This is a genomic window from Lunatimonas salinarum (genome assembly GCF_017811155.1).
GTDB classification, from domain to species: domain Bacteria; phylum Bacteroidota; class Bacteroidia; order Cytophagales; family Cyclobacteriaceae; genus Lunatimonas; species Lunatimonas salinarum.
Genome location: NZ_JACVCV010000007.1, coordinates 230,687 through 288,357, shown reverse-complemented (window position 1 = coordinate 288,357; position 57,671 = coordinate 230,687). Strand labels below are relative to the sequence as shown.

Below are 57,671 nucleotides of genomic sequence, written 5' to 3'. Positions count from 1 at the left end.
CAGTCCGAACTTCCATCTGAGGATTTGCCTGCGTGGTGACTGATTTGAGCGGCACGCCCTGCTCGAAGCTGCCGGCGTTGCCCGGTGTCAGCCCAAGTGCAGTAAACTGTTCCGACAAGTAGGCCAAGGTCTTGGTTTCACCTTCAGTAAAAGGCATCCGCCCCATATACTCGTCGGAGGAAAGCACTTGAATATGCTTTTCTAAGTTATCTAATTGGACCGTCAACGCTTGGTCCGTGTTTACGGATTGGCAGGACACAAACCAAGTGATCAATAGGATAGCAAGCGGGGTTTTACGAAGTAGTTGCGGGAGATGGTTCATATAAAAGGTAACTATAGAAGAAAATGAAGGTGGCTCAACGTGAACCGAAATTAGCCGAAATTTCTGTATACTGCAACCTGTATACTAAACCACCGGATACCAAATGCCCTGGTATGATAGTTGCTGTTGTTCAAAAAATGGATTAGATGGGCGTTTTTCAGGTCAGAACAACAACTTAGACAGCATACCCGATAGCATTAACTCATATTATATCCATTTCAAATTTCCCATGCCGATTATCTCTGGTCCAACAACTCGCAAAGTCCGTTTGCTGGCCGTTTCCCGGTCAAAACTTCAAATATCAGGACTCCTGCTTCATCCGTAAAGTGAACCGGATCCCGGAAGCTTTCATAATCTGAAGTCATAGTAGATGGAATATTAAAATCATAGACTCGATCCAATGCTAATAAATCTCGTTTAAACTGATCCGTATAAGCCTCCAAATGGTAGGGTATCAGCGCTTCTTGGTAGTCTCGGTGATTGGGAGGAATCCAAAGTAAGAGGTGTATTTCATTGTCTTCACAGTATTGGGCAATCTTTGCTAATTCGTTGTAATACTCTTCCGGATAACCCATTGCACTAAAAAACTTATCTGTTTCAGCTAGCTTTTCTTCCCAATAAACGCGCTTTAGGCTATCAAAAGCGTTTGTATTATCTACCACAGGCTGTGTCTCGTAAACCGAATTAGACAAATAAGTAACCATCGTATTAAACGTATAGGTGTTAAGAGCATAACCAAAAACGCTGCTTTGCCTTTCCAAAGACTCTTCTATCCAAAAACGCTTATTGTACTTATTATAAAGATTTAGACTTATCCCCATAACCACCGAATCTATAGGAGAAATCGACACCGCATACCAAAAAGAATCGATCATTTCCCGTAAACTTGCTCCACCATATGCCAAATTGCCCCAATTTTGTTGCTCAAAACGGTAATATAATGCATTTGACCTCGAATCCCCTATGACAATATTTCGCTTCGGCTCATTTTTAAATTTTATCATTTTAAATAAATGGGGTGACTGCTCCTCCGCAATATCGTATTTACGGGAAGGCTCATTATACCCATAACCGTTAAAATAATTAAACGGATCTATGACAAGCACAAGGATAAAGTAAATACCGAAAGGGATGAGAAATAAAAGTGTCTTTTGTATAAATAACCTCATAAACACCTGCCTTAAAACTGGAAATAAATAAAATCTTTTTCAACGCCATTCATCATAAAACAGGCTATAACTACCCCATAGTACATTGACCAACGAAGGTAAACAGGCACCCTTGTTGTTTGCGAGAATTCGAGCGCATGTTCCTTTTCGCGTTGAAACCATTCCAAGAGGATAAAAAACACGATAAAAACAAACAAATAAATGAGGTGGTTACCGGTATTCATGCTCCAAAAATCCTGAATAGGAGATCGGAACAGAGAATCGCTAAACATGATACCCAAGTAATCCAATGCACCTGATAAACTTTCGGCTCTAAAGAACACCCATGCAATAATCGTCAAAAAGAAAGTAAGCATCATACGACCTAAATCAATTAGACTGGGTAGGTATTTGCCCTTAGCGACTATATCAACATTACTTCGATGAACCGAAGTAAGCAGTAAAGGAAGAAAATAAACAGCATTGAGTGCCCCCCAAACTACAAAAGTCCAATTAGCCCCATGCCATATCCCGCTAACAATAAATATTATAAATACATTTCTTACTTTCATCAACGTTGACCCATAACTACCTCCCAAAGGGATGTATAGATAATCCCTAAACCATGTCGTGAGGGAGATGTGCCACCTTCTCCAAAATTCGGCGATATCACGTGAAAAATAAGGAAAAGCAAAATTTCTCATCAGACTGAATCCAAAAAGTCGAGCTACTCCAATCGCAACATCAGAATAACCAGAGAAATCTCCATATATCTGCACCGCAAATAAAATCGCCCCCAGAAATAATGTGCTACCCTGATAATCTCCGGGACTGCTAAAAATATCATTCACGTAAACTGCACAATTATCCGCAATCACAATCTTTTTAAATAAGCCCCAGAGTATTTGCCTCATCCCGTCTGCTGCCTTTGCGTAATCAAATTTTCTGGGCTTCATAAATTGCGGAAGTAGATTGGAGGCACGTTCTATTGGGCCTGCAACCATCTGGGGAAAAAAGGATACGAAAACAAAAAACTCTGAAATCGACTTAACCGGTTCAATCTTGCCTCTATAGATATCGATTGAATAGCTGAGTGTTTGAAATGTGTAGAAACTAATCCCCAATGGCAAGATGATGTTAAGACGATCTACACCAATAGGCGCCCCCATAAAAGTGAACGCCGCAGAAAAGCTCTCGACAAAAAAATTGTAGTATTTAAAAAACCAAAGAATACCCAAATTAGTAATTAAACTAATAGAAAGCAGGATTTTCTTATACAGTGCATTTCCCATTTTCGACATTGCCATGCCGATAAAAAAATCCGCTAACGAACTGAAAGCCAATAAACCTAAAAACCGATAATCCCACCAGCCATAAAAAAAATAGCTCGCTAAAAGAAGAAAGATGTTTTGATGCCTGTAGTCTCGGCCCAACAAAAACCAATAGACCAAAAAAACGATCGGTAGAAAAAAACCAAACTCGATAGAATTAAACAACATGATGAATAATGGATGGAATTAGTGAACCCAAAAGTATTTTTTTAGCTTTGAAAAACCAACGAATTGAAATGTTTTTAATCTAGATGGCGCAAATTTCATCTAGGTCGCTATTTCCTCTTTTTATGGCAAAGTCGTTTAACTGTCCCTTCTATACCAAATCGATCTTTTTCTTAGTCATACCTTCTAAAAGGTACGAAACATCCATTATATCAAACATGGAACACTTTTTTTAATCATTCATTTCATCCATAATATCAAGGCAAGTAGCAACTGTCAGAAGAGGGAACCCCATGTCTTCCCGTAGATTTCGTATTGCTTCGCAAAAGGGAAGGAAGCTCCTGCCACCAAACTTCTAAAGGCCGAACCTGACTGATTCTACCTTGCTCCATTGTTGATACTGTTGTGGCAAGATCCCTAATAAGGCTGTTGTGATGGGTGACCAACAAAACACCCGTTCCCTGCACAGCAAGTTCGCGTAGCTGCTCACTGGCCTTTAACACGGTCGCCGCATCCATCCCGTCAAAGGGTTCGTCCAGTATTAGGTATCTGGGTTTATGAATTAAGGCAGCGGCAAAGGAAACCTTCCTTTTCATGCCCTTGGAATAATCGGCAATTTTCTTGCGGCCGGTGGGCAAATCAAAAAACTCTAACAGTTCCGTGGCCCTTCGCTGACTTTCGGGCTTATCCAATCCATATAGCCTGCCTACAAATTCCAGGTACTTCCCCCCACTGAACCCCTCCACATAAATCGGTTGGTCAAAGGCAAAGCCTACCCGTCTTAAAACGCTATGATATCGAATACCCGTGGGCACATCATCGATGAATACTGCCCCTCCATCTACCGGAATCAAGCCGGCAATCGCCTGTATCAAGGTACTCTTTCCGCATCCGTTCTTTCCTACCAGTGCCATTACATCTCCCGGGGATAAATTAAGGTCTACCCCTTCCAACACCTTTTGCTTTCCGAAATTTTTATAAAGTTTTCTCACCGATATCATAGTCCACCATTTATTTTGTTCATATGAGCTGCCAGTTGCATGGGCAGAAAATACCAAAAGCTAAGGAGCGCCAACCCTAGGATCAAGCATCTGCCTACCTGTTCAAAACCGACCCACAACCAGAATAAACACCCCAAACACATCACTAACACCCCTGCCAAAAGCACCCAAACACTTCGAAGCACCTCGGGCCGTCCAGTGTAAAAACTATACACAGCCAATGTTTGCGTATAAATCAGAATCCAAAGCATTACTCCATTAAAGAACACCGTCTGGGGAAAAACCATCCCTAAGGAAAATGCGGGGTTCAGGACAAGGAGTACGATCACACCCATGAAATTCAACCCATTGAGTACCATAAACACCAAAGCATCCAGCTGACGTACGATACCCAAAAAATTGCTTCCGTATAGACGATAGTTCACATACACTCCCTCCGTAGGGAAATATGCCTCCAGGATTGCTTTCATCATTAGTCCAAGCAGCACAATCACCGGAACAAAGGGGTTATAAAAGTAAAATGGCACCGCCACCAATCCGGCCAATAGTGACTTCAGTAGAAATCCCTCTGAAATACTCATGGCCGATAACATTCTAAACATCATTGCCTCCTAAAAAAATTGGTTGAGATCATTGAATTCCCTGATAAAGGGTTTTCGGGTTTGGGAAATACTGCCAAGGACAAGAAACGAAAAAATTCCAAAGGCTAAAACAAACGCAGTGCCTCCGATCAAGAGACCATAGTTCTCCAGATACCAAGCATCTGCACGCTGTTGCAAGGCAGCCTGCGCAACACTGTCATCAAAATTAAAAGGAAAAAACCGGGTAGTGGCAAAGCAAAATGGGAGGAAAAAAAAATAGACATACCGATAAATTATCCGTATCCACTTAATCCGCAAACTGGTCTCCAGCATAGCGGTATCGCAAGCTATAAACGCTGCATAAAAAAGAATCAGCATTGAAACATCACGCACCGGATGTACAGCGTGAATACCCAAGATCACGCCAAAAAAAACCAACAGAAACATACCGAGGCCACCTAGACCTGTCAACAATACCAGGAACCTCCGTTTGATCGGGTCCACACCTTGTGGAAACAGGTGAATGGGATCCAAATAGGCATGGCCATGGAATTTTGCCATACTAAACAACACCAAACAAATCAGAAAGGCTGAATAAAAGTACAGGTAGCTAAAATCTTCCCAAAGACGATAGAGAAAAAACGCGACGATAAGCGAGAAGGGAAGTATAAAAGGTACCACCCAACCAAAAACCGAAAGTTTGGTGGGCAGCGAGAGCTGCATGCTGATAAGCTGCTTGACTGTATAAGTATAGAGAGGGTGGATCATTTCCAGCGGAATATAAAACCCCAAAATACGCTGGCTCACTGAAAAAAAATTTCAGTGAGACGGATTTAACAAAAAAATTCCTGCACGAATGACCTTGAAAACAAGAGCCCACGGTACAGGCTATTCCGATTTAATCAACGAGCACAACATATTCCTGTCAAATATGAACTTTTATGACTAACTTTTCCTTTCTTTATAGTCTCAACTACAGCAGGCGTTTAACTCACGTGAGGAAAGGACTTTACGATACCGCAAATAAGATTTTTTCGTCCGGCAAACCGGTACTGAAAAAGGTATGCCTATTCCATACCCACCAAAAAGCCTTTGTAATTTAACCCCCTGCTCTCACCTTAATTAGTACCTACGAAGCAGGGGAAAACTCCTACTTGCACGCATTTGCATCCGCCTAGCAATGGTCATATCCATACATTATTTTAAACATTCCATACATCATGATGATACCTATCTTAAAAAAAAGCGACTATGAAACGATCAAAGCGTTGATCGAAGGCATCCACCCTACCCAGCGGACCAAGGAAGTGGGGACGCTTCAGAGCGAATTGCGCAGAGCCAAAATCGTCGAGGACGACAAAATCGGCCAGAACGTCATTCAGCTAGGCTCCTACTTTGAAGTGCGGGAAATTACCTCCAAGCGGCAACTTTGTCTGACACTTACCCTGCCCGGCGAGGCTAACCTGCAGGAGCAGCGTGTTTCCATTCTTTCTCCACTGGGTGTAGCCCTGATCGGCTTTCAGAAAGGCAAGGAGTTCGAATGGCAATTGCCCGCAGGAAAAAGAACCTTTATCATCGAAAAAGTAACTTCACCTAATACCGAACCCGTACAATAGAAAATTCCCTTTCCCCAACCTTGGGTGAAAGGGAATTTTCGTTTGAGGGGTCTACATCGAACGGATTACGTTGACAACGATACCTTTTTCACCGTACAGTCCAACTACTTTCTTGTTTCCGGGTTTCGTACGGCAGCGAGCAAGGTTTTCATTTCTTCCAACTTTTCCGGTTGGGCATCTGCAAGGTTCACGCTCTCACCTGGATCATCGGGCAAATAAAACAATTGGTCTTTGGGCAAGAATCCCGTGCTGATCCCGGTACCCCAAGGCACCAGTTCAGGACCTTGGTGCGCAGGAATGAATTTATAGCCGTCCCGACTGACGTAACTGAGAACACCTTGTATTGCCTCTTGAACCAATCCGGTTCTTCCCTCCTTGTCCCGTCCAATAAACGCCTCCCAGTTATTTCCCGTATCGGCTGCCTGAACCTGATCGAATGGCTCTTCAAAAAATCCCGCAAACGATCCCATCAAATCCAACTGTGAAAATAAGGCCGGACTAACCGTCCCTGAGGGAATTCCTTTAGGCCATCTTACCAACATGGGGACCTTGGTACCTGCCTCGTAGGTACTGTATTTTCCTCCCCTCAAATTGGCCCAAGGCTTGTGATCTCCTATGAGCTCTTCTGCCTCATCCTTGTAGCCATCATTTAGGACGGGGCCGTTGTCACTGGTAAAGATTACGATGGTGTTTTCGGCAAGTCCCTTATCATCCAAGAACCTCAGCACCTCACCGACCGTCCAGTCCAATTGCAGCAGCGCATCGCCTCGAAATCCATAGCCGGATTTGCCCTGAAACCGCTCATGGGGCATCCGGGGAACATGGATATCGTGGGTAGCTAAGAAAAGAAAAAAGGGCGCGTCTCCTGATTCCTCCATGAAACGGACCGACTTATCCACAAAAATGTCCGCAAAATCTTCGTCCCTCCAAAGGGCAGACTCCCCTCCTGCCATATACCCCATGCGGCTGATTCCATTGATGATGGTATGGTTATGGCCGTGAGACCACATCATTTTTAGGAACTCGGGATGATCTAGGCCTGTTGGTCTGTCCCCCACCTTTTCCCGGTAATTTACTTCTATGGGATCCTGTGGATCCAAATTTAAAACACTTCTATTTTCTACGTATACCGTTGGCACCCGGTCTCCCGTGGATGGAATGATAAAGGAATAATCAAACCCAATGTCCAAAGGGCCATGACTGATCTCGCCATTCCATTCCGGACCATCGTCGCCACCCAGCCCCAAGTGCCATTTACCCACCACTGCCGTACGGTATCCTGCCCGCTGCATTATGGCAGGCCAGGTTTCCCTGCCCTTGCGAATGAGCGCGGAGGCATCCCCGGGGGCTACGCCTCTTCCCTGGGCTCTCCATGCGTACTCTCCGGTCAGCATGGAATACCGGGAAGGCGTACAAGTCGCAGCAGTAGCATAGGCATTTTCCATCAGCAAACCTTCTTTTGCCAATCGATCGATATGCGGCGTGGGGATCAATCCTCCATAAACGCCTATGTCACCGTACCCAATATCATCCGTATAAATTACCACGACATTGGGCTTGGTAGACAAATCGCTTTTTTCCTGCCCCCCACAGGCCGAGAGTACAGACCCTGCTAATATTGCCAGCCCCAGTAGGGAGTTGATCGATATAAAACTATGTTGCATGTGTATATGGTTTTCGTCTAAACGGAGATATCGGCCTGGATAAGAAAAAGCAGTCGGGTTTCCGTCAAATTCCCTTACCCTAACCGGTAATATTAGGTTGCTATCCTCGGATAATCACAAAGAATGCCGGAAAAATAGGTTAAACCGCACAGTTTTTTATCAACTCTACGGATTTTCAGAAAGCGAATCAATCCAAGCTTTGATCAAAGCCAAGCCTTCTGCGTGCACACTCACGCGTCCGATCTCCGGCATAGCCGCACCTACCTGATTGGTTCCCATGCGATAGGTCAATATGGACTCTGCGGAGTTTCCGGGCAGGATGTCATACGTAAACGAACCCGCTCCAAAACCAGCTGCTACCGGTGTTTTGAAAATCCCTAGCTTCATGGGGTCTTTTTCCTCATAGGTCAAAAAAAGTCCTGACGTGCTGGCCGGCCCCTCCGCGCGGTGGCAATGCGCACAGTTGATATCCAAATAAGCTCTCGCCCTGGCATCCAGTGCCTCCTTTTCATCCTCATAGGCGGCCATTTTGGGAAATGCCTCCAGGTTATCAAATGGAGGGATAAATCCGTGTCCTTCCCACATGCGGAGCTGATTTTCGGCCTCTTGCCCACCCTTGCTAAAATTGAGGTACTTGGCCTTCACGCCGATGGGCTGCATTTCTTCGCCCACGTTATGGCAGCTCTTGCATTGGGCTTTGTTGGGCACGATGTAGTTGATCACCTGATCTTCCCCCGTCAGGTCTGTCCACTTTACGGGAATCTCAGCCCCTACCACCTTATACACCGCATCGGTCTGATCGGTATCCCACACGTAGGGAAAGGCTTCCCATACCCCGGCCCGTTTGATCATCAGCCGGGTTTCCAAGATACGAATAGCCTTAGTGGGTGCCCGGAAATCGGCCGGATAATAGAAATTTTTAACAATGATGGTTTGGTCCGGAAAATCCATGGTCCCCTCTTCATCATCCAACACGGTGGCACGGGTACCTTCCGGCATCCAGATAAACCGGGATTTCAACGCATAGTCGGTAAAAAGCGCCGAAACAGGCTCGTAGCCAATCACCCTGTCCGCTGCGTGAAACTCCCGGATTTTGCCGGTAAACAGCCCATAGTCAGAAAGATTGGGAAATGGGATGGCACCAAAATCCAAGTTCTGCATGTCCACCTCGGGGGCCTCCCAGTCCCCATAAGCCACTACATCCTCGGGTGTATCCTCAGGTATGTTTTCCGAACGGCTACAGGCTGACAGGGCCATTACCAAGAGGGTCAAAAGAATCGGCAATGTTCGCATAACTTATCGGGTGGATATTGCGCTTACATCGGTGTGCACGCGAAGTTGACAGTCAAAATTACCGTAGTCTTTGAAAGCCTTGATGGCATCCTCTCCCTCATACAGGTCAAAACGGGTAAACCTCAGATCCGGCCTCAATCGCTCTTGAATACATATCTGCATGGGATTGGATGTCCAATCCGAGGCCAAGCTCTTGTCCCAAAAACCATCGTATATGATGTCCTGCGATTTCCCTATTCCGTGGGCATTGTACATGGTGATGAGTTGTCCGAACTCCTTGCTAAAATCCGAAACCTTCCAAGTCCGCTTGTAATCGTTTTCGTGTATATATACACCGGAGGTGTAAGGAGACCAATTGGGTGCCTCAGTAGGAAAACCGGTAACGTGGTAGTTGGTAATGGCCACGCCTACCGTTTTGTTTTTATGGATTCGATTATTGAAAATTTCCACTTCCTTGGCCGCCAAAAGAATCACGCCCGAACCCGGAGGAATCATCGTGACCGTGTTCCCATTGGGTCCCTCCCCCATGGGTACCGCAAAATTGACGTGGTTGTTCGATACGATATCGTTGTCGTAGATCCTGGTACCGCGGCCCTCCGCTTTGGGCAGTCCGGGCAGGTTGAAGACCAGTATCCCGCCGGAATTGTCCCGTGCGGTGTTTCCAAACACCTCCGCATTGTCGGAATTTTCAATTTCTATCCCGGCCACATTACCGAAGGCCAGGGAATTCTTGACGATGATGTTTTCCGATTGCCCTACATAGATGCCCGCGTCCTTCGAATGGGAAGCAATGCATCCATCGATGAGTACATTTCTACACTGTACCGGATAGATCGCATAGGTGCCGTTTTTCGACTTATCGCCGTTGGTCCAGGTGACGTTTACCCGGCGGAAAGTGATTCCATCGCAGTGCTGCGCCTTTACCCCGTCTCCCGGGGCATCTTCGATACTCAGGTCTTCGATCGAGATATTGTCACCTACCAACTTTACTCCCTCACCCCCTGTGCGCAGGTTTCGAAATGAAAGCACTGTCTCGGCCATGCCGGCTCCTGTAATCCGTACATTCTTCTTCCTTTCAATGATAAGCTGTGTCTTCAGCTCGTAAAACCCCGCGGGAATCTCGATCACCGCGCCATCTTCTGCCAGGATAAAAGCTTCGATTACTTTTTCTACCTCCTGGGCCGTTGCCCGGCGAAGCTTACTCGAATCAAAGGTCATTTCCGAACTGCTGGATTGACAAGAAGCCAGGTGGAGTCCGATTGCCAACAAAAGCATTGGCAAAAAAGCAAATCGAGCAAATTTCATAAGTGGTCAGGATTTAAACTGCTCAAAAATAAGGAGAAAAGCAGTCAGCACCGTTTGACAAATGTCAAAAAAATCACCTGGATCCGCGGATCCGGCTCAAGGTCTCGATGCTGATCCCTAAATAGGAAGCGATGTGTCCAATGGAGGCGGACTGTACAATCTCGGGACTTTCCCTCAGCAATTCCTCATACCGCTCCCGGGCCGGCTTGAATTTGGAAAAAATAGCGGCTTCCTCTATTCTCACGTAATACTCCTCCAGGGACTTTCGGTATACCTCTGCCCAAAAAAGCTCCTTTCGGACCAGTTCCATAAGCGATTCCCGCTTAATCATCCATACATGGGCATCGGTAATGACCTCCAATCCCTCGTAACTGGGCTTGCCGGTGATAAAACTGGCCATGGAAGTAACGAATTCTCCCGGTCGGGTAAAGCTCACAGTGACGTCCTTCCCTTCCCGCAGGTAGAAGCTCCTCGCCATCCCCGAATCAAAGAAAAACAGCCAATCGCACCGTGCCCCAGGCACCAATAGCCGGCTTCCCTTAGGCCGGAACGCGACTTCTCCCAATCCCATAAACCGGTCAAACTCCCTATCCGGGATTGATCCCATCTGCTGCAATATGGTCTTTAGTTTTTCGATAGTAGCTGCTTTTTGTTTACTTCAATTAGTTAACCGATAACGATGGAATTTAGCCATTGCCCTCAACGAGCTTGATTTCCTCCTCCGTCAACCCGTAAAGCTGGTAAACCAGTTGATCTACTTCGGATTCAATTGGGGAGGTGTTTTCTACCGGGGATATTCTCTTTGTTTCAATGATACTCGAAACAAGTTGTTCTATTTTCTCCCGAACTTGGGAGGGTGGATCAATTACTGGTATCTGGGCCAAATATTGCCGGATAAACCTCAAATAACCACCTCGGATGGTAGACGTGAGATTGGCATAGAAAAAGTGGACGAGTGAAGAATTGAGCAGGGCCAATAAAAACGTATCCGCTTTTGGGATTATATAGGCTGTATTGACGCAGTACATGCCATTTCGGTCCAACAAAGCCTCCGCTTTGATCGAAATATCCGGAAGCATGATCTTTTCTTGCTCAAACTGGTCATAGTAGTCACAAGCCCTTAACTCCCACCAAAAATCCCCTTTGTCCGTGCGCCTTTTTGCTGCCTGCTCAAATGGCTTAAGGTGTTTTGCGATGGCCGGGTAATTTCTTCGGAGCCATTCCCAAGCCGGGTCATACTCCATATACCCATATCTTGGTGGCTCATTAACTTGGTTTATCTTATTCGGATCACCATCGGGCAAATTTCTTTTGATGGTAAATCCTTTTGGAAAAAGGATCAGGTATTTTTCCGGATCGGGCGATTGGTACCGCTTGATGTCCCTTCCCGCCAAAAACGGCTTGATCACCTCTTCGCTTCTTGGATCTTCGACGATCAATCGCTCCCGGGTCGCCTGATCGATGACAAAGGCTTCGTTTAAACCCGTAAGAATCCCTCTGTAGATCTTTCCGTTTACATACTCTGATAATGGAACCCCTTTGGACTTTAACTTGAGAAGCAATTCCTGAGACTTCCTGTCTGTCAGAGTCCAGCCATCTGCGGCAAGTCCTTCCACCAGCACCTCAATCCGGTTGTCGCGCAGATACCTATCCATTCCCCTAGGGAAGTCCAATGTGTCCAGGTTAACAGCAGTGAACTTTTGGGATGGCTTGCCTTTCCCCAGCCCCATAATTAACGGATAGGTAGTCGCTTCTTCAAAAACCGGCAAATCTCCAAAGTCCAATAATTCCTGAACCTCAAAGGTCTTGACATAGCTTCGGAGCGCCTTTCCATAAGAAGCCCTCAGCCATTTATTGGGAATGATGAAAATGAAATTGCCTGACCTTTTTAGCAGGTTCATACCCAGCTCTACAAAGTAGACGTATAGATCAGCCGTGCCTAGAAAGGTTTTGAAGGCAGTTTGTAAATAGGGCTTCAATGCAGAAAACTCTTCCTGCCTGATATAGGGCGGATTACCAATCACCACATCAAACCCCACAAAATCCCCCTCGTCGTTGAGCACCTCCGGGAACTCAACCCGCCATTCGAAGGCATTTTCATAGATCTTATTGGCTTTTATTTCCTCGATTTCCGTTTCGAGTTTGTTGAGGGTCTCTTCCAGCTTGGCCACTCTGCCGTTGCGTTCCTTTTTCTCCTTTGCGCTCTCTTCGAATAGCCCCTGCTGCATGGTCAGGTTGTACAGTTCGCCGGCCAGCTGGGCTTTTCGCTTGATTTTGGGGTCGTTTTTGGCGATCTCGCTGCGGAAATCCGATTTGATGTCGGCGATCAGCCGCTCCATCTCCCGTTTCTGTTCCTTGTTTTGGGCATTCCGGTAGGTGTCTACGGCGATCCGGTAGGCATCTATCGTCCACTTACTCTTCTTCAATGCTTGCCTCAGGTCAGCATCGAGGGCAAAGCGACTCACCAGGGAATTGCCGCATTTGATGTTGATATCGATATTGGGCAGTGTTTCCAGCTCGGTAGGGCTTTTGTAGTAGGCATTTTTCAATAATTCTATCCACAACCGCAGCCTACAGATTTTTACTGAGTTGGGATTTATGTCTACGCCGAACAGGCAGTTTTCGATCAGGGCCTGCTTTTCATGGAAAAGTGCTTCCTGCATACGTTGGCTTTCTTTGTTTTTGGGATTATATTGAAAGATGGCACCATCTTCGTCGCTGACCACCAGTTCATCGTTGGCTACTTCTACCGTGTAGTGGCTGAGTGGCTCCCCGTTAGCGTCGACGAGGATCCTCAGTTCGCTTTTGATGGTTATCAGTTCGTTCAGTACAGACACCAAGAAATGGCCCGAACCCACGGCCGGGTCTACGATGCGCAGGCTGTTGATGATCCGGTTGGCGATTTTTCTCAGTTCCCTTCTATCACCAGCTTTTATTTCCTCTTGGATGTCCTCCTTCAGCTCTTCAAAGGACTTGCAGCGCCACCCTTTGGCTTCGTTGAATTTTTGAACCACCGCTCTTCGGATGGTTTCCCGGGACATGTGCATGGTGATAAATCCGGGAGTGAAGATGGAACCGTCTTTATAGCCGTTGATCTTTTCAAAGATCAGTCCCAACACAGATGCGTTGATCAAGGTTTTGTTTTCTTCTTGAATATCTTCGGAGCCTTCGCTGCTAAAATCATAGGCATTGAGGAACTCAAAGAGGTACTCCAAGGTCGGCATCGTACCGGAACGCTTCCTTCCCTGTCCATCTTTCAGCACCGTAGTAGAAATGATGGGAATGGTCTTGTCGTCTTTTAAGTTGCTGATAAATAAGGCGGCATGTTCGATTTCCGTGGGCTCAAAGAGGGATGAATTAAGATAGGGAACCCGCTCGAAAGTTTTTTTGACATCGATGTTCCGCTCGTCATACTTCTTCGCCAAAACGTCAAAAAATAGACTGTTCAGGTCGTCGTAGTTTTTGACTTTATCCAAGCTGAGAAAGGAATAGGAGGCATCCCCCCGATGGTAGCTGATCAGCTGTGCCTCCAAGAGCTTCAGAAAAAGAATACGGTTGATCCACGTGATGGCAAGCTCCAGGGCTACATGGAACAGCTGCTCTTGATACGTGACCCCAAACCGGGAAGGCCGCTCCAGGAACCGGATCTTATCGAGGCTGTCCAATCGGAGGATTGTGTTTTCCAATAAGCTCCCGGTGCTACGGTCATCATCCTTGTGCCTTCCAATCAGCTTCTTGCCGCCGTCTTTGGTTTCGGTCAGGCCGATAATATGCAGCAACTCGCTGTAAAAGCGTCTGTCCAGGCTGTTGCTGTCATTGGCAAAGGGGAGCTTCAGCAGGTGCTCGGGTGACAGCAACTTATACAGGGCAATCAGCTTGTTGTCGTCCGCCTTGTCCTCGTTGCGTAGAGGCTTCTGATACTCCTGCAGGTTAAAGTAGGTAAATTCGATTTCCTCGACAATGCCGTTGATAAAGGGTTCCGCAATCTGCTTGTAGAAAAAATCTGTCCGCGTATCCGCAAGTCGCCCTGCTTCAAAGTCACTGAATTGTCTGACCAGGCCTTTGCTTTGGGCAAAGTATCTGTCGAATATGCCAGCGTCAAAAATAAACCATTCGTAACTATTGGTGATGATAAGGTGCTTTACCGCCAAGTTGCCATGCGTGATCCGCTCACGGAGGTAGTACAATACCAATTCCTGGAAGGCTTTGGTATTTAGCTTATCAGCAGACACCATTTGCTCCCCTTCTTGTGTATTTCTAGAAGCATTTGCGAATACCTGAGGCATTTCGCTTTTGTTGGTGGGCTTCTTCGTTTCTACAATGACTCCCACCGAGCTATGCGGCTTGGGTCCATTGTGGATGACCAGGTCGGTTCTTTCCTTGGTATTGATGAAGTAATCCGGATCATAATAGGTTTTCTTCAAAAAATCAATGACGAGGTTTTTATGGAACTCCTCAGAACCCACCTCGTTGGTAGTATCTAGCAAATGGATAAGGCCACGCTTAAACCGTTCTATGTCCGCACGGTTTGGTTTTACCTTTAAGAAGGCTTTGTTCAGCGCCTGTCTGGGTTTCAGTATACTTAACCACATTTACTAACCTTATCTCTTTTTTGATTGCTCAATTTAACGTTTTATCACGATTTTTCTTTCCTGAAACCTTAAATTTAGGCTTTGCGCATTTCGGTTCCAACCTGTCTTGCATTCGAATTCACGGATCTTTGTCAGAGTGTGCCTGCCGGCTTGCTTCCCGGAAAATCATTTTACCACTTTCGGGAACAATTACACTTTTTTAAATGTATATACATTAAATTTACCAACACGAAATGAACACAGTTATTGAAAACCTACGCTGGCGCTACGCCACCAAGCGAATGAGCGGAAACGAAGTGCCCGAAGATAAATTGGAAACCATCTTGGAAGCAGTCCGGCTGACGGCCACTTCTAACGGACTACAGCCTTTTACACTACTGCTTGTCAGTGATTTGGAGGTACGTAAGAAGATTCAACAGGCGGCGTTTAACCAGCCACAGATCGTGGAGGGGTCGCACCTACTCGTATTTGCGGCTTGGAAAACCATTTCCGAACAACGCATCCGCACCTACTTTGAGCAGGTATACCGGGAGCGGAACCTACCGGCAGGCTCCTTGGCTAGTTATGAACAGTCATTGATCAACCGTTTTGCTTCCATGTCTGAAAAAGACCAGTTTGAATGGGCGGCACGGCAGGCCTATATCGGGCTAGGCTCGGCACTGATTGCCGCAGCAGAAGAACGCGTGGACAGCACCCCCATGGAAGGCTTCAATCCCGAGGAGGTAGACAGCATCTTGCAACTGGAAAAACTTGGCCTCGGCAGCGCCACCATGCTGGCAATGGGCTACCGAGACCAACAGGCCGATCCCATGGTACATGCCCCAAAGGTCAGAAGACCCATGGAGGAACTACTGGTACGCATTTAAACCAAGGCATACAAAGTCGCCGTACTCATTCCGGCCGGTTTGGTACCGGCCGACTTTTTTTTCAAGCTGGGAAGTCAAACAGCATCAATCAAAAGCGGTAATTCAAAAATATTCCCGTGTAGGGCTGGAACCGGATGCCGTTTTCGCTTATGGTATGCCCAGCGGTTGACTGCAGCTGGTACCTGGCTCCCTCATCCAGCATTTTTGTGGATTCTTCCGTGGTAATTCGTTGGCGTCCGATCGAGCCGGCCAGACGGAATTCCGTGCTGAACAGCAGCCGCGGTGAGATGGAGAACCGGATACCCGCGAGGGGCGACAGGGCCAGACGGTCCATGTGGTGGTAGTTATCCGTTTTTTCCAAATAGGTAATATCCGTAGCCTCGTTCCAGCGCGGCCTTTCATAAAGGATATGCCGGCGGTCCCGGCTGCCTCCCAGTTCCAGCCCATAATACCACTGCCATTTCCTGTGGATGGATTTTAGCCATTCGTGCCCGATGGCAAGGCCGTATTTTGCATGCTGGCTCATCTCCAATATGGTGCCAGCTACCATGTTTGATCTGTTTAAATTGCCGTAGACCCTTACCCTTAGCATCCGATTGGCTTTTATTTTTCGCTTCAGCATGACCTCCAGAGGAGACCTACCGCTTTGATCCATCCAACCGTCAAAGGCAAAATAGGTATTGATCCCCAGTTCATAGTTACCCAAGGTGTCAGGGAGGGCAATGGGGGCTAAAACCTGTTCGGGAGTACTTTGGGAAAACACCTTGATACAACCCAAAAAGGCAAAAAGCGTGATGATTATCGTTGGTTTCATATACTTTTGTCAAAACAGAGATCAAGTTGGGATGGTTGCTTATTGCGACAATCCCAACCAAATTCAATTACTCTACTAATATTTGCCTTTTTATCACGCCATCAGGGTGCTCGATATGAACAAAATACCTGCCCGCTTTCAGACTACTCACATCCACAGCTTGTTTCATTTGGTCCGATTTAACGGATTTCACAAGGTTACCTACCTGATCATAGATTTTTATCTCATAGTCCAGTTTGTTGAAGGTAAATTCAGAGTTCTTAGTAGTCAGCTTATCTATAGGGTTCTCCCATCCTTTATCGCTTGTTTCTAACGGAACTTCCTCTAACTCAATATTGATGAAATCATCCGCAGGATTTGGATTAATACTTACAGCATAGTAATAGCAGCCATAAACGTATGGATAAATCCAATGCCATCCGCTGATGCCACAGGCATTTTGCGCCCTGGCCCTAAGCGTGTGATAACCATCCTGCTGGAAGTTACAAATCAACACCTGGTTCTTATTACCTGTGGAGTAACATCCTGAAAATGGGGGTATCCATTCATAATAGGTGATGTTACTTTCCATGTTGCCGGGCATAGCACCATTATAATATGCATTTAAATATGTAGGCTCATTCAGGCATATGGGAAGATAATTCGGCGTGATTGATATTTGATCACTATTCGGCACACCTACCCACATTTGCCTTTCCACTTCAAAGGAGCCACAACTTGTCTGTATGGTAAAAGTGATTTTTCCTTGCCCACTGGTGCTGAAATTGTTTAATGCTCTTATACTCGCAGTTGTTCCCGAACCGCTAAGTGAACCACCAAACAATCCGGTTGGTGTTACCGCCCATGTGGCAGTGGCTCCAGCCGGCAGGTTTTGTAATGAATAACTTGAGTTGGATACGCAAAGCAAATTAGCTCCGGAGATCGTGGGCGGGTTGGAAGGATTGAATATATTTATATTGATGGCCGTGGATAAGGTGGAAGTTTGTGTCCCACATAAGTTGGCTGTCACCGTTACATTGCCACCGTTTGTTCCATTCGGGGTCAACGTAATGGTATTTGAAGTACTAGAGCCTCCCCAGCCATTAGGTTTTGTCCAGCTATAACTTGTAGCACCTGGAACCGCCGCAACACTAATTGTAATGGGAGTCGTTACACCACACGTAATGGAACTGGGGGGCGCTTGGTTAAAAGTCAAAGTGGGCAAAGGTCTGGAAATAGTAATTTCATTTGACCAGTTGCTTGTATAGCCTGAGCCGCAATTGCTAAATGCCCTTACCCTTATTTTTCCGCCATTACCGTCACAAGAATGGGGAGTCACGGTTACGGAATGGCTTTGGCCGGTGATTGGGGTAGTTCCATTGCTGGTCGTTGTCCCTATTTTCCAACCCGAAGGAATAATCCACTGGTAGCTGTCCGCATAGAGTGTCGAAGGATGTCCTCCCTGTACACCTGTATTTGGAAAAGCCACCCGTTGAATAGAATAACTAAGGTTATTGGTCACCCCTCTATTTACTGCAACTGGACCGGATATCGACCCTGGTGTAACATTATTCAGTGTTTTGATGATAATATTAGTCAAGCTGTGGGATGGAGGATCTCCCCCGTTAGTTGCGCAGTTAATCCTTTCAACCTTAAGCGTTCCTTTCGGCGCTGCGGCACTTGAAGTAGCCTGTACATTATTCCAAGTAACATTGACAAATTGCATCAACCCCCAGGGGCCTTCGATGACTGTACTCCCATTAGCGGTAAAAACTCCATTTGTCACTGTCCATCTATATGTGCAACTTCCCGACGTAGCATGGACAGTCGTGTATTCCATAGACTCTCCGGGACAAACCAATTGGGGACCGGAAACAAATAATTGAGCATAGCTGTATTAATGGTACACCAACAACATCAACAACAGTAAATAGATTTTTTTCATAAGATTTAAAATTTAAGGTGAATAAAAATTCCCGAATACGGCTGGAAATTCAATTTCCAGTTTGCTATGTTATATCTGCCCCAGGAACCAGGCATGGAATTATTTGGGTTTTCAATTGGGGCAATCAGCGAATCCGAATTAAACTTGAGCTTCTCGTAGAAAATTTCCAGCCGCATTTCAAGCGAAACATATAAATAGGGCAATGGTCTATAGGTAAAACCAGCCAACGGCAATACGCCGATTCTTCGTGTCTTTTCAAAGTCTGTTCGTTTCACAAAAAAATCCCCCATTGATGTGCTATTGATAAAATACCTGGTAACGTTGTTGTTATTCACTCCCATTTCAGCTTCCCCTCCATAATAATAGCCGAATCGGTTACCAAGAGGCAGGTACCACTCGTACCCCAACGCCAAGCCCAACTGGGATTGATGGGTTTTCCGCCTTTCCTGATCGTCGTTTCTTTCAGTGTTGGCCAATAGGCCTTTTAGCCGGACCCGGAATGCCTGGTTGTTCTTTGCCCCTTTCCTTAACAAAATCTCCATTGGGGTAAATATACTTTGGTCGAACAATCCCTCTACCGCAAGCTGAGAATTTATCCCCAGACTATACCCCCTCTTATCTAGAAAAAGCCTGCCTGCACGAATCGTGTCACCTCCCTGACCAAAACCTAAACCATAGAAACCTGTAAAAAAAACAACCATTAAAAAGCACCTCATCATTTCCTTTTTTTTAGAAAAGTAGATGAATGAAAATTGTTTTCCTAATCAATTAATATAATTATTTTTAAAAATATTTTTAATGTATTTTAATAACAGGTCTCTTTTAAATTTACAATGATTCAACTAATATTATTTATACTTTACCGATTTTAATATATTAATTTATATTGTCATTTTATCTAATTTTAATATTTAAATATGTTAATTTAGAATATTTTGTTAAACTAATTTGATTGTGTTTGTAAAAATCCTCGAAGGCATTGATCAATGGAGACTGGGGTAAGGACGAATATGGAAACCACCGGCTTATCGGAACTGAAAAAAATGCCTAATTTTAGGCATGATTGCCCAAACACCTACTCCTCCCTACTATGCGGTGATTTTCACCAGTGTTAAGCGGCCTGATGACAGTGGATATTCCGAAATGGCCAAGCTCATGGAAGAACTTGTGGTAAAACAACCGGGATATCTGGGTCATGAGTCTGCCCGAGACGGACTCGGTATTACCGTAAGCTATTGGGATAGCTTGGAGTCCATCGCCGCCTGGAAAGAGGTAAGCCTCCACAAAATGGCGCAAAAAACCGGAAAAGAAAGATGGTATGCGCACTACTCGGTGCGCATTTGCCGGGTTGAAAAAGCCTACGAATTCCCCTAAAATCCCCCTTTATCCTACGATCACAAAAAGCGATCAATTTTGTATTGATTTTTTAGGGATAATTTTTTTACATTAGAAAACTAAAAATCAGTCTATCATCACGCAGTCGATACAAATGGAGAAAAACAGTTTACCCGAAAATGGAAATCCACGCAGAATGTTTCTGAAAACTTCTGCCACGGCGTTAGCCGGTTTTTACATCGTTCCCCGCCACGTACTGGGAGGCCCCGGATTTAAGGCCCCCAGCGACAAGTTACGTATTGCCGGAATTGGCGTGGGCGGCAAGGGCTACTCAGACATCAAAGCCTTCTATGACAGTGGAAATGCAGAAATCATAGCGCTCTGCGATGTGGATGACGAACGTGCTGCACGAAGTGTAGCCGACTATCCCAAGGCCGCTTACTACCGGGACTACCGCAAGATGCTCGAAAAAGAACACCAAAACATTGATGCCGTATCCGTCTCTACCGCAGACCACAACCACGCCGTACAGGCACTTTCGGCGATGCAATTGGGCAAACACGTGTATGTTCAAAAGCCGCTGACCCACGACATCTACGAAGCACGCATCCTCACAAAAGCGGCTGAAAAGTACAAAGTGGTCACTCAAATGGGCAACCAAGGTGCTTCCGGTGACGGTGTCCGAAAAATGCGGGAGTGGTACGCCGCCGGATTGATCGGTGAAGCCAAAAGCGTTTGGTGCTGGACAGACCGTCCCGTATGGCCACAGGGCGTAGAATGGCCAAAAGCCAGCGCCAAAAAAGCCCCCAAACACCTGGACTGGAACCTTTGGTTGGGAACTGCTCCTAAAAAGGATTTTACCGAAAACATCCACCCATTCAATTGGAGGGGATGGTGGGACTACGGCACAGGGGCATTAGGTGACATGGCCTGCCACATCATGGAGCCTCCCTACCGCATTTTGGACCTGGGATATCCCATTGAAGCAGAATGTAGTGTTGGATCCGTATATGTCGGGGAATTTACCCGAGGCTATTTCCCAGAAAGCTGCCCGCCTTCTTCGCATATAACCCTGAAATTCCGCAGACCAAACGGTTCCCTACTGGACTTCCATTGGATGGACGGTGGCATCAAACCCAGCCGCCCGGACGAATTGGGAGCAAACGAGCAAATGGGAGATGGAGGCAACGGGGTAATCATCGAAGGTACACGGGGCAAAATGATGTGTGATACCTACGGATTAAACCCCCGATTGCTGCCGCTTTCACTGAATGACAGTATCAGCGTGAAAGAAACACTCCCTAGAGTGTCCGGAAATATCGGTGGACACTATGCACAGTGGGTAAATGCATGCATCGCAGGCTATGGTTCAAAGGAATTCCAAGAATTAAGCTCTCCTTTTTCCATTGCCGGGCCGCTGACCGAAACAGTATTGATGGGCAATCTGGCCATTCGAAGCTACGATTACAGAGAGCCCCGTGCAGATGGAAAATACAACTATCCCGGCAGGGATATCAAACTCCTCTGGGATGGTGCCAACATGAAGGTGACCAACTTTGATCCGGCCAACGAATTTGTGAAGCGAGCCTACCCTGCAGGGTTTGAACTGGCTAACATCTGATTCCTAAGCCACTTACCTGTAGAGGCCCCATGGAATACGGCAAAAATGCGTGTATCCCGTGGGGCTTTTTTTGGAAACATACCAAACCTCTAAAAGCTGCCATTTGATCTATCCCTTTTCCTTGCCCTTACCCAATAAACCACAACTGCGAGGATAAACAGTATCCCCACCATCCCATAACAGAGACTTTTGCTCCAATTTCTTTCTACGATCAATGGCTGAACACTGCCTAAAACAATGCTCCCTCCCCAAAAGTATGGCAATGCCTGCATGCGGTCATCGCCTTGTAGCATCATGAGCTTTGCCTGCCGAAGGGCTTCATCCATGGAAATGCCTGTAACCACTTGCCGGTAAAAATTCTCGGTCAGGGAATAAGTCGCACGGGAATCTATTTCCCAAAGTGTCGTGACACTCGTGGGTATACCTGCAGCCGCAAAGCCCCTAGCCAAACTAAAGACTCCCTCACCCGGTCGGTTCGCCCCGGTACCGGTATTGCATGCCGAAAGGATGATTAGTTCTGTCGGCAGCGCATCGAGTAGTTGCAGTTCGGAAACCTTCAACCTATCGTCGTGAAAATACAGATAGGCCTCCTGATTAGCCGTATCAGCCTCGGCATGGGTATATAGCACCACCATGGCATGATCCGTTATCTTGTCCATAAATCTACCTTTAGTGGCATCGCCTTGCACAAAAAACTCACAGCCCGAAAAAAATGTGTTCAACTTATTAAGGGAGAAATCGGCACCCGTCAATGTGGGGAGCTGTAGGTGAGCTTGATAGCTAACCGGGGCGAATCCCAATAGGGTGGGCTTTCCATCGAGTCCCCCGCGATGGGACTGACCAAGTAGTCCTGCAGAATAGGTGTAACTAACGGCATAATCATACAGCAAAAAGCTGCCATTAGGACACTGATCCTTTACCAGAAGGTCTACCGGTAAAAGCCTATCGTCCGGAGATACAATCAATCGCTCTTGCAAAGCCCCCAGCGGGGCTATCAGCTGTTGGTACAATTCGTACCCTAGTGAAATAAACTCGCCAAAATTCCTATTGAGCAATTCCTTCGAAGCGGCGATCTCCAAAAAACGATCTGCCCGAAGCTTATACTGCCCCATGGGAACTTTCACAAACCTGGCGTCCTCCGGATTAACTACCAGCGCATATATGTATTGCTCCCCCTGCTGATCGGCTAACCCGTTAAAGAAAGCTACATAACTTTGGCCTCCCTCCTTCAACAATTGGCGCAATATGGATAGAGGCCTTGTGGATGCACCATATTTTGCCTCCACATACTGCGGATGCTTAGACTCCAATGATTTGACAAAGGATCGGTACTGCTCGCGCAATCGACTCAACTCAGCTTGCCTCTCCGGATAGTGATCCATGCTTTCATCCATATCTGCTAGCCTTTGGGCGAGTGAAGCCACGTCAATTCTCAACTGTTTTTCCCGAGCACTCTCTGCCTCGGAAAGAAACCGGCGGGCTTCTTGGTCGTTGAGCCTATCCTGAAGCATCACCGCCCTACTCTTTTCAAAAAACAGGTAGGCAGCCGCTGCATCATTAAGCTGGAAACACACATCCAACGCTTGGGTAAAGGTCTCCTTGCCCTGTTCCCGCCAATAGAGCTTGGACTGATCGTATTCGTGGCTCCACCTAACTCGGTCAGTCGCCGCGATAAAAGCGTTGAAGTGCGAAAGCGCCGTGCGTAGATCGGTTGAATCCCCGGTGCTGTTAAATTTCAATGAAAAAGACTTGCCCAAGTCTCCTAGTAGGATTCCTGCAAGTAAGTCATTGGAATAGCCAGCTTCTTCTCCACCCAGTTCAAATCTATTAGGTACGACTCGCAAGCCGTCTAGTGCCTCCTGCAAATAAGCAATAGCCGCATCAACATCATTCTCCAACAACAGCAGCGCCAAGCTATTTAATATCCGGGGCTTTAAGTCGATGCGATTTACGCGGTCAAGGGTCTTTAACCCCTCTTCAAACACCTTCTTGGCCATTGCCGGATTACCAAGTTTATCGGAGTACAAATTCCCCAATTTCAGCAGGTTTCGGACTACCCCCTCGTAATCCTCGGCACGGGAATATCGGGCTATGGCTTCTTCATACCTGCGCTGAGCCAATTCCGGATGACCAGTTTTCCATTGGTAATGTGCCTCTACGGACCTTACCAATCCTGCCAAATCTGGATCGTCCTTCAACAAGATCCGGCTTCTTTCCAATGCTTCAGCAGCCTTTGCGTAAGTGCCGCTTTGGTCCGGCAGGGCCAAGCCTGCCTGCGCACTCTGCAGGTACAGGAGGCCCACATAACGATCCTCCACTTCAGCAGTTTGAATACCCAGCTCCGCCTTTGCCAAACAACTGGCATAGTCGCCAATATCGTAATAATACGTGGCGAGCAGTTCGTAGGTATGAATGCCTATGTATTGCTTTTCAGGGTACACATTGCTATAATGAATGCAGCTATCGGCATAGGCCCTAAATTCGGGAATCAACCCGAGCCCCAAATGAAAAAAAGCGAGGTTATAAAAGGAATTCACCACCATGGAAGGATCCTCCGAGTGTGGAAGTCTATGCGCAACCAATGCCTGCTCAAAAACCCCAAAGGCCTCATTAAACCTGCCTGCTCTTCCAAAGGAAGTGGCCAGCACGTGCGATAACTGACCGTAATAACCGCCATCGGCACCTACTTCATTCACATATTGGTTACGGAGCTCCTCCAACCGCACATTTCTTTCGTCTGCATCTGTGATGGCCATGACCTCCTGCAATGCCAATTGCCAATCGGGTTCAAGCCGCCCTTGTCCATACGAACGATTGGTATAAGCGGTCCATAGGATGATCACACCCATACCAAGTAGATACAGGTACCTGGCACCTACGCGGGCGATCATGCCCCATTGGCTTTCTGGACAAGATTCAACACCCGCCCTCCGATGATCCCTTCAGCCAGTTCGGGATGTGCCAAAAAGGCGGATTGATCGCCGTATTCTAAAAACCCTTGCTTTCCCCTACTTCTCCTGTTTACGTACAACATTTCCGGAAAACCCGATGCCAAAAATCCTGTCGTGATCGCAGCAGCGATGGATCCTCCTTGCTGATAGTTCAATTCGCCATTTTTGGTCTTCAACGGCAGTTCAAACAGGTAATGGCCATGTTCGTCCTTGTCACACGGAACCCCAAAATCCACGTAAATATTATTGCCCACTTCAAAAGGAGACACCGTAGCGTGATCCTGAGAGACAGTAACCGCTACCAATACGCCCAAGGGATGATTGACCGCCCGATCACCAAATTTTGCGGGAAAAAAGTGTGGATTGGTCAGGTCGTTCTCTTTATTGCCAGATACCGTGACAAGTAGGGTGTTGTTTTCCGCGAATGCCTGCTGTATCCCATCCCTCAGAATACTATAACTCTCATTCATATTGGCTGGAAATACCCAACTTGCCTGTATAAAATCTGCCCCATGGTACCTCGCGAAATGAATTGCCCGGTAGATGTCCTCCAAACTTCCGGTACCATTTGATTGGTGGGTTTTCAAACACATGATCTTCACCGCATAGTCCGAATCACGAAACTGATTTATGATATACGCACACATCATGGTGCCATGCAGCCTTGGATGGTCGTCGGTAATATCCAAATTTTCTGGATCTCGCAGAACCATCTTGCCGTACTCGTCTTTTACGGGCAATTCCGACTCTGAAACAAAGTTTCTTCCGTGGACTCCCTTTGCGATGTTTTCAAGGTAGTCATTGCCCTTTTCAATGGTCGGATCTTCCCACAAATACTCTGCAGGGATAAGCCCTGGGACAATTCCGGTGTCCAATACCGCAATTACGAGCTGCTTGTCCCTTCCATCATTTATCCCTCCATCCAAAGGGATAAAATCAGTGGAACGAAGCTCCGGCAATTCTCCCCCCTTACCGTCCACGCAGCATTCCTCAGTGCCAAATCTGCAGGATTTAAAGGAATATTGATAGTGAAGTATCGACGACCTCTCCGCCGGGTCTCCCTTAAAACTTACTAAACTTTCGTAAGAGGACGATTTCGTTTTTACCAACACCAGATCCTCAGGAAAATACGCACTCTCCAAAAAGATCAGATCCAGCGGATCCTGCTTACTCTTTTCCGCCCAGGTATACTGTATCTCCGCAGTTTTGATTTTCTTGGCTAGGGAAGCAGCACCCGGCTCATTCCCTAGATTCAATTTGAAATGGATCAGGTTATTGAACAAATCGGAAGAACCTCCTCCTTTTGGGTCTGGATTTTGAGTAGTAGGCATAGTAGACGGGTTTTAGGGTTATCAGGGTTGTCCCACCACTGCAGAGTAAAAGCCGAAGCGGGATGCCCATTTTGTGTTTAATTTGTGTATAATAATTATCAAATACAAATTTAATTTTTATAAAATATATTTTTTCAGTACTAACAAATACAACTAGCAGCGATATACACTTTTTGTATGGTACTTATCCAAACCGGTAGAATTTACAGAAAGAAGCCTTATTGCTTGCCCGAAAATTTCTACGTGGCTTGGGAATCTGAAAAGGCCGCTCCGTACCGGGCTTGCTCTCGGAGACTTCGACCACCCGAATAAGCAATTTCGGGTAATGCTCTCCGGGCCCACTTGCCAACTCCAACGCCAAATCCCTTTTTGGTTAATTCTTTTGCTACAGCGATATATCCATGAAGTGTCACCCGTGTTACCCCGCTTTCTACATTATTTTCGAATTTTCTGCCAATTTTTTGGTCCGGAACAATGCGCATACCTGATGGTAATTTCGATAATCCAAATCTGACGGAGCAGCATCCATGGATAGTGTAAGCACTTTGACGGAAACTGTCCACTCGGATAAGGAATCAGACGCGAGGGGCAATACAAAAATCCGCGCCCAACCTGCTGCATAGGCCGTATAAATGCGGTAGTAAACTGTTCCTCCAGGATCCACACCCGGAGCCGCAAACCATCCCTCGGCGGTCTGAAGAAACACCTTAAACTGGGCCTTGGCGTACATATCGGGATCCATAGGAATATTAAACTCGTACTTGCCTGCACTTCCAAAAAAGCCGGCTACATAGGTGTACAGCTGAATTGCTTGACAATTTCGGGAAAGGAGGACCGAAACCGGGGGCTTTAATCCATAGCGTGCGTGTTCTGTAGGGCAAAAATACATCTCCTCCATTTAGGTTTTGCGTTCAGGTTCCTGTTGCTAACCGGTCAAATTCGTGTCTATATCCTGAATTCTCTCGGGTTGTTACCCCCTATCAAAACCCTACAATTCTCTAAAACCTCTGATGTAACTCCTTTGCCCGTGGAGCGGGATTCCAACTGCCCTAGTCCTTGACAATTCCCCAAAATAAACCCCTTTGACTGAGGCACGATCGAAGGATGAACCGACTGCGTAGGAGGGCAATACAAACACATTTTTGTGGTAAAGACAGTCTTGGAACCACCCAATCCCCAAAAGTAAAATGGCTGCCACCAAAATCATTTCGATCATCGATGCTCTTACGTTCAGTCTCATGCAGTACCTGTCTCAGTTATGCCGTTATATCAAAAATTTCACAGATTGTTACCCCTTTAGGAGCCGAAAATGAAAGCTGAAAAATCCATGCGCCCAAAAAAACCACCCAAGAACCCGCTCCAAAAAACAAAAAAAAGAGGCTGCACTTTTCAGGCAGCCTGATTTACTTTTCCAATCACCGAATTCCTAACCCTTGCTACTAGGATTACAACACGACAAACGCCTCAGATTCCTTTACCCTGGTAAAAAGCGTATTTCTTCCAATTGTTCTATGCCTCCATACGGCTGCCACGCTTCCATCTACCATTTCCATCTCGGGAAAGCTGTTCCTGATTGACGCAAGCAGGAGGCTTGCCGATTGGGCACTTTCCAACAGTCCATACCGGTTTACCTCTGAATGGAACGCCATGCCCGCCATCCAGCCAAGTTGCACCAAGACACTGTGACCTGCGGATTGATGGACAATATCGTAGCCGATAAATTCAAAATCCCCCTCTAGAACCTCAAGGTCGTCCGTTAATGGGTAGATCAGAATGGCTAAGAGGCTGAACTCCGACGGCAAACCGGTGTGTTGCATTTTCTCTTCCACCATCTCATGCACAAAGTCGTTGATTTTGCCCACTAGATCACTCTGCGTATCATAGACACCCTGCAAGCCCTCAATAGGCCCGTTATAAAAGGAATCCAATGACACCAACTCTTCAACCTGATTCAACCCGGTCCAAGTTACAAACTCTCCCCACGAAAGGCCCTCCCGACTGCTCGTAGGACCAAACACTTCTCTTCCAGAAACGATCACTTTCATAACTTCCTTTTTAACGTCCAACTTCTCAGATTCCAATTTTTTCCTTTAAAGAATAGCTAACTACGTCAAATTATACAATGTTTACAACAATATTGGAAAATAAATTTTTACCATAAAACACAGAATGACAAGCTACGAACTAAGATAAATGAAACAAAAACCGACATAAGCATATTTTACAGATGTGAAAAACCAGTATAATTAAATTACATGAAACATTTTCGTGCCTTGAAAAGTCAAATAAGCTTATTTAACCTGCCTAGACCACCAAAAATGCCGCTTATGCACAGTCGATATATCCCGTCTCAGAACATCTCATTCCGACATTCAGATCAATCCAAATTCGTCAGCCTACGGTTGGAAAAAACCTTCACTTAAACTTCTTGAGCCAAGCCTCTGCTTGCACGCTTCCAGGCTCATCGCCTGAAACGATCTGCTGCAACAGAACTTTAGCCCTGGCATCGTCCGCTGCTTCGCCCCGCATCAATAGAGTGACCGCCTGAAGCATCCGTCCGTCGTTGACAAATAAATCCGGAATGCGACCATACTGCTCAAATACACGCAACGCATTGGCATAGTCTCCCATTGCGAGGTAACTGAGCCCTAGATTCCTTAATGCCTCACTATTTTCCGGATCGTCTTCCAGCATTCCCGAAAAAATACCCTCCGCAACTTCGTATTTTTTTTGATTGTAGGCTGCAATTCCTCGTTGCATCTCATCCTTCGCCTGCCCCATTGTCTGACTCAGGGTCGAATAGTTATCGGCATAATAGGTAGCAACTTCCTGATCGAGACCCTTTGATGCAGTCAGATACAGGACGTATACCCCAGCTAACACCAATAATACGGCAGCAACCCCTTTCAAAAAAGGGAGGAAATAGCCCCTCTTCGGTTCCTTATGTCTATCGAACAGCACGTATTCCCTCCCCAGCCTTTCCAATGTTTCCCGTAACGGGCCTTGTATGTCAGAGGTTCTGTAGAAAGCACGCATGTCGGTCTCTATGCGCCGGTAAATAGTAAAATCCTGTTTCAGTTCCGGATCGCTTTCCAGATTCTGCTCAAAGGTACTTCGTTCCTCTTCGGACATACCTCCTGCCAGGTACTTTTCAAAATCGCTGAACCTATCATTATCCATGAACTACCATTTTAATGCCCCATACTCCGACGAGTTCTTGACCAGCTCGACTAACCTTCCCATACACTCAGACTTCTTCTTTCTTGCATAGCCGTAGGTATAGCTTAACATCGCGGCCACTTCCTCCATGGATTTCCCCGACCAACTCAGGCGCAACAATTCCCTGCAAGCATCGCCGAGCTCCTTGATTTTTTTGTTCAGTAGGGCCATTCGCTCCTCCTCCAGCAACGTATCCTCGGCTAGACTGAAACTATCCTCTACGGGAATATATCTTTCATCCTCTTCGATTGTTACCTTCGGATTGGATTTTCTTTTTGAGAGCACATTCAGCCAACGCTTCTTGCACACCATGTAAAAATAGGCGTCAAACGGACAGGTCAACACAAAGTCTCCTTTCATAGCCCTGCGGTAAATCACCAACAAGCTCTCCTGAATAATGTCGCCGGCATCGTGCTCGGAACCGTTGTTTTTCAGAATCATCCACTTGATTTTTCCCGAATAGGTAGCGTATAGCTCTTTGAGTATTTTCTGATCGTTGTTTAGCAGGGCATCGATGTATTTTTGATCCGGATGAGCCATTTCGGAATATAATTTTTTATTTTTAAAAAGTAAAAAATTTCAATACTAATACAACTGAAAAATACAAAAAAAATCCTTCGTCCGGAATCCAATGACAGAATTTACCAAACGAAGGAACTAGTTTTTTTACAAACCGTGAAAACAGGCTAATACAAAGGGGCCAAATGGTCGGTTTCTACCATTGAGGCTTTTATTCGGGCATCACCATGGTAGGCGCTGCTGTTAACTTCCTTTTTTCAAAGAAATTATTCAGCCCAAAAGCCATGACCACTACAAAACAAACAACTGGTACCCAATAAGATAGACCGATACTACCGGTCGCATCTGAAACCTGACCTTGAATGGCTGTGATCACCGCACCTCCTAATATTGCCATGATCAGTCCCGAACCTCCAAGCTTGGTATCATTGCCCAACCCTACAGCAGAAAGGCCGTAAATCGTTGGAAACATCAACGACATGCACACCGAGACCATCACCAATGAAATCACGCCGGTCATACCGCTGGAGTAAATGACCATCAGGCTACATGCGGTAGCGGCCAACGCCGAGGCAGCTAACAGCAACGAAGGCTTCACATATTTCATCAATGCAGTGAAGACAAATCTGCTGACTGCAAACAACACGAGTGACAACAAATAATAGTCCGAAGCATCACTTTCATTCATGTCCAATTCCACCATCACATATCGGATGGTAAAGGACCATACTCCGATCTGAGCACCCACGTAAAAAAACTGGGCCATCACTCCCAGGGTGTAATTTCGGTTTTTTAGCAGCCTACGGAATCCGGAAATGACACCGTCCTTTTCCACGGTTTCAGAAGCAACGGGCATCCGTACTGCCTTGATAACAAACCAAACCAACACCAAAAACATCGCCACGCCGACGTAGGTACCCATGACACCCGCCAACTCCTCAGCCTGAATGGCCTTTAAACTTTCAGGATCCATGGACGTACGGTCAGCCGCCTCGGCGGTATTCAGTTTGGAAAGTATAAAAACCTTACTCAGGTAAACCCCAAGAATAGATCCTATAGGATTGAAGGACTGGGCTAAATTCAGTCGCTGCGTGGCGGTCTCCTGGGGTCCGATTACCAGAATGTAAGGATTGGCTGCGGTTTCTAATACAGACAGGCCCCCAGCCAACACGTAAAGCGCAAACAAGAAAAACCCATAAGACATCAACACACTTGCGGGATAAAACAATAGTGCACCAATCGCAAATAGCCCCAAACCAAGTAGAATTCCCGACTTATACGTATACTTCCGGATGAACAGGGCTGCTGGCAAAGCCAAGCAGAAATACGAACCGTAGAAAGCCAACTGTATCCAAGAAGTCTGAAAATCAGTCATGCTCATGATTCGCTTAAACGCCGCCAACAGCGTATCGGTCATATTATGCGCTACGCCCCAAAGGGCAAACAGCATGGTAAGGAGCAAAAAAGGCCAAAAGTCCCTTTTAGAAATCAAAGCGGCTTTTGCAGGGTTGGTGGATTGTGGCATTTGAATAGGAAGGTTATATGGTTTATAGAAAGCTAAAATCAGGTAGGAGCTCGGCCTCCTTCATGGCCTCCCAAAATGAAGCAGGAAGGGGATATTGGGTGGCATGAAAATTTTCCATAAGACGGGTTTCATCTGCGGTGCTAAGGGCCACACTGTGTATGCCCGGTACGGACATTCCAAATTGAATACACGCATGGGACGGCTTCACTCCATGCTGTTCACAAAGGAGGTGAAACCGGTGTCTCCATGCCAGCTTCTTGGCATCGGTTGGTTTTGCAGGGTCTAAGAGTTGGTAATTGTACCGATCTCCACCAACCAAAAACCCCCCATTAAAAACGGCTGCATTGATCACTGCCACGCCATCGTGATGGAGCTTCGCAATAAACCCTAGCAGCTCAGGGGGGTGCTGATAAATCGTGAGGCTATTAGCAACCATCACCCAGTCCAGGCGTACGTGGCGATAAATCTCAGGGATCACTTTCCAGTCTTTGGCGCCTACCCCGATGCCTGCTACACGACCCTCACGCTTGAGGTTTTCCAAGGCTCGGTACGCCTCCAAGATATCCTCAAATCGCCGCTTTCTGTCAGATTCACTGCGCGCAGCATCCAAATACTCATCCGGATCATGCACGCTGACCAACTGAGGCACATAGTGCTTTAGCAGCGTATTGCCTTCCTCGAAACATTCGAGGATGCCATCGTAACTTATTTTCTGTACCGCATCGTTTTTGATGCCTTTCCATATACCCGGCTCAAAAGTGGGTTCCGAACCCTTCAACGGGGAACGTACCCAGCCAAGCTTATTGCTGATAACTACCTCATCCGGGCCAACACCCAGCTGATGCAGGCAGTTACCGATCACCTCCAATGCCAATCCGGCACCATACTTACCAGCCGTATCAAACACGGTGTGCTTGCCGCCTAGCGCTAGGCATTGACGAATGATTTCCAGCTTTTGTTGAAAGGGCATCTCCCGGTACAAGTTGCCCAGGTCGCTACTTCCAAATACCATACGCGGCATTTGTAGTCCTGTATTACCAAAGGGAAACAGTGGTATCTTTGCCTTATTCTCCATCACCAAATCAGCGGGCTGAGGTCAACGATTGCTTCGTTTGCCAAAATGCCGGTCTCGTTCAAACGTATCCAGATGACGGTGCTTCTTGGTATCGTAAATATCCGCTATCGTCAACAGAATTCCGGTTTCTTCCACCGCGCCAAACTCATAATTCATACTCGTGCCAAAGGTCTTCATCGTTGAAGACAGGTTCATGTAGGTGTTTATCAAGGGAGGTATATTTTCACCAAGTGCACGGACTTTTGAATTGAGCAGCTTATAACCTTCTTTATAGGACAGGCTATCAAACATCCCAGTGATGCGTGTCACGTCTCCTTTGTAACCCAATAGATCAATCGGCTCTACCAGTCGCTCCCGATCGGGAAAATAATGATTCATAAAGTAAATCAGCAAATCACGCGCCTCGGCGTGGTAGTGCGGGTACATGGTCACTTTGCCAAATAGGTATTTAACGTCCGGATTCAACATCACCACAGCTCCCAAGCCGTCCCAGAGATTATCAAGCGAAAACAGTCCCCTCCGGTTATCTATGCTCGGTTGATAGTTAGGCTGTACCCAGGATCTGCCCAACTCAATCGTGTAGGGCAAATAGTCTGTTTTGAATTTTTTCGAAAAACGAAAAAGGTGGGCCGTGGAAAGATTGATTTCCCCGTTTTTATCGTGACCTGCATCCGAACATTTGATCAGCCGATATCCAGCAATGATTTCTTGGTCCTGAGGATTCCATGCTAGCAGTTGTTGATAGCAGTTTTCGCAGGTATCGTTTTCATCTACGTCTAAAGGAAGTCCAGTCCCCCCGCCCGCTGACCGAAAGGAGATCTCCCGAAGGCGTCCGATCTCCCGCATCACGTTCGGGGCATTGTGATGATTGACCAGGTAAATTTCGTTTTCTCCGTTATTTACATACCGTAAAAACCTATCTGGTGTAAGTTCCTTATTTATAAGTGCTCTATCTACCGGAGCTATAATCTCTTGCATAGATGTCATTTATCTAGGGCCATATCGTAAACCTTGTTTTTAACCACTTCTGCCCAGTACCTGTCGCTTTTAGAATCATCAAAATACTGGTAAGAAATGGGTTTTCCTACATGGACGGAAATTTTTTTATTTCTCTGACCAAACATCTCATCGGCCAAGTAAAACATCTCTACGTTGGCCTTAACCCCCATTTTCTTTCGAAAATTTGCCAGTCCGTAAAAAAAAGACGAGTTCTTGCCATCCATGTATACCGGAACGACATCCTTTTTATATTTTTTGGATTTGCTGATGAAGCTTTTTTTCCATTCTAAATCCTTGATGCCCGACTCCTGCTTTCGTGATACCAACCCGGCAGGAAAAATCAAGACAGCCTCCTCGGAAGCATACGTATGTTCAATGCGTTCCACACCACGCTTTCCATGCCCGCCATGCTTGTTTACAGGCACGAAAAGCCCCTCAAAATTGGGTATGTTCAGCAGAATGTCATTGACTAAAAACTTCAAGTCCTTTCTGTACTTTCCAAGGGCATGCATGAGTACAATCCCATCCAATCCACCTAGCGGGTGGTTCGATGCAAATATCACCGGTCGGTCAAGCGGGATGTTTTCCGCACCCTGCAAAACCACCTCCACACCAAACTCATCCACGAGTGCATCCACGAAATCCAAGCCGCGCAGGTTTCCATGCTTGGCCATAATCTCATTTATATCCTTCTCATGGGCGATCCGTTTAATATAGGAAAGCACAAAGCCAGGCATCCACTTGAGCAGAGCGGGATTCTTATCCCCAATTACCTTCTGAATGTCTATAAACTTTTTATTATCCTCCACGACGGAACGGTTTCAATAACACCTGATTGTCCAAACCCGATGTACAAACAATTGATTGACAACCTACTAACTTAGCATATCAACTCAATGGTCAACTGCATTAGGGTGAAATGGTGAGAATTAGTCGGACAAAAATAGAAAAAAATAGCATATGGACGGCCTTTTTAGGCAAGTCAGGCCGAATTTCCCCGCCAACCTAGTCGATGCCCACCTACCGGTTTTTTGTGACCGATTCGCCTATCATCACGCCCCCCCCTTCGCACCAAATGACCGTGCTCGGAATCGCCTTCTAATTTGAAATATTGGTATCCTAAACGAACAATAAACGGAAATCTCCAGTTAGTACCCCTAAACAACCCTTTAAACCCTTGCCCATATGAATGCAGTTATCACCGGATGCACCTCTGGCATAGGTGCTGAAACGGTCAAAGGCCTCAGTACCCAATGTCAACGCCTATTTTTATTGGTAAGAAACGAAAAGAAAGCAAGCATTTTGTTGGGAGAACTCCCTAAAGACCTTCCAAGAGACCGATTCGAAGTGGTTTATTGCGACTTAGAGGACCTAAAATCTGTCGCCGCAGCCGCTGATTACATAGGAGGAAAAATTGCCACATTGGATCTATTGATCAATAACGCCGGAGGTATATTTCCAGAGGGGACCATTACCCGTGATGGGTTTGAAACCACCTTCCAAGTAAACCACCTTGGACACTTCCTATTGACCCAAAAAATAATGCCGCTCCTTTTGAATGCGAAAAATCCGCGCATCATCAATGTCAGTTCAGAAGCTCATCGGGCTGCAAATCCTAAGCTGAACCAAGTGAATACCGCGAAAAACTACAGTTCCTTTCCAGCTTATGCCAACGCAAAACTGTACAATATCCTCTTTTCCAAATCGCTTCAGGAAAAATACGCCCACGAAGGACTAGGTGCCTACTCCCTGCATCCTGGTGTGGTCAAGACCAATTTTGGTGGTCAGTTTACCGGCGCTTTCAGGTGGTTGATCAAACTTTCCCAGCCATTTATGATCTCAGCAGAAGCAGGGGCTCGAACCACCCTTTACCTGGCCAACTCCCCACTTAAGGATGAATGGAATGGTGCCTATTTCAATAAAAGCAAACCCTCTAAGCCTTCCAAACTGGCCCATTCAAAAAAACTACGGGATGACCTATGGGAAAAAAGCACCAACTGGGTTGCAGACTTTTTATGACATCGAAAAAAAATCACTACCTTGCAAGGGCTGCCACTTCTGCCATTGGATAGAGGCACCTTCTAATCCGATCCGAAGCTAAATTAGATTCGTACATACGATACTTTTTATCTCAAAATGATTAAAAACATAATCTTTGCATGGCTAATACTTTGCTACGTAACCCCTGGGAAACTATGGGCACAGAATCTGGAACTGGAAGCGGTGCTGGATATGGCCATGGAAAACAACCCCTTACTCAAGCAGGTTGAAAATCAGCGTATCATTAGCGTTAATGAGGTAAAATCAGCTCTCTCGGGCTGGATGCCACAGGTTGGAATGGCAGGAGATTACAACCGGTATTTTAGCCAACCAGTAGCTATTTTTCCGGATTTCAACAACCCTGAGTCAGGTGAATTTCAGGAGGTAAGAACGGGCGTTCCATTTAATTCGAGTCTGCGCTTTTCAGCAGATCAGCCAATCATCGACAACGAATTGATCCGGAGCCTTCAGCAATCGGACGATCAAAAAAAACAGGCCGATCAATTGCTGCAAGAATTAAAAACCAACCTGACAGTTGCGGTTACCCAGATGTTTTATGAAGTCTTGTTGGCTCAAGAGCAAGTCAGCCTTACCCAAGAGGACCTACGCCGTCAGCAAAAGCAGCTTACCGATGCCCAGCTGCTCTATGAAGCCGGACTGACAGACCAGATTGACCTAAAACGGGCAGAGATGACGCTTCAAAATACGCAAGCTGCCTTGTACCAATATCAACAAGATATTGAAATCCGCAAAGCCCAACTTAATGAGCTGCTGGGCAGACCTGGTTCTGCCGATCTCACCCTATACGCACCCTACGAGCAGCTTTTACAGGAAATCCACATAGACACGTTACAAGGATTCGTTCCAGAACAACGCATTGAATTTCGATTGCTACAGACCCAAGTCGCCCTACAGGATGCGGAATTAAGCTACGAGAAGCGGAGGTTCTTACCCTCGCTGTCGGCTTTTTATAACTACAACCTTTTGTTCTTAAGCCCCATCGGAAACACGCTGTACCAACAAGCCTATCCATTTTCCCTCATAGGCCTGCGATTGTCATACCCAATCTTTCAGGGAGGTCGAAGGAGACATGACTACAAGATAGCCGCATTGAAGCGGCAGAACCTGGAATTGGAGAAGAACGCGCTTTCCAACACCATCAGTACCGAGCTGCAAGAGGCGCTAAGCAACTACAAAAAACAGCTGTACCAGTTCAAAACCCAAGAAGGCAACAAACAGCTTGCCGAAGAAATCTACGAGATCATCAGCCTACAATATCAAGAGGGAATCAAAAATTTCCTAGAGCTAATAGTAGCAGAAACCGATTTACGTACTGCGAGAATCAACTATTACCGCTCCTTGTTCGGCGTGCTGACCAGTAAGACCTCCCTGCAACGGGCCAGAGGCGAAATCCAATCAGAACCATGATTCAGACATCAAAAATACCAGCGATATTTTTATGCCTGCTGGGCATAGTAAGCTGCACCCAAGAAACGGTACGAGAAAATCCCCTGACCACGGTCACCGTCGATTTGGTAAAACTGGAATCCGTAACCAATGAACAAACCTATCCAGGGACAGTCGTCGCACTAAAGGAGGTGGAGCTTCGTGCAGATGTGGCTGGGTATGTAATAGACATTCCGGTAAAAGACGGACAACAAGTGAGAAAAGGCCAGGTACTGTACCGGATAGATCAAACCCGATACACAGCCTCTCTCGATCAGGCCAGCTCACGGTTACGGATAGCACAGGCCAACCATCAACGAATTCAGCGCGACGTATCAAGATACGAGCGCCTAAGGGAGGGTAACGCCGTGGCTGCTCAAATCTATGATGATGCGCTCACGTTACTCAATAACGCGGAGCAGGAATTAATCAGCGCAAAAGCAGAAGTGGAAAGCGCCCAGGTGAATCTTGACTATGCAACCATACGGGCGCCCTTTGATGGTACCATTGGGTTTTCATCGGTAAGATTGGGAGCGTTGGTAAATCCTGGACAAACCGCTTTGAATGTGATCAGCTCAAATGATCCCATCGGGCTGGACTTCTTTGCAGACGAAAGATCCCTACCGCTCTTTTTAGAAATGCAAAAAAATGAAGAGCTGACCATGAGGGATTCGGTATTCCGGCTCACCATGGCAAATGGTAACGAATACCCCCTTCCCGGAAAAATTGAGATTATCGATAGGGCGGTAGATCCGGGCACGGGTACGATTCAGATTCGCCTTAGCTTTCCGAACCCGGACGGTACGCTCAAACCCGGTATGAGCAATAGGCTAACGGTGCATATACCCGTGGCCGGGCAAAAACTGACGGTACCCAACAGTGCCTTGGTGGAGCGGCTGGGAGAGACCTATGTTTTTGTGGCGGAAGAGGGCGAGGCGAGGCAACAAAGGGTACAAACAGGCATCAAATCGAACGGACGGATCGTGGTAGAAGACGGCCTTTCAGAAGGGCAACAAGTGGTTGTTGCAGGCATTCAACGTCTCTCAGAAGGGGATCCCATACAGATTAAAAAGGAGGCTAATCCATGATTTCAGCCTTTTTTATTGACCGGCCAAATGCGGCCATTGTGCTTTCCCTACTCATCCTGTTATTGGGCACATTGGCGATTGTGAACCTTCCTGTTTCCCAATATCCAAGAATTACACCTCCGGTGATCCAAGTGTCTGCCACCTACACAGGTGCAGATGCGGAAACCATCGAACGGACCGTGGCAACCCCGCTGGAAACACAGATAAACGGTACGCCCGGTATGGCATATATGGAAAGCACCAGCAGCAACGAAGGGAGGCTTACGATAAGCATTACCTTTGAGGTGGGCACCGATATCAACGCCGCAGCGGTCGAGGTTCAAAACCGGATAAATATCGCGGAACCACTGTTACCGGAAGAGGTTAGGCGTTTGGGTGTCACCATACGCCAGCGAAATCCAAGCTTACTCCTCATTGTTTCCCTGTTTTCGCCAGAGGGGAGCCACGGAATTGATTTTCTAAACAATTACGCCAATATCTATGTAAAGGACGAATTGTTGCGTGTCCCCGGTATAGGGGATATTTTTACCAGGGCGCAAGACTTTAGCATGCGGATATGGCTCCAGCCAGATAAGCTGTTTCAATTGGGGATTACTGCCAGTGAAATCACCAACGCCCTGAGGCAGCAAAACATTCAAGTGGCCGCCGGTTCGATCGGCACCCCGCCACAGCAGTCATACCAAGCATTTGAATACACGCTATTTACCAACGGAAGACTGCAAACGGAGAAGGAATTTGAAAATGTCATTCTCAAGGTGTCGGAAGAAGATGGCCGCATTGTATACCTGAAAGATGTGGCAAGAGTGGAACTTGGTAGGTTTGACTACAGCGTCAACAATTTTACGGACAAAAAGCCGGCAGCCTACCTGATTGTGTTTCAGACGCCTGACAGCAATATCCTTGACGTGGAAGAAGGCATTATCGAAACAATGGAAAGACTTAAAGCGTCCTTTCCAAAAGACATCGACTACGTAATCCCTTTTGAATCGGCTTCGGTAGTACGGGTTTCCATAGGAGAAGTGATCGAAACATTGATCTTGGCGCTCTTGCTCGTATCCTTTGTAGTGTACCTATTTCTCCAGAACTGGCGCAGTACCCTCATCCCCATTCTGATAATTCCGGTCTCCATCATCGGGACTTTTGCCTTGTTCTTGCCATTTGGATTTTCCATCAATAACCTGACGCTATTCGGGTTTGTATTGGCGATAGGCATTGTGGTAGACGATGCCATTGTAGTCGTGGAAGCTACGATGGCTTATATGGAGCGCGAGGGGCTATCTGCCAAAGAAGCCGTCAAAAAAGCCATGGGAGATATTGCGGGGCCGGTCGTGGCAATGTCGCTGATAGTAGCCGCCGTATTCATACCTGTAGGGTTTATTCCCGGAATCGTCGGCCGACTCTACCAGCAATTTGCGATGGCTGTGGCGGCATCGGGGCTCATATCCGGTTTTGTGGCGCTTTCCTTGACCCCAGCCCTATGTTCCCTCATCCTAAAGCCCTCGTCAATAAACGAAAAGTCGCGAGGCATTAATCGTTTTTTCAATTGGTTTAACCGGAAGTTTGATGCAGCCAACAACCGCTATGAAAAGCTGGTGGGTGACAGCTACGGCTACACGGTCCCTTTTATGATTGGCTTGGCTTTGTTGGGAGGGCTCACTTGGTTTCTTTTTCAACAAAAACCCACGGGCTTTATACCCAACGAAGACGAAGGGCGGCTCTTTGTCACCTATCAGCTACCAGAAGGTGCCTCGACAGCGCGCAGCCTGGAAACCATCCAACGGCTCATGGAAATTCTTGGCGAAGAGAAAGACATTTATCACTTTACGGCGGTGACCGGACTCAATGCCGTGAACTTTTCGAGCAAATCGAACAGTGGCACCGTCTTCTGCCAACTGAAACCCTGGAGTGAACGCAAGGGTGATGGGCAGGGAGCATTCGAAATCCGGGATCGGCTTTTGAAAGAACTCGCCGAAAAGCTCCCGGAGGCTTCCATTGTGATTGTAGCCCCTGCAGCGATCCCCGGCCTAGGCAGCACTTCAGGCTTTAGTGTGGTATTGCAGGAAATGGAAGGAATTCTTAGCGTTCAGGAATTTGAAGCCGAACTAAAGGAGTTCGTAGGACAGCTTAACCAGTCTGAGGAAATTGCCAACGCGTTTAGCTTTTTCAGTGCGACTACACCTGCCTATAAGGTAAACTTGGATAGGGAGAAAGCCGCCCGGCAGGGGGTGAATATTGGCGAGGCTTTTGCAACACTGCAAACGTTCCTTGGAAGTATCTATGTCAATGATTTTATCCTGTATGGAAGAAATTTCCGTGTGGTGGCCCAAGCGGACACCATGTATCGCGAAAGCCTACAGTCGCTAAATAGCTTTTTTGTTAGAAATAATCAGGGAAAGATGACGCCGATCAGCAGCTTGGTGGAGACGGAACTGGTGGAAAACGCACCCTTGATCAGCCATTTCAACCTATTCCGCTCGGCGACGGTCAATGGGGATGCCGCAAATGGCTACAGTTCCGGACAAGCCATTGAGCGAATCCGAGAAGTTGCTTCCCGTCTGCCGGCAGGCTTTTCAATCGATTTCTCCGGAATCAGCCGGGAGGAAATCAAATCAGGCGGTAGCACCCTGATAATCTTCCTTTTGTCTATCGTTTTCGTCTTTCTTTGCCTTACCGCTTTGTATGAAAGTTGGTCCGTGCCCTTTTCGGTGTTGCTTGCGGTCCCTTCGGGTGTCTTTGGAGCGATGGTTACACTTTCGCTATTCCCTTCCCTGACGAACAACGTCTATGCGCAGATTGGCTTGCTCACCCTGGTGGCCCTCGCCGCCAAAAACGCTATTCTGATCGTAGAATACGCAAAGGAACGTGTAGACAGAGGAATGTCTATCAAAAAGGCGGCTACCATCGCAGCCAAACTGCGCCTGCGACCCATCCTAATGACCTCCTTTGCCTTCATCTTGGGGGTAGTACCTTTGGCTTTTGCCGGGGGAGCAGGATCTGTGGCTAGACAGACAATCGGATGGACCGTACTGGGAGGCATGCTGACGGCTACTTTTTTCACCATTTCATTGGTTCCCATCTTGTTCGTATTGATCACCAAAATGGCTTATTCAAAAGAAGAGCTACGTAGACTTAAATCCGGTAGTTCAACTAACGAAGAATAAGCTATCACTCAATTGGAATGGTTACTGTCTCGGCCAGAACTGGCGCAACCACGAAATACCCCTCTACACGTCCATTACCCTGTACCACCTGAATGTTCGATCGGGGATTTTGAGGCGGAGGGCTAAAAAGCCCTCCATCGTTAAAAAGAAGATTTACCAAGTCATTCAAGTAGTCATAGGCGGGTTGGTTTAACCTAAAAAGTTCCAGCTTTACCTTGTCACCAGCTTGAAAAGTAAATCCTCCCAACTCGAACCCATTGTCCAAAATGGAGGTTCCAAACGTGTCATCAAACAACAGGTAGTCTTGCCTTCCAGTTAATAGCGTATCGTTACGAGTAACTCTCACCCGGTAGTAATTATCGGTATCGAAGGGAATTTTACCATAAACGGTCAGGTAATATCCTTCTTCTGAAAAGAGCCGCTCCTCCCTAAATTGATAAACAATGCTATCCAATACAGGAGGTTCCAATAAGGCGCCCTCTGAACGATAAACCTGATCACCGAGCAACACTTCCAGTTGGTAGCGATCCCCCCTCCTTCCCGAAAAATACCTGGTAGGGAGGTACCGCTGAAAGTCCTCGGAGAAGCCAAAGGGAATTTCCTCTCCTGTAGAAAGGTTTGTGATGCGCACATCGGCCTCCGCTTCCAGTGCATTGGAAGCAGTATCGTAATAGTCCCTTCCGTAGCTAATCTTGACCCGATTGAGTGCAGGATTGTCGGTCCAGTATGCTTCTATCACCGGTATACGTTCCTGATTCCGAAGATCTAGATACACCTCTTCCTGACAGGAAATAAGCGTTAGCATACCAAAAAGGAATAAGAAATATTTCATGTTAAAATTCAAAATTATAGGTTATCGATGGGAGGATTCCAAAAAGGTAGGTCATTACCACCCCTGGTCGTACGGAAGAAATTTCTTCCCCCGATGAAGGAGTGACCCGAAAATCGTTGTTGTATATCTCGGTAAACTGATATGAGAAAGGGTTTTTTCGATTGTACACATTGTAAATGCTAAAGTTCCAGCTACCCTTCCACCACCGACCTTTATCTTTGTTTTTAAGGTTCACAGAGAGATCCATCCGGTGATAATCGGGAAAGCGATCTTCGTTTCTGCGGGGACTGTAAAGTGGTACTCGCTGATTATCCACCACATAAGATCCAACAGGAAAGGTAACTGCTACACCACTACTGTATACAAACGTCCCGGATAGTTCCACCCGGTTACTCAGTCGGTGGTTCAGCACCAAACTTACATCATGCGGACGGTCAAATCGGGGATTAAAAGGACGATCCTCGTTAATGCCATTTATCTGCCGAAAAACACGAGACCAAGTGTACGCCAGCCATCCGGTAGTTTTGCCTAGATTTTTTCTAAGCAGAAACTCTACCCCATAGGCCCATCCCCTTCCAGTTAGAATTTCCGTCTCTAAATTATCACTGAATAAGATACTCGCTCCCTGCCTCAGATCAATTACCTGGTCGAAATCCTTGTAATAGCCCTCCACAGAAAGTTCAAATCGGTTGTTATCCAAATTCTTAAAGACTCCGAGCGAAACTTGATCACTTCTCACCGGCTTAATATAGGTACCTGCTGGTGTCCACCTGTCAATGGGCAATCCGGCTGAATTATTCGTAGCGATTTGTACGTACTGAAAGTTACGATTGTAGGCACCTTTAACCGAAAGGGATTCTCCAAAAAGGTACCTTAATGCGAGCCGAGGTTCCCATCCCTGATAGGTGTTCATTCGTTGCCCAAACTGATAGCTTAGGGTATCTGTAATGGCTCCACTAGCAGGATCTTCGCCCTCATACAGGTAATCTGTGCCCGGCCCTATTTGCTGATAATGGCTCCACCGAAGTCCCGCCTCCATGAAAAACTGTTTTGAAACCGCTTGAGCCCAGTTTAGAAACAGGTTATTCTGAAAACCGGTTTTGGGATTGGTTCTTAGGGGCTCTATCACACTTTCCGGTCGGGGAACAAGCCTGACAGGCGAAAAGTGATACACCTGACTGTGCATCCCTACGTGGATATCGGCACCCTCCATTGGCACGTAATGAAGCTCTCCCCTCAAGCCTGACTCTGAAAGACTATTTGTCCAATCGAATCCAATATCCGGATCGGTGAAATCGATTAGGTACTTGTAATAACTATGATACCCCTTGACATCGAGAAAAAGGTTGTCCTTCAGCGAGCGAGTCCAGTTCAGCGACGACACCCAATTCGTCCAGCCTAACCCAAACTGCCCCCCCGCTCCCAGAAAATCGGCGCCATAATAAGTTGCCAAGGTAATCTTATCCCGATCCTTGATACGCCACATGAACTTGCCACTCGTATCGTAAAAATACAACTGATTGTTTCGCACGTTTTCGTTCGGCGAAAAATTCAAAAAAAGATCCGCATACGTTCGTCGACCTGAAAGGATAAACGAAGAATTGCCAGAGGAAAGAGGCCCTTCTATGGTGAGGCGGGAGCTAATGCTTCCTATTCCTCCTTCTCCCCGGAGCTGCTGTGAATTGCCTTCCTTTAACGAAACATCAATCAAGGATGATAGCCTTCCTCCAAAACGGGCAGGTATGTGCCCCTTACTGAGCGACACATCTTCTAATGCATCCGGGTTGAATACCGAAAAAAACCCAAAAAAATGCGATGGATTGTAAATAGGGGCGCCATCCAGTTGAACCAAGTTTTGGTCGGCGGAACCTCCTCGTACAAACAACCCAGTGGTACCCTCGCCTGCAGTATTTACTCCCGGCAAAAACTGCAAACTACGCAGCAAATCTACCTCACCGAATAGTGCTGGAATACGCTTTATCACCGAACCGGGCAGTTTTGTCTGCCCCATCTGAACTCCCACTACATTGTTGTTTTCCCGGATATCGCGAACCACCACTTCCTCTAGCGACATCTCCTCAGCACTCAAGAATACTTTCAGCTCTTTGCCGAGATCACTTTGTGAGATTGACCGTTTAATCGGCTCATACCCTATAAAGGATACCACGAGCTCAGAGGGTAACGAGACCAAAGGCAAATCAAACGCTCCATCCGGATCACTGACTACCCCTTGGCTTAAGGACTGACTCCAATACACATTAGCCCCGGGAAGTGGCTCGTTGGTTGATTTATCCAAGACCACCCCACTCAACACCTCTGCACTTTGCGCATGGGACGCACCATAAATGGCTAGTTGAAAAAAAATCCCCAAAAGGATTGCATAAATTACCTTCATTAATCAGTAGCTAAATTCTGTCCATCAAAGCGGGCAAAAAAGGCCTGCTTCCACAAATACTTGTTGGCTTAATTGGAATAACCGAAATGTTAACGACAGAATTCAAAGGAAGTTCAGCCAACAGGTTATTTTTAATGTGTCAGACCGGATTGATTGCATCATCGGGTCTATCCCTGTAATTTTGAATTTGGAATAATTAACACGCGCAACTTTCGTTTTACATATAAATATGTAATTTCAGGGCATGATTTGGGCATATCCTAGTACTGGACTTTCTATCTTACTAATCGGTTTATTCTCGCTGCTATACGGGATCTACCTCTATCGGTTCTGGCGCATCAATCAGCGCTTGCAAGTAAAAAAGCGCAGTTTAGTCTGGAAATGCGTGCTTAGAACCCTTTATTTTGCGTTGTTTTTGATTGCATTGGCGGGACCTTCGATAGGAAGCTCGTTGAAAGAAATCAAGCAAGAAGGAAAAGACATCTTTTTAGCCATAGACCTCTCCCAGTCCATGAATGCCCAAGACATCAATCCCAGCCGGCTTCAGAGGGTAAAGTTTGAGATGAAAAATTTGGTTAAAAACTTTAGTTCAGATCGGATAGGTATTATCATATTTTCGTCAGAGGCCTTTATCCAATGCCCTCTAACCTTTGATCAAAACGTTATTCAGCTCCATTTGGACGGTCTAAACACGAACTTGGTGCCTAATTATGGAACGGATGTCGCATCACCTTTAAACATGGCTTACCAAAAATTCCAAAATGAAAATGATCAGGAAAACACCTCCAAGGCCATCATCCTGATCAGCGACGGGGAGGATTTTGGCGAAAACCTGCCTCCCGTGTTGGAAAAACTGGCTGAGCAGGGTATTCGGGTATTCAGCCTGGGTGTGGGCACCGAAGAAGGCGCTACCATTCCAAGAGGAAACAGTGTGGTGATGGATCCCCAAGTGAACCGCCCGGCCATTACGCGGCTGGACGCTACCAATCTAAAGACTATCGCTACCCGTACCGACGGTGCTTACTTCGAAATCAGTGACGTATCAGTAGACATCCCACAACTCATCAATGCCGTGGAACGACTGGAAGGTACGGTGATGGCAAGCCGGATGGTAGAAGCCTCCGCCAACAAGTACTTCTATTTTCTCGCGGCTGCACTGGTTTTGGCCTTGATAGATTTGATGCTCCCACTGCGAACCATTTCGATCTGACCCAACTGTTGACCCCATGAACTTAGTGATACCAATTCTGCTGGCTATACTACTACTAATCCCCGCATCCTGGAATAAAATCAGGGAACGTAATCATGCGCTGGACGAGGCCGAGGCAGCTTATATGTCAACAGACTTCGAAGAATCTGTTCGTCGGCATTTGGCGTTGATCAGCGACCAGCAAATCACAGATCCGCAGGTAAAATTTAACCTTGCACTGAGCTATCAGAACAATGGGCAGGAAGAAGAAGCGCTAAAAACCTACTCCGAGATCTCCGGATCTCAACAGTTACAGATTGCTTCCTTGGGTGCAAACCAAGCAGGCGTACTGGAGGGGCGAGAGAGTAACTACAAGGAAGCCCTTGCCTACTTCAAAACAGCTCTTCTGAAAAACCCCGATAACGAAGTCGCTCGTTACAACTTTGAGCTGCTGAGCCGGTGGCTGGAAGAAAACGAGGAGGAAGAAAAAGAGCAGCAAGACCAGGAAGAAGAAGAAAAATTAGAGCCTTCCAATTACGCCAAACGAATGAAGGCACAAGCAGATGCCTTTTTGGATCAGTTTCGATTTAAGGAGGCCTTGGAAACAATGCAAAAAGCCTTGGAGATTGACGAAACAGTCAGGTATTACGAGGGCTATATGAACAACCTAAACGATATCAATGAAATCGATAATCAGTAAACTACTAGTTGGGACGGTGATACTCGTAGGTGGATTTACCCTGCAGGGGAGTGCCCAAACAGAAGCAGATTACTTTAATCGGGCTGCGAAGCAATACGTAAACGAGGATTTGCCCGGCACGGGACAGATTCTGGCGGAAGGTCTTCAGAAATACCCCAATGACCGGAAATTGAACGCGCTGCTGGAAAAACTTCAAAAGGATCAAGAAGATCAGCAGAAAAAAGACCAACAGCAAAACCAAGAGCAAGAGGATCAGGAAAATCAGGAAAATCAAGAACAGGAAAGCCAGGAAAAAAAAGATGGAGAGGGTGAAGAGCAAACCTCAGAGGATGGTGCCGAAGATTCTGACGAAATGGAGGAACAGCAGGGTGAAAAATCAACCCAAGAGGAACCCACCGAAGATCCCAGTAGCATGGAAAGTGATCTGAGTGAACGGGAAAAACAACTGGAAGAACTCCGACAGCGCTTGGAGCAAATGAACATTTCCCCCGAGCAGGCAGCACAGATTCTGGACGCAATGAACAGTAACGAGCTGCAATATATTCAGCAAAATCGCCGAAAGCCTACACAGCGACCGCAACGGGGATTACCCGACTGGTAAACCAAATCCCATTTACATGAAATCGAGCATGACCTACTGTCACACGCTGGGATGCCCCGATAGCTATCCGGGCAAACATGCGACCTGCCTGCCGTTAGGCAGGGATTCCATGTGACCGCTGAATAACAATTATAAACACATGGAAGAAGTATATATCGCATCGCTCGCAAGGACTGCACTGGGAAGCTTTGGAGGAAGTCTTTCTTCGCTCAGTGCTGTTGAATTGGGTAACGTGGCGATTCGGGGCGCATTGGACAAAGCCACGCTATCTGTGGATAAGGTGGACGAAGTGCTCATGGGCAATGTGCTATCTGCTAATCTGGGCCAGGCACCTGCAAGGCAGGCAGCACTAGGAGCAGGGATAGGGCCTAGCGTCCCTTGCACGACTATCCATAAAGTATGCGCATCCGGTATGAAAGCCATCATGCTTGGCGCACAATCAATTATGGCCGGTATGAACGACGTAGTCATAGCCGGAGGGATGGAAAGCATGAGCAACGTCCCCTTTTACGTACCTAACGCACGGTTTGGATATAAATTTGGGAATGGCGAGTTGGTCGACGGCTTAGTTAAAGATGGGCTCTTGGAAGCGTACCATGCATTTCCGATGGGCAACTGCGCAGACCATACCGCAACTGAGATGAAAATCTCCCGAGACGAGCAAGACGATTATGCGATCCTATCCTATCAGCGGGCTTCCAAGGCATGGAACGAAGGCCACTTTCGTAGCGAAGTAGTACCGACTGAAATTGCCAACCCAAAGGGATCAACCACGCTAATCACAGCGGATGAAGCGTATCGCAATATAAGGCTAGATAAAATTCGCTCGCTCCGGCCCGTCTTCAATAAGGATAATGGCACAGTCACTGCGGCAAACGCCTCCACCCTAAGCGATGGCGCAGCAGCATTGGTCCTGATAAGTGCAAAAAAAATATCGGAATGGGGCATTACCCCAATTGCAAAAATTCGGGGGTTTGCCGACGCCGCGCAAGACCCGTTATGGTTTACGACTGCTCCCGCGCTAGCCATTCCAAAAGCATTAAAAAACGCTGGCCTATCCGCCGAGGAAGTAGATTATTACGAGATCAATGAGGCCTTTGCCGCGGTAGCCATTGCCAATCAACGGTTGTTGAATATTCCATTGGATCGGCTAAATATTTTTGGGGGAGCAATTGCCTTAGGTCACCCCCTTGGATGTTCCGGTGCCCGCATCGTATGCACACTTGCCAATATATTGCAACACAAAAAGGCCTTTATCGGCGTTGCAGGCATTTGCAATGGCGGCGGAGGTGCCTCTGCGCTGGTAATTGAGCGTTTTGAATCCTAACCTAGTGCCATGCGCCCAATGAATTATCCTTGGTTTATCAAATTACTCGGCGGTAGAAATAATCTCTGTGCACTTGCCTTTTTTTTCATAGCGGCAATGCTACTACCAACTTCGACCGTAATTGGACAAGACCAAGCCTTTACCTACTACGATGAAGCGGAAACCCTCGTAAAAGAGGCCTATTTTTTAGAAAACGGCCTTCCTCACGGGCAGTATTTATTTTATGATGAACAAGGGGAACTGATCCAAAAAGGATGGCTCGAAAGCGGAAAGAAACAGGGGGCTTTTGTACATTTTTTCCCTGGCACGACCGACACCCTCCGGTTGGTGACTTATGAGCGCAACCTACGGACAGGGGAAGCCCTATCCTTTTATAAAAGCGGTGCTTTGGCGCAGCAGGCCTCCTTCACAGCAGACCAACTGACTGGCCTAAGCACTAGCTATTATGAAGACGGTACTGTAAAAAATAAGGCCTTTTTTCGGGAAAATTTACCCCACGGAGGGTTCGAATCATTCCATCCTAATGGGAATGTGGCGGAAAGATCCCATTACCTGGCAGGAAAACTCCATGGAACGCAATTGATATTTAACGAAAACGGAACCCTCACGGAAAGGAATTCATATAGCTTTGGGTTGCAAACAGGCCCCCAGATCACCTATTATTCAAACGGAAAACGGTCATCGGAAATCCACTTCCGCAAAGGAGTCAAGGATGGCATATCTCAAAGCTACTATCCGGACGGAAGAATTGAAAAAACCGGCACGTATAAAAAAGGGCTCCCAGAAGGTACATTTTTAACCTATTGGGAAGACGGCAGCTTGGAAGAAGAAGCCCATTTCAAAAGCGGCCGTCCCCGCGGTCAGGTCATTGCTTACCATGCAAATGGACAGGTTTCTCGAATTCTCCACCATTCCAATAAAGGGGTCCTACAGCTCTCCGAGTCATTTGATGAATCAGGTAACATAATCCAAGAAGCGCCCTACCTAGACGGGTCACTCCATGGCGAAACGGTGAATTACTACCCAAATGGGCAGATTGAAGAGCGAATACCTTATAACAACGGAGAGCTACATGGAAAATATGTACGCTTTTCGGCGGATGGCGAGTTACAAATAGAAAGAAACTACCTAAGAGGGCGTAAAACGAAGGAAAAAATCCACAATTAATTCCAAAACCTTGACAATATAACGTAGTGTAGTATCTATTTTTGTCAAACTTATTTGAAAAACTATGAGTAAAGGCATCAGAGAAACCAACTTTAACTTTTCCGGACAAGTTGGCTTTTACAGAGGGAAGGTCAGGGATGTATATATTTTCCCCGATAAACTGGCGGTAGTAGCGTCTGATCGGATTTCAGCCTTTGACGTAGTACTGCCCAAGCCTATCCCTTATAAGGGGCAGGTGCTTAACCAAATTGCCTATCATTTTTTAGATGCAACCAAAAAAGTGGTTCCCAATTGGGTATTGAGTTCTCCCGACCCGAACGTCACAATTGGGCATCGCTGTGAGCCCTTCAAGGTGGAAATGGTAATTCGGGGTTATCTGGCAGGACACGCATGGCGCACCTATCGGTCAGGCAAAAGGGAACTGTGCGGCGTGACCCTGCCCGAGGGATTGAATGAAAACGATCCCCTCCCTTTCCCCATCATTACGCCAACGACCAAAGCGGACGAAGGACATGACGAGGACATCTCCAAAGCGGATATCTTGGCAAAAGGCATCGTTTCGCCGGGGGACTACGAACAACTTGAAGTGTATACCCAGGCCCTTTTTGCCGAAGGCAGTAAAATGGCAAACGAAAAGGGATTGATATTGGTAGATACCAAATACGAGTTTGGAAAACGAGGAGGTCAGATTCTGCTGATCGACGAAATCCACACACCAGACTCTTCCAGGTATTTTTATGCAGAAGGGTATCAGGAGCGCCAAAAGCGCGGAGAAGCACAAAAACAGCTCTCCAAAGAATTCGTCAGACAATGGCTGATCTCCAATGGTTTTCAAGGATTAGACGGGCAGAAAATACCCGAAATGTCAGATGAAATCATCACTGATATTTCCGACCGCTATATCGAGCTTTACGAAAACATTACCGGGAAAAAGTTTGTTAAACAGAATCTGGAAGATGTGGAGGATCGGATTAAAAATTCCATTATCTCAAATATCTAATTTTTTGTACCTTTGAAAAACAACCGACGGCAAATTACCGACGGCAAATGATAGACGAATGAAATATACGGTAGATAAAAAAGAGCAATACGTCATATTCACCCTATTGGAGGATAAACTGGATACAGCCATTTCTCCGCAACTAAAATCCGAGCTGCTTACAGTAAACGCCGAGGGTTATAAAAACTTGGTATTGGATATGAGCCAGGTAAAATATACCGACTCCAGTGGCCTCAGTGCACTTTTGGTGGGAAACCGAACATTTGGTGAAGAAGGGGGTATCTTTGTGATCGCCGCGCCTCAGGAGCATGTGCTGAAACTTATCAAAATATCCATGCTTGATAAAGTATTAAAGGTCGTGGATAGTACCGAAGCAGCCGCAGAGGCGATCTTTATTCACGAAATTGACAATGGTGAAGACGAAGAAGTAGACTAACCGATCGACATTGGAATTTCAGGTTACTATTTTAGGGTCAAACTCAGCTGCACCGGCCCACGGACGCAACCAAACCTCTCAAATAGTAACCTATGGCAAAAGGCAGTTTATGGTCGATTGTGGGGAAGGCACACAGCATCAGCTAAAGCGGCATAGGGTAAAATCCTCTAAAATTGACCATATCTTTATTTCACACCTCCACGGCGATCATTATTTAGGCCTGATGGGGCTGTTGTCCACTTTTCATCTTAATGGGAGGACAGCGCCGTTGCAGATTTATGGTCCCAAGGGGCTGGACGAGATTCTCACGATTCATCTTAAGCATTCTCATACGCTGCTTAAGTTCCCGCTCCACTTTACACAGACCTCCACCGAAGGCAAAAACCTCTTACTGGTGGCGGGAAATATCCGCGTTTTTAGCTTTCCGTTAAAACATCGGATTCCTTGCACCGGATTTTTGTTTGAAGAAATCTCTAGACAACAAAAATTGATCAAGGAAAAGATCGTCGGTTCAGGTATGTCTGTGGAAGAAATCCAATGCTTGTTGCAGGGTGGAGATGTGATGCATACAGATGGCACATTGAAATACCGTGCCCGCGATTACACCCATCAGCCTGTCCCCCCCCGGAAATACGCCTTCTGTTCCGATACCGTATTTGACCCCACGCTAGTCCCTTACATTCAGGGAGTTGATTTGCTTTACCATGAATCAACCTTCATGGCATCAGATAAGGAGCGTGCCAAACTCACCCTTCACAGTACCACGGAGGAAGCGGCAACGATCGCAAACTATGCGGCGGCGAAGGAATTGTTATTGGGGCACTATTCGGTTCGTTACATCGATCTGTATCCGTTGCTTTGGGAAGCCAAGGCCATCTTTGACGCCACGCAACTAAGTGAAGAAGGCAAAACTTACGTGATAAAATGAGCAATACTCAAAATAAGGTTTACCAAACCAAAAAGACCAACCTCTTTATCATCCTCTCGGGAATTTTCCTGACAAACGCCATACTGGCCGAAATCATTGGTGTTAAAATCTTTTCGGGAGAGTTGACATTGGGAATTGCTCCCGTCGGTTGGCGCTTCTTCGACGAATACGTGTTGGACTTCAATCTCACGGCTGGAGCGGTCATTTGGCCGATCGTTTTCATCACTACCGATATTATAAATGAATATTTTGGAAAAAAGGGTGTTCGGAAAATAAGCTTTATTACGGCAGGCTTTATACTTTACGTTTTTCTGATTATCGTACTCGTGACGAAGCTACCACCTGCCCCCTTTTGGTTGGAAGTAAATGCTGCGGACAACGATGGCAATCCCTTCAATATCGATTATGCCTTTAACACGATATTCCGGCAGGGTCTGGGTATCATCATCGGATCATTGGTGGCATTTCTACTCGGACAATTACTTGATGTGTATGTCTTTCAAAAACTGCGAAAAATAACCGGATCAAAGAAAATCTGGCTCCGTGCCACCGGCTCCACATTGGTCTCCCAGTTCATCGATTCCTTTGTTGTATTGGGCATTGCTTTTTACGTATTTGGCAACTGGTCGTTGGCACAGATCATCGCGGTAGGAATAATCAACTACATCTATAAATTTTCGGTGGCTATCGCCCTTACTCCCCTACTCTATGTAGGTCATGGACTGATCGATCGATATCTCGGAGAGGATGCCGCTCAACAGATGACCGAGGAAGCTGCGGAAGACACCTCATTCATGTAGCCCCTTTTCCGCACCCAATCGTTCTGCCAGCGCACTGCCCACGATTAATTGCTGGGTATGATATATCATTAACGGCAACAGCACCACTCCAAAAACCACCGGGTCAGGAAATAGAATTTTCCCCATTACCGCCCCTTGCACAAGCGATTTTTTCGATCCGCAAAAGAGTACCGTTACCCGGTCAGCATAGGAAAATGAGAAAAGGCTGGAAAGTCCGTACATTAACCCCATCATCACCAAAAACAAAGCCAACATCAGTACACACAATAGAAGTAGTGCGGTTAAAGATTGTCCCTCAAACATTCTTTCGGCAAATGAATTGGCAAACGCACTGAAGATGATCAGCAAAATGATGGTTTGATCGAAATTTTTAAGCCACTTCTGCTGTGAAGCCACAAAGGCCCCCAAGTACTTGTGCAAGGAAAAACCCACGGCCACTGGGATTAGAATCTGAATGACCAACTTGGAAATGGTACCAGACAATTCATACTCACCATGGGCACTACTCATAAAGAGGCTCATCCAAATTGGTGTGATAAAAATACCCAAGATGCTGGAAGCACTGGCGTTGAAAATTGCGGCGGGTAAATTCCCCTTGGCTATAGATACCATGACGACAGAAGAAGACACGGTGGATGGAAGTGCGGCCAAGTAAAATGCCCCCAGCCATAGGGGAGATAGCCCGCTTCCCCACATTGCCAAAAGAACAAGGATAATCGCAGGAAAGAAAAGAAAGGTAGAGGTTTGGACCAAGAGGTGCAATTTCCAATTGGAGAGGCCGGACTTCAGCGAATCGGGACTTATCTTAACGCCATAGAAAAAAAAGATGATCGCCACGCCATAATAGGTGATCGTGTCCAACGGGATCCATGAATCCTTCCTTCCTGCTTCCGGAAAAATATAGGCAAGCACAATGCTTAGCACCAACAAAAAGAAAAACGTGTTTATTCCTGCCTTTGCCAAGGTCCTTTTGATGGATTTCATGCTTGGATCAATCGAATGAGGTAAATACTTCAATTCCCGAACCTACGGAAATTATCGCAAATGACGGCGGTAGCAATGGCCACATTGAGAGATTCAGCGCTTCCAAAGGATGGGATGGTGATGCGGTGTTGGATATGCTCGGCTATTTCCGAAGAAATCCCGTGGGATTCATTGCCCATTACCAAGATCCCCTCCATGGTTAACTTTAGGGTATGAATATTTGTACCGTCCAGAAATGCTCCATAGCAGGGTATAGCTGTTTCCGACAAGAAGTCTGCCAAATCCACATAGGAAAAGTCTACTCTGGTAAAAGACCCCATGCTGGCATGCAGCACTTTGGGATTGTAAAAATCGGCGCTGCGGGCGGAGAGGACCAATTTTCGGATCCCGTACCAATCTGCAATGCGTAGGATCGTACCCAGGTTTCCTGGATCCCGCACCTCATCCAATGCCAAGACAAACTCTCCCCGCTGAGGTACAATGGTAGCTGGCACTTTCATACGTGCTACAGCGAGGGCGGAATTATTGGTCTGAAACGAGCCCAAGCTTTCAAGAATCCTTTCATCCACCTCGTAGCATTCCGCCGACAAGTTCGAAATCAAGGGGACGTTTTCATCCCCGAAGCTCCTTGTATACAAAAGATGGGTTACTTCAAAATCTGACACCAATAGCTCCGTTACATTCTTGGAACCTTCGACAAAAAAAGACCCTGCCTGCTTGCGGAATTTCTTTTGGTGCAAGGATTTAATAAACTTAAGCGTATTTTTGCTTAGCATTAGTCGGGCATGTTGTAGTGAACAGATCCAAATATATACATTTTCTATTGTTCATCGTGTACCTTGGTGGTTGCTCCGTGACGAAAGGACTGAAAGAGAATCAGTATGTGGTTTTCGACGCAGAAGTAAATGGTGTGGAAAAAAGTGATGCTGACGCCCTTCGGAACCTAATAAGCCAAAAGCCCAACACCCGCATTCCGATCCTGAATTTTTCTCCCGGGGTATTTCTTTATCGATTCGGGGAACTAACCTACGATCGAACCAAACTGGCAAACAGAAAAACCGCATGGCAACAAAAAGCAGCGCTATTGGAAACCCAACTGGAAGCAGATGCTTCCAACCGTAAACTGAACAGAAGGTATGCAAAAGTATCTTCCAACATAGCCGCATTGGACAAAAAACTGGAATATGGCAATTGGTTTATGCGAACCGGCAACCCGGTCATTCTCTACGATAGCATAAAGAGCCAGGAATCCCAACAACAGATGCAGGCCTACTTGATAAATAATGGCTTCTTCGATGCACAAGTAGAAACCCGCGTGGAAACGAAAAAGAAGAAAGCATTAGTAAACTACGATATCGAGGAGAACGATCCGTACCTTATCGACAGCCTGTATACCACTACTGTAGACGAAGCCATCGAACAACTGCTGGGCAGCAATAGCCGGCATTCCCATGTCCAACTATCCTCCAGGTATAATCAGAACAACCTTTCGCGGGAGAGGCAACGCATAGAGGATATCCTGAAAGATAACGGGTACTATACCTTTTCCAAATCCTATATCGAATACAACGTCTACAAGGACACGATTGATAAAACAGTGGCCATCGAGCAAGTGATTCGGGTCCCTTCAAACAGTGGTTTTCACGCCGTATACACGATTGATTCGATACGCTTTTTCATTGCCAGTCCTTCAGAAACAATCCAGGACGAAAAACAATCCGGGACATTTGACGGGCTTTTTTTTCAAATGTATCAGGATCGGTATGCCGAAAAAATTATCCGCTCCAGGATATTCCTCCAAAATGGAGACCGGTACAATCGCACAGATGTGATCGAAACCCAACGGCAACTGGCAAATCTGGATGTGTTTCGCTTTGTAAATATTTCCTTTGATACGCTGGCAAACTCGCTCACTACCAACATTTACACCATGCCAAACCAGAAATACCAGGTAACCAACCAACTGGGGGCCAGTGTAACAGAACAGCTGCCGGGACCTTTCTTTAGCCATTCCCTTCGAAACCGTAATTTATTCAGAGGGCTTGAAATTTTCGAATTTAACTTCCGGGCGGGCCTCGAAGGGGTAGCCTCAGCCACTACTGAAGGGGGCGTTTATCGAAGCCGGGAACTCAGTGCTTCTGGTTCCGTGATCTTTCCACAATTCTTAATTCCATTCAATTTTGGCACCTTGGAAAAATTCGGGCGGTATAATCCCCGAACCAGGGCCTTGCTAGGGTATTCTTATGTAAATAGGCCCGAGTATGTGCGTGAGGCACTCAACACGATTCTGGCTTACACCTGGGCAACCAGGAATCTGCGTCAGCAATTCTCGGTCAACTTACTGGATGCCAACCTCATCCGGTCTACACTCAACCCCTTCTTTCAAGAAAGGCTTGAAGAACTACAAAACCAAGGAAATAACCTAATCAATTCGTTCCTACCCTCCTACGTCAGCAGCATATCCGGGCAGGTCATCATTAACTTCAACCAGTATGGCCTGAATCAGCGGCGGGCAGCATCCCTTTGGAGGTTGTTTTTTGAAAGCGGGGGCACCAGTATCAATCTACTTGGATCCTCGCTGACCCAAGACCGCAGTCTTCAGTATTTCCAGTTTTTGAAATTTCAATCCGATTTCAGACGCTACCTTCCACTCAGCAATCGAAGTACGATGGCCTACCGTGTCAATGTCGGCCTGGCCAAACCATACGGTATCAGCGAAGGCGTTTTGCCCTACGAGAAATATTTCTTTGCGGGTGGAAGTACGAGCATTCGGGCTTGGCAACCCAGACGACTGGGGCCAGGTTCATTTACACCAGAGATCCGGGAAGACGGAACCTTCGATTACCGCTTTGAGCAACCCGGCGAGATTCTCTTTGAAACCATGTTAGAATTTAGACGAAAGCTGTTTGGTTATTTTGATGGTGCCTTTTTCATCGACGCCGGAAATACCTGGAACTTCCAGGAAGACCCCTCCCGAGAAGGGGCGGATTTCCGCGTGGATCGATTTTATAAAGAAATCGCCGTCGGAACCGGTCTGGGGCTACGCATGGACTTTGACTTCCTCGTGTTACGATTAGACATGGGGATCAAGGCCTATGACCCCGCCCGCGCGGAAGGTGAGCGTTTTATCCTGGACAATCTTTCATTCAGTCGGCCCCTGGGAGAACGGGGGCAGCATGTGTTTAATATTGGTATTGGATACCCGTTTTAATACACCCAAACAAGTTATGATGCTAGACAAAAATACAATCAGTGAAGATTTCAAAACCATTCAGGGCCATATCTGCAAAGAGCTGGAAATGGCGGATGGCAAAGGCTCCTTTCTACTGGATCCCTGGGACCGCGCCGAGGGCGGAGGAGGACTTACCCGAATAATGACCGGAGGCGAAATCATCGCCAAAGGTGGGGTAGCCTTTTCTGCGGTTCACGGCCCCACACCCGATAAGATCCTGAAAAAACTGAAGCTTGAAAAATCCGACTTTTTCGCCACGGGGGTATCCATCGTCATTCACCCCTTGAGCCCCATGGTACCGATCATCCACATGAATATCCGGTACTTTGAAATGAGTAATGGGGTCTACTGGTTTGGTGGTGGCATTGACCTTACGCCGCATTACGTGATTCCTGAGGATGCCGCTTTTTTTCACCAACAGCTGAAGGCGCTCTGTGATGGCTTTAACGCGGATTATTATCCTAAATTCAAAAATTGGGCGGATGATTACTTCTACCTGCCCCATCGGAAGGAAACCCGAGGCATAGGAGGCATCTTCTTTGACCGCCTAACGGAAACATCGGATCAATCGGCGGAAAAGATTTTTCAGTTTGTAAAGGAAGTGGGCTACCTATTTCCCAAGGTGTACGCTCATTTTATGAAAAAAAATGCTACGATACCTTACGGTGAGGCAGAGCGAGCCTGGCAGGCACTACGCAGGGGCCGTTACGTGGAGTTTAACTTGGTATGGGATGCCGGTACCAAATTTGGTCTTGATACAAATGGACGAACCGAAAGTATCCTTATGAGCATGCCACCTCAAGCAGCTTGGCAGTATAACCAACAACCCATAGAGGGTTCTGCGGAGAAATTCACACTGGATCATCTGAAAAAAGGAATCGACTGGATCAATTTTGGCCTATGATAGAAACCGTAATCTCTTGGGATGAATCCCTCTTTCTGTGGCTGAATGCGCAGCGAACGGATTGGCTGGATCCGGTGATGAATACGCTTACGGGCACGGCCATTTGGATTCCATTTTACCTGCTGCTGGTGTATCTCCTCATTCGACAATACCGGATGGAAGCGGTCTGGTATCTGGCTGGCATCGTTGGGTTGATTTTATTGGCTGACCAATTTACCTCGGGCTTTATGAAACCCTATTTTGA

The 57,671-nt window shown here is 46.6% G+C and carries 49 protein-coding genes (2 of these 49 running past the window's edge); 20 read left to right on the top strand and 29 right to left on the bottom strand.

Annotated elements, in window-relative coordinates:
* The 6 genes from IAQ59_RS10955 to IAQ59_RS10930 form a co-directional block, all read right to left on the bottom strand.
* A protein-coding gene (locus IAQ59_RS10955) for a M28 family metallopeptidase (RefSeq protein WP_209330844.1) crosses the window boundary here: on the bottom strand, window positions 1-322 show its beginning. 1,331 nt of this gene lie to the left of the window's left edge; 322 of the gene's 1,653 nt are visible here — the first part of the coding sequence; the start codon lies at window positions 320-322; its stop codon lies beyond the left edge, outside the window.
* A gap of 236 nt (window positions 323-558) precedes the next feature.
* The gene (locus IAQ59_RS10950) at window positions 559-1,491 is read right to left on the bottom strand and encodes a hypothetical protein (RefSeq protein WP_209330843.1); all 933 of its coding nucleotides are present in this window, start codon (window positions 1,489-1,491) and stop codon (window positions 559-561) included.
* 11 nt (window positions 1,492-1,502) lie between these two features.
* The gene (locus IAQ59_RS10945) at window positions 1,503-2,969 is read right to left on the bottom strand and encodes an MBOAT family O-acyltransferase (protein ID WP_209330842.1); all 1,467 of its coding nucleotides are present in this window, start codon (window positions 2,967-2,969) and stop codon (window positions 1,503-1,505) included.
* A gap of 254 nt (window positions 2,970-3,223) precedes the next feature.
* Window positions 3,224-3,967, bottom strand: coding sequence for an ABC transporter ATP-binding protein (locus IAQ59_RS10940; protein WP_209330841.1), 744 nt, complete (start codon window positions 3,965-3,967; stop codon window positions 3,224-3,226).
* Window positions 3,964-4,548 carry a hypothetical protein gene (locus IAQ59_RS10935; protein ID WP_209330840.1) on the bottom strand — a complete coding sequence of 195 codons (585 nt, stop codon included), beginning with the start codon at window positions 4,546-4,548 and terminating at the stop codon, window positions 3,964-3,966. The genes IAQ59_RS10940 and IAQ59_RS10935 overlap by 4 nt, the downstream gene beginning before the upstream one ends.
* A gap of 30 nt (window positions 4,549-4,578) precedes the next feature.
* Window positions 4,579-5,355 carry a hypothetical protein gene (locus tag IAQ59_RS10930; RefSeq protein ID WP_209330839.1) on the bottom strand — a complete coding sequence of 259 codons (777 nt, stop codon included), beginning with the start codon at window positions 5,353-5,355 and terminating at the stop codon, window positions 4,579-4,581.
* A 413-nt stretch (window positions 5,356-5,768) separates the two neighbouring features.
* On the opposite strand from IAQ59_RS10930, the gene IAQ59_RS10925 reads away from it, so the two are divergent.
* Window positions 5,769-6,164 carry a GreA/GreB family elongation factor gene (locus IAQ59_RS10925; RefSeq protein ID WP_209330838.1) on the top strand — a complete coding sequence of 132 codons (396 nt, stop codon included), beginning with the start codon at window positions 5,769-5,771 and terminating at the stop codon, window positions 6,162-6,164.
* 104 nt (window positions 6,165-6,268) lie between these two features.
* Here IAQ59_RS10925 and IAQ59_RS10920 read toward each other — a convergent pair whose 3' ends face one another.
* From IAQ59_RS10920 to IAQ59_RS10900, 5 genes are all read right to left on the bottom strand, one after another.
* A complete protein-coding gene (locus IAQ59_RS10920; RefSeq protein ID WP_209330837.1) occupies window positions 6,269-7,828 on the bottom strand; it encodes a sulfatase-like hydrolase/transferase in 1,560 nt (519 codons plus the stop codon).
* Between the two features lie 165 nt (window positions 7,829-7,993).
* Window positions 7,994-9,121: an SO2930 family diheme c-type cytochrome gene (locus IAQ59_RS10915; RefSeq protein ID WP_209330836.1), complete on the bottom strand. Its 1,128-nt coding sequence runs from the start codon at window positions 9,119-9,121 to the stop codon at window positions 7,994-7,996.
* A 3-nt stretch (window positions 9,122-9,124) separates the two neighbouring features.
* The gene (locus IAQ59_RS10910) at window positions 9,125-10,426 is read right to left on the bottom strand and encodes a parallel beta-helix domain-containing protein (RefSeq protein WP_209330835.1); all 1,302 of its coding nucleotides are present in this window, start codon (window positions 10,424-10,426) and stop codon (window positions 9,125-9,127) included.
* Window positions 10,427-10,499: 73 nt separating this feature from the next.
* A complete protein-coding gene (locus IAQ59_RS10905) occupies window positions 10,500-11,033 on the bottom strand; it encodes a Crp/Fnr family transcriptional regulator (protein ID WP_209330834.1) in 534 nt (177 codons plus the stop codon).
* A gap of 79 nt (window positions 11,034-11,112) precedes the next feature.
* Window positions 11,113-15,018, bottom strand: coding sequence for a DUF7149 domain-containing protein (locus tag IAQ59_RS10900; protein ID WP_209330833.1), 3,906 nt, complete (start codon window positions 15,016-15,018; stop codon window positions 11,113-11,115).
* Between the two features lie 233 nt (window positions 15,019-15,251).
* Here IAQ59_RS10900 and IAQ59_RS10895 point away from each other — a divergent pair, with 233 nt between their 5' ends.
* Window positions 15,252-15,884 carry an NAD(P)H-dependent oxidoreductase gene (locus IAQ59_RS10895; RefSeq protein ID WP_209330832.1) on the top strand — a complete coding sequence of 211 codons (633 nt, stop codon included), beginning with the start codon at window positions 15,252-15,254 and terminating at the stop codon, window positions 15,882-15,884.
* Window positions 15,885-15,972: 88 nt separating this feature from the next.
* On the opposite strand, the gene IAQ59_RS10890 is transcribed toward IAQ59_RS10895, so the two are convergent.
* From IAQ59_RS10890 to IAQ59_RS10880, 3 genes are all read right to left on the bottom strand, one after another.
* On the bottom strand, window positions 15,973-16,698 hold the full coding sequence (locus IAQ59_RS10890) for a hypothetical protein (protein WP_209330831.1): 726 nt from the start codon (window positions 16,696-16,698) through the stop codon (window positions 15,973-15,975).
* A 67-nt stretch (window positions 16,699-16,765) separates the two neighbouring features.
* Window positions 16,766-18,403 carry a T9SS type A sorting domain-containing protein gene (locus IAQ59_RS10885; RefSeq protein WP_209330830.1) on the bottom strand — a complete coding sequence of 546 codons (1,638 nt, stop codon included), beginning with the start codon at window positions 18,401-18,403 and terminating at the stop codon, window positions 16,766-16,768.
* Between the two features lie 224 nt (window positions 18,404-18,627).
* Window positions 18,628-19,341 carry a hypothetical protein gene (locus tag IAQ59_RS10880; protein WP_245189544.1) on the bottom strand — a complete coding sequence of 238 codons (714 nt, stop codon included), beginning with the start codon at window positions 19,339-19,341 and terminating at the stop codon, window positions 18,628-18,630.
* A 340-nt stretch (window positions 19,342-19,681) separates the two neighbouring features.
* Here IAQ59_RS10880 and IAQ59_RS10875 point away from each other — a divergent pair, with 340 nt between their 5' ends.
* A complete protein-coding gene (locus IAQ59_RS10875; RefSeq protein ID WP_209330829.1) occupies window positions 19,682-19,996 on the top strand; it encodes an antibiotic biosynthesis monooxygenase family protein in 315 nt (104 codons plus the stop codon).
* 115 nt (window positions 19,997-20,111) lie between these two features.
* Entirely contained in the window at window positions 20,112-21,578 is a 1,467-nt protein-coding gene (locus IAQ59_RS10870) for a Gfo/Idh/MocA family protein (RefSeq protein WP_209330828.1), read from the top strand.
* An 89-nt stretch (window positions 21,579-21,667) separates the two neighbouring features.
* On the opposite strand, the gene IAQ59_RS10865 is transcribed toward IAQ59_RS10870, so the two are convergent.
* From IAQ59_RS10865 to glsA, 11 genes are all read right to left on the bottom strand, one after another.
* Window positions 21,668-24,469, bottom strand: a complete 2,802-nt coding sequence (locus tag IAQ59_RS10865) for a CHAT domain-containing protein (protein WP_209330827.1) — start codon at window positions 24,467-24,469, stop codon at window positions 21,668-21,670.
* The gene (locus tag IAQ59_RS10860; RefSeq protein ID WP_209330826.1) at window positions 24,466-25,860 is read right to left on the bottom strand and encodes a S8 family serine peptidase; all 1,395 of its coding nucleotides are present in this window, start codon (window positions 25,858-25,860) and stop codon (window positions 24,466-24,468) included. The genes IAQ59_RS10865 and IAQ59_RS10860 overlap by 4 nt, the downstream gene beginning before the upstream one ends.
* 430 nt (window positions 25,861-26,290) lie before the next feature.
* Window positions 26,291-26,749, bottom strand: coding sequence for a hypothetical protein (locus IAQ59_RS10855; protein ID WP_209330825.1), 459 nt, complete (start codon window positions 26,747-26,749; stop codon window positions 26,291-26,293).
* Window positions 26,750-26,848: 99 nt separating this feature from the next.
* Entirely contained in the window at window positions 26,849-27,100 is a 252-nt protein-coding gene (locus IAQ59_RS10850) for a hypothetical protein (protein WP_209330824.1), read from the bottom strand.
* A gap of 205 nt (window positions 27,101-27,305) precedes the next feature.
* On the bottom strand, window positions 27,306-27,905 hold the full coding sequence (locus IAQ59_RS10845; RefSeq protein WP_209330823.1) for a hypothetical protein: 600 nt from the start codon (window positions 27,903-27,905) through the stop codon (window positions 27,306-27,308).
* A gap of 370 nt (window positions 27,906-28,275) precedes the next feature.
* Entirely contained in the window at window positions 28,276-29,040 is a 765-nt protein-coding gene (locus tag IAQ59_RS10840) for a tetratricopeptide repeat protein (RefSeq protein WP_209330822.1), read from the bottom strand.
* A 3-nt stretch (window positions 29,041-29,043) separates the two neighbouring features.
* On the bottom strand, window positions 29,044-29,619 hold the full coding sequence (locus IAQ59_RS10835) for an RNA polymerase sigma factor (RefSeq protein ID WP_209330821.1): 576 nt from the start codon (window positions 29,617-29,619) through the stop codon (window positions 29,044-29,046).
* A gap of 190 nt (window positions 29,620-29,809) precedes the next feature.
* Entirely contained in the window at window positions 29,810-31,123 is a 1,314-nt protein-coding gene (gene fucP, locus IAQ59_RS10830; protein ID WP_209330820.1) for an L-fucose:H+ symporter permease, read from the bottom strand.
* Between the two features lie 22 nt (window positions 31,124-31,145).
* On the bottom strand, window positions 31,146-32,135 hold the full coding sequence (locus IAQ59_RS10825) for an aldo/keto reductase (RefSeq protein WP_245189543.1): 990 nt from the start codon (window positions 32,133-32,135) through the stop codon (window positions 31,146-31,148).
* A gap of 84 nt (window positions 32,136-32,219) precedes the next feature.
* On the bottom strand, window positions 32,220-33,176 hold the full coding sequence (gene glsB, locus IAQ59_RS10820; protein WP_209330818.1) for a glycine N(alpha)-acyltransferase GlsB: 957 nt from the start codon (window positions 33,174-33,176) through the stop codon (window positions 32,220-32,222).
* Between the two features lie 5 nt (window positions 33,177-33,181).
* Window positions 33,182-34,006 carry a lyso-glycine lipid O-acyltransferase GlsA gene (gene glsA, locus IAQ59_RS10815; protein WP_209330817.1) on the bottom strand — a complete coding sequence of 275 codons (825 nt, stop codon included), beginning with the start codon at window positions 34,004-34,006 and terminating at the stop codon, window positions 33,182-33,184.
* Between the two features lie 376 nt (window positions 34,007-34,382).
* Between glsA and IAQ59_RS10810 the strand changes: the two genes are divergently transcribed.
* From IAQ59_RS10810 to IAQ59_RS10795, 4 genes are all read left to right on the top strand, one after another.
* The gene (locus IAQ59_RS10810; RefSeq protein WP_209330816.1) at window positions 34,383-35,216 is read left to right on the top strand and encodes an SDR family NAD(P)-dependent oxidoreductase; all 834 of its coding nucleotides are present in this window, start codon (window positions 34,383-34,385) and stop codon (window positions 35,214-35,216) included.
* 117 nt (window positions 35,217-35,333) lie between these two features.
* Entirely contained in the window at window positions 35,334-36,665 is a 1,332-nt protein-coding gene (locus tag IAQ59_RS10805; RefSeq protein WP_209330815.1) for a TolC family protein, read from the top strand.
* On the top strand, window positions 36,662-37,771 hold the full coding sequence (locus IAQ59_RS10800; RefSeq protein WP_209330814.1) for an efflux RND transporter periplasmic adaptor subunit: 1,110 nt from the start codon (window positions 36,662-36,664) through the stop codon (window positions 37,769-37,771). Before IAQ59_RS10805 ends, IAQ59_RS10800 begins: the two co-directional genes overlap by 4 nt.
* Window positions 37,768-40,932 (top strand): efflux RND transporter permease subunit, encoded by a 3,165-nt coding sequence (locus IAQ59_RS10795; protein ID WP_209330813.1) that lies wholly within the window; start codon window positions 37,768-37,770, stop codon window positions 40,930-40,932. Before IAQ59_RS10800 ends, IAQ59_RS10795 begins: the two co-directional genes overlap by 4 nt.
* Before the next feature lie 4 nt (window positions 40,933-40,936).
* On the opposite strand, the gene IAQ59_RS10790 is transcribed toward IAQ59_RS10795, so the two are convergent.
* Together IAQ59_RS10790 and IAQ59_RS10785 are read right to left on the bottom strand one after the other, a co-directional pair.
* On the bottom strand, window positions 40,937-41,764 hold the full coding sequence (locus IAQ59_RS10790; RefSeq protein WP_209330812.1) for a DUF4249 family protein: 828 nt from the start codon (window positions 41,762-41,764) through the stop codon (window positions 40,937-40,939).
* 1 nt (window position 41,765) lies between these two features.
* Window positions 41,766-44,159 carry a TonB-dependent receptor gene (locus IAQ59_RS10785; protein ID WP_209330811.1) on the bottom strand — a complete coding sequence of 798 codons (2,394 nt, stop codon included), beginning with the start codon at window positions 44,157-44,159 and terminating at the stop codon, window positions 41,766-41,768.
* Window positions 44,160-44,403: 244 nt separating this feature from the next.
* Here IAQ59_RS10785 and IAQ59_RS10780 point away from each other — a divergent pair, with 244 nt between their 5' ends.
* From IAQ59_RS10780 to IAQ59_RS10740, 9 genes are all read left to right on the top strand, one after another.
* Window positions 44,404-45,369: a vWA domain-containing protein gene (locus tag IAQ59_RS10780; RefSeq protein WP_209330810.1), complete on the top strand. Its 966-nt coding sequence runs from the start codon at window positions 44,404-44,406 to the stop codon at window positions 45,367-45,369.
* Window positions 45,370-45,385: 16 nt separating this feature from the next.
* Window positions 45,386-46,048 carry a hypothetical protein gene (locus tag IAQ59_RS10775; protein WP_209330809.1) on the top strand — a complete coding sequence of 221 codons (663 nt, stop codon included), beginning with the start codon at window positions 45,386-45,388 and terminating at the stop codon, window positions 46,046-46,048.
* Window positions 46,029-46,649 carry a hypothetical protein gene (locus tag IAQ59_RS10770; protein ID WP_209330808.1) on the top strand — a complete coding sequence of 207 codons (621 nt, stop codon included), beginning with the start codon at window positions 46,029-46,031 and terminating at the stop codon, window positions 46,647-46,649. Before IAQ59_RS10775 ends, IAQ59_RS10770 begins: the two co-directional genes overlap by 20 nt.
* A 139-nt stretch (window positions 46,650-46,788) precedes the next feature.
* On the top strand, window positions 46,789-47,976 hold the full coding sequence (locus tag IAQ59_RS10765) for an acetyl-CoA C-acyltransferase (protein ID WP_209330807.1): 1,188 nt from the start codon (window positions 46,789-46,791) through the stop codon (window positions 47,974-47,976).
* Window positions 47,977-47,985: 9 nt separating this feature from the next.
* Window positions 47,986-49,143, top strand: coding sequence for a toxin-antitoxin system YwqK family antitoxin (locus IAQ59_RS10760; protein WP_209330806.1), 1,158 nt, complete (start codon window positions 47,986-47,988; stop codon window positions 49,141-49,143).
* Window positions 49,144-49,207: 64 nt separating this feature from the next.
* Window positions 49,208-50,143: a phosphoribosylaminoimidazolesuccinocarboxamide synthase gene (locus IAQ59_RS10755; RefSeq protein WP_209330805.1), complete on the top strand. Its 936-nt coding sequence runs from the start codon at window positions 49,208-49,210 to the stop codon at window positions 50,141-50,143.
* A 58-nt stretch (window positions 50,144-50,201) separates the two neighbouring features.
* On the top strand, window positions 50,202-50,579 hold the full coding sequence (locus IAQ59_RS10750) for an STAS domain-containing protein (protein ID WP_209330804.1): 378 nt from the start codon (window positions 50,202-50,204) through the stop codon (window positions 50,577-50,579).
* A 10-nt stretch (window positions 50,580-50,589) separates the two neighbouring features.
* A complete protein-coding gene (locus IAQ59_RS10745; protein WP_209330803.1) occupies window positions 50,590-51,507 on the top strand; it encodes a ribonuclease Z in 918 nt (305 codons plus the stop codon).
* A complete protein-coding gene (locus tag IAQ59_RS10740; protein WP_209330802.1) occupies window positions 51,504-52,307 on the top strand; it encodes a queuosine precursor transporter in 804 nt (267 codons plus the stop codon). Before IAQ59_RS10745 ends, IAQ59_RS10740 begins: the two co-directional genes overlap by 4 nt.
* On the opposite strand, the gene IAQ59_RS10735 is transcribed toward IAQ59_RS10740, so the two are convergent.
* Entirely contained in the window at window positions 52,296-53,291 is a 996-nt protein-coding gene (locus IAQ59_RS10735) for a bile acid:sodium symporter family protein (RefSeq protein WP_209330801.1), read from the bottom strand. The two genes, IAQ59_RS10740 and IAQ59_RS10735, sit on opposite strands and share 12 nt — an antisense overlap.
* Window positions 53,292-53,320: 29 nt before the next feature.
* A complete protein-coding gene (locus IAQ59_RS10730; protein WP_209330800.1) occupies window positions 53,321-54,067 on the bottom strand; it encodes a TrmH family RNA methyltransferase in 747 nt (248 codons plus the stop codon).
* A 77-nt stretch (window positions 54,068-54,144) separates the two neighbouring features.
* Here IAQ59_RS10730 and tamL point away from each other — a divergent pair, with 77 nt between their 5' ends.
* The 3 genes in view from tamL to IAQ59_RS10715 are tightly spaced (at most 19 nt apart) and all read left to right on the top strand, a layout consistent with a single transcriptional unit that may run on beyond the window.
* Entirely contained in the window at window positions 54,145-56,502 is a 2,358-nt protein-coding gene (tamL, locus tag IAQ59_RS10725) for a translocation and assembly module lipoprotein TamL (protein ID WP_342450696.1), read from the top strand.
* A 19-nt stretch (window positions 56,503-56,521) separates the two neighbouring features.
* On the top strand, window positions 56,522-57,427 hold the full coding sequence (gene hemF / locus IAQ59_RS10720; RefSeq protein WP_209330862.1) for an oxygen-dependent coproporphyrinogen oxidase: 906 nt from the start codon (window positions 56,522-56,524) through the stop codon (window positions 57,425-57,427).
* On the top strand, window positions 57,424-57,671 hold the beginning of the coding sequence (locus tag IAQ59_RS10715; protein ID WP_209330798.1) for a phosphatase PAP2 family protein. 328 nt of this gene lie beyond the right edge of the window; 248 of the gene's 576 nt are visible here — the first part of the coding sequence; it begins with the start codon at window positions 57,424-57,426; its stop codon lies beyond the right edge, outside the window. The genes hemF and IAQ59_RS10715 overlap by 4 nt, the downstream gene beginning before the upstream one ends.

What these genes read in the sequence shown, in the direction of transcription:
- IAQ59_RS10935 (WP_209330840.1), bottom strand. Translation starts at nt 4,548, where the DNA reads ATGAGTATTTCAGAGGGATTTCTACTGAAGTCACTATTGGCCGGATTG.
- IAQ59_RS10825 (WP_245189543.1), bottom strand. Translation starts at nt 32,135, where the DNA reads ATGGTATTTGGAAGTAGCGACCTGGGCAACTTGTACCGGGAGATGCCC.
- IAQ59_RS10810 (WP_209330816.1), top strand. Translation starts at nt 34,383, where the DNA reads ATGAATGCAGTTATCACCGGATGCACCTCTGGCATAGGTGCTGAAACG.
- IAQ59_RS10910 (WP_209330835.1), bottom strand. Translation starts at nt 10,426, where the DNA reads ATGAAATTTGCTCGATTTGCTTTTTTGCCAATGCTTTTGTTGGCAATC.
- fucP (WP_209330820.1), bottom strand. Translation starts at nt 31,123, where the DNA reads ATGCCACAATCCACCAACCCTGCAAAAGCCGCTTTGATTTCTAAAAGG.
- IAQ59_RS10755 (WP_209330805.1), top strand. Translation starts at nt 49,208, where the DNA reads ATGAGTAAAGGCATCAGAGAAACCAACTTTAACTTTTCCGGACAAGTT.
- IAQ59_RS10805 (WP_209330815.1), top strand. Translation starts at nt 35,334, where the DNA reads ATGATTAAAAACATAATCTTTGCATGGCTAATACTTTGCTACGTAACC.
- IAQ59_RS10795 (WP_209330813.1), top strand. Translation starts at nt 37,768, where the DNA reads ATGATTTCAGCCTTTTTTATTGACCGGCCAAATGCGGCCATTGTGCTT.
- IAQ59_RS10870 (WP_209330828.1), top strand. Translation starts at nt 20,112, where the DNA reads ATGGAGAAAAACAGTTTACCCGAAAATGGAAATCCACGCAGAATGTTT.
- IAQ59_RS10890 (WP_209330831.1), bottom strand. Translation starts at nt 16,698, where the DNA reads ATGAAACCAACGATAATCATCACGCTTTTTGCCTTTTTGGGTTGTATC.
- IAQ59_RS10770 (WP_209330808.1), top strand. Translation starts at nt 46,029, where the DNA reads ATGAAATCGATAATCAGTAAACTACTAGTTGGGACGGTGATACTCGTA.
- IAQ59_RS10780 (WP_209330810.1), top strand. Translation starts at nt 44,404, where the DNA reads ATGATTTGGGCATATCCTAGTACTGGACTTTCTATCTTACTAATCGGT.
- IAQ59_RS10885 (WP_209330830.1), bottom strand. Translation starts at nt 18,403, where the DNA reads ATGCAATTTGTCAATGTTACTTGGAATAATGTACAGGCTACTTCAAGT.
- IAQ59_RS10900 (WP_209330833.1), bottom strand. Translation starts at nt 15,018, where the DNA reads ATGTGGTTAAGTATACTGAAACCCAGACAGGCGCTGAACAAAGCCTTC.
- IAQ59_RS10800 (WP_209330814.1), top strand. Translation starts at nt 36,662, where the DNA reads ATGATTCAGACATCAAAAATACCAGCGATATTTTTATGCCTGCTGGGC.
- IAQ59_RS10880 (WP_245189544.1), bottom strand. Translation starts at nt 19,341, where the DNA reads ATGATGAGGTGCTTTTTAATGGTTGTTTTTTTTACAGGTTTCTATGGT.
- glsB (WP_209330818.1), bottom strand. Translation starts at nt 33,176, where the DNA reads ATGCAAGAGATTATAGCTCCGGTAGATAGAGCACTTATAAATAAGGAA.
- IAQ59_RS10850 (WP_209330824.1), bottom strand. Translation starts at nt 27,100, where the DNA reads ATGAGACTGAACGTAAGAGCATCGATGATCGAAATGATTTTGGTGGCA.
- IAQ59_RS10940 (WP_209330841.1), bottom strand. Translation starts at nt 3,967, where the DNA reads ATGATATCGGTGAGAAAACTTTATAAAAATTTCGGAAAGCAAAAGGTG.
- IAQ59_RS10750 (WP_209330804.1), top strand. Translation starts at nt 50,202, where the DNA reads ATGAAATATACGGTAGATAAAAAAGAGCAATACGTCATATTCACCCTA.
- IAQ59_RS10785 (WP_209330811.1), bottom strand. Translation starts at nt 44,159, where the DNA reads ATGAAGGTAATTTATGCAATCCTTTTGGGGATTTTTTTTCAACTAGCC.
- hemF (WP_209330862.1), top strand. Translation starts at nt 56,522, where the DNA reads ATGCTAGACAAAAATACAATCAGTGAAGATTTCAAAACCATTCAGGGC.
- IAQ59_RS10860 (WP_209330826.1), bottom strand. Translation starts at nt 25,860, where the DNA reads ATGCCTACTACTCAAAATCCAGACCCAAAAGGAGGAGGTTCTTCCGAT.
- IAQ59_RS10790 (WP_209330812.1), bottom strand. Translation starts at nt 41,764, where the DNA reads ATGAAATATTTCTTATTCCTTTTTGGTATGCTAACGCTTATTTCCTGT.
- IAQ59_RS10875 (WP_209330829.1), top strand. Translation starts at nt 19,682, where the DNA reads ATGATTGCCCAAACACCTACTCCTCCCTACTATGCGGTGATTTTCACC.
- IAQ59_RS10895 (WP_209330832.1), top strand. Translation starts at nt 15,252, where the DNA reads ATGAACACAGTTATTGAAAACCTACGCTGGCGCTACGCCACCAAGCGA.
- IAQ59_RS10735 (WP_209330801.1), bottom strand. Translation starts at nt 53,291, where the DNA reads ATGAAATCCATCAAAAGGACCTTGGCAAAGGCAGGAATAAACACGTTT.
- IAQ59_RS10945 (WP_209330842.1), bottom strand. Translation starts at nt 2,969, where the DNA reads ATGTTGTTTAATTCTATCGAGTTTGGTTTTTTTCTACCGATCGTTTTT.
- IAQ59_RS10905 (WP_209330834.1), bottom strand. Translation starts at nt 11,033, where the DNA reads ATGGGATCAATCCCGGATAGGGAGTTTGACCGGTTTATGGGATTGGGA.
- IAQ59_RS10765 (WP_209330807.1), top strand. Translation starts at nt 46,789, where the DNA reads ATGGAAGAAGTATATATCGCATCGCTCGCAAGGACTGCACTGGGAAGC.
- IAQ59_RS10845 (WP_209330823.1), bottom strand. Translation starts at nt 27,905, where the DNA reads ATGAAAGTGATCGTTTCTGGAAGAGAAGTGTTTGGTCCTACGAGCAGT.
- IAQ59_RS10925 (WP_209330838.1), top strand. Translation starts at nt 5,769, where the DNA reads ATGATGATACCTATCTTAAAAAAAAGCGACTATGAAACGATCAAAGCG.
- IAQ59_RS10865 (WP_209330827.1), bottom strand. Translation starts at nt 24,469, where the DNA reads ATGATCGCCCGCGTAGGTGCCAGGTACCTGTATCTACTTGGTATGGGT.
- IAQ59_RS10740 (WP_209330802.1), top strand. Translation starts at nt 51,504, where the DNA reads ATGAGCAATACTCAAAATAAGGTTTACCAAACCAAAAAGACCAACCTC.
- IAQ59_RS10920 (WP_209330837.1), bottom strand. Translation starts at nt 7,828, where the DNA reads ATGCAACATAGTTTTATATCGATCAACTCCCTACTGGGGCTGGCAATA.
- IAQ59_RS10760 (WP_209330806.1), top strand. Translation starts at nt 47,986, where the DNA reads ATGCGCCCAATGAATTATCCTTGGTTTATCAAATTACTCGGCGGTAGA.
- IAQ59_RS10855 (WP_209330825.1), bottom strand. Translation starts at nt 26,749, where the DNA reads ATGTATTTTTGCCCTACAGAACACGCACGCTATGGATTAAAGCCCCCG.
- IAQ59_RS10950 (WP_209330843.1), bottom strand. Translation starts at nt 1,491, where the DNA reads ATGAGGTTATTTATACAAAAGACACTTTTATTTCTCATCCCTTTCGGT.
- IAQ59_RS10840 (WP_209330822.1), bottom strand. Translation starts at nt 29,040, where the DNA reads ATGGATAATGATAGGTTCAGCGATTTTGAAAAGTACCTGGCAGGAGGT.
- IAQ59_RS10775 (WP_209330809.1), top strand. Translation starts at nt 45,386, where the DNA reads ATGAACTTAGTGATACCAATTCTGCTGGCTATACTACTACTAATCCCC.
- IAQ59_RS10730 (WP_209330800.1), bottom strand. Translation starts at nt 54,067, where the DNA reads ATGCTAAGCAAAAATACGCTTAAGTTTATTAAATCCTTGCACCAAAAG.
- IAQ59_RS10915 (WP_209330836.1), bottom strand. Translation starts at nt 9,121, where the DNA reads ATGCGAACATTGCCGATTCTTTTGACCCTCTTGGTAATGGCCCTGTCA.
- IAQ59_RS10835 (WP_209330821.1), bottom strand. Translation starts at nt 29,619, where the DNA reads ATGGCTCATCCGGATCAAAAATACATCGATGCCCTGCTAAACAACGAT.